The sequence below is a fragment of the Schaalia sp. ZJ405 genome (assembly GCF_011038885.2).
Lineage (GTDB): Bacteria > Actinomycetota > Actinomycetes > Actinomycetales > Actinomycetaceae > Pauljensenia.
On record NZ_CP064952.1, the window covers coordinates 2,124,624 to 2,182,294 of the forward strand.

Annotated in this window: 35 protein-coding genes, 1 tRNA gene and 1 pseudogene (1 of these 37 only partly in view); 26 read left to right on the forward strand and 11 right to left on the reverse strand. The window is 56.7% G+C overall.

The window, feature by feature from the left end:
* Nucleotides 1-175 precede the first annotated feature (175 nt).
* The 11 genes from G7Y41_RS09165 to G7Y41_RS09215 all read left to right on the forward strand — a co-directional run bounded on the left by G7Y41_RS09165 (nt 176) and on the right by G7Y41_RS09215 (nt 21,814).
* A complete protein-coding gene (locus G7Y41_RS09165; protein ID WP_231367283.1) occupies nt 176-745 on the forward strand; it encodes a GNAT family N-acetyltransferase in 570 nt (189 codons plus the stop codon).
* Between the two features lie 155 nt (nt 746-900).
* Nucleotides 901-1,872 carry a diaminopimelate dehydrogenase gene (locus G7Y41_RS09170; protein WP_165316358.1) on the forward strand — a complete coding sequence of 324 codons (972 nt, stop codon included), beginning with the start codon at nt 901-903 and terminating at the stop codon, nt 1,870-1,872.
* 215 nt (nt 1,873-2,087) lie between these two features.
* Nucleotides 2,088-3,029, forward strand: coding sequence for a hypothetical protein (locus G7Y41_RS09175; protein ID WP_165316359.1), 942 nt, complete (start codon nt 2,088-2,090; stop codon nt 3,027-3,029).
* Entirely contained in the window at nt 3,007-4,194 is a 1,188-nt protein-coding gene (locus G7Y41_RS09180) for a glycosyltransferase (RefSeq protein WP_165316360.1), read from the forward strand. Before G7Y41_RS09175 ends, G7Y41_RS09180 begins: the two co-directional genes overlap by 23 nt.
* 15 nt (nt 4,195-4,209) lie before the next feature.
* Nucleotides 4,210-5,103, forward strand: a complete 894-nt coding sequence (locus tag G7Y41_RS09185; protein WP_165316361.1) for an alpha/beta fold hydrolase — start codon at nt 4,210-4,212, stop codon at nt 5,101-5,103.
* Nucleotides 5,104-5,157: 54 nt separating this feature from the next.
* Nucleotides 5,158-7,188 (forward strand): acyltransferase family protein, encoded by a 2,031-nt coding sequence (locus G7Y41_RS09190; RefSeq protein ID WP_165316362.1) that lies wholly within the window; start codon nt 5,158-5,160, stop codon nt 7,186-7,188.
* Nucleotides 7,189-7,359: 171 nt separating this feature from the next.
* Nucleotides 7,360-8,205 (forward strand): YwiC-like family protein, encoded by an 846-nt coding sequence (locus G7Y41_RS09195; RefSeq protein ID WP_165316363.1) that lies wholly within the window; start codon nt 7,360-7,362, stop codon nt 8,203-8,205.
* A 277-nt stretch (nt 8,206-8,482) separates the two neighbouring features.
* Nucleotides 8,483-15,871 carry a Cna B-type domain-containing protein gene (locus G7Y41_RS09200; RefSeq protein WP_196819505.1) on the forward strand — a complete coding sequence of 2,463 codons (7,389 nt, stop codon included), beginning with the start codon at nt 8,483-8,485 and terminating at the stop codon, nt 15,869-15,871.
* Nucleotides 15,872-16,144: 273 nt separating this feature from the next.
* Nucleotides 16,145-17,917 carry a hypothetical protein gene (locus G7Y41_RS09205; protein ID WP_165316368.1) on the forward strand — a complete coding sequence of 591 codons (1,773 nt, stop codon included), beginning with the start codon at nt 16,145-16,147 and terminating at the stop codon, nt 17,915-17,917.
* A gap of 295 nt (nt 17,918-18,212) precedes the next feature.
* The gene (locus tag G7Y41_RS09210; protein WP_196819506.1) at nt 18,213-19,676 is read left to right on the forward strand and encodes a peptidase U32 family protein; all 1,464 of its coding nucleotides are present in this window, start codon (nt 18,213-18,215) and stop codon (nt 19,674-19,676) included.
* Nucleotides 19,677-19,957: 281 nt separating this feature from the next.
* Nucleotides 19,958-21,814 carry an MFS transporter gene (locus G7Y41_RS09215; protein WP_165316394.1) on the forward strand — a complete coding sequence of 619 codons (1,857 nt, stop codon included), beginning with the start codon at nt 19,958-19,960 and terminating at the stop codon, nt 21,812-21,814.
* A 139-nt stretch (nt 21,815-21,953) separates the two neighbouring features.
* Here the strand turns inward: G7Y41_RS09215 and G7Y41_RS09220 are convergent, their stop codons facing one another.
* Nucleotides 21,954-23,366, reverse strand: coding sequence for a sodium:proton antiporter (locus G7Y41_RS09220; protein WP_165316393.1), 1,413 nt, complete (start codon nt 23,364-23,366; stop codon nt 21,954-21,956).
* 528 nt (nt 23,367-23,894) lie between these two features.
* Between G7Y41_RS09220 and G7Y41_RS09225 the strand changes: the two genes are divergently transcribed.
* Nucleotides 23,895-24,905: an ATP-binding protein gene (locus tag G7Y41_RS09225; RefSeq protein WP_165216709.1), complete on the forward strand. Its 1,011-nt coding sequence runs from the start codon at nt 23,895-23,897 to the stop codon at nt 24,903-24,905.
* Nucleotides 24,906-25,207: 302 nt separating this feature from the next.
* Here G7Y41_RS09225 and G7Y41_RS09230 read toward each other — a convergent pair whose 3' ends face one another.
* The 5 genes from G7Y41_RS09230 to G7Y41_RS09250 all read right to left on the reverse strand — a co-directional run bounded on the left by G7Y41_RS09230 (nt 25,208) and on the right by G7Y41_RS09250 (nt 31,556).
* Nucleotides 25,208-25,978, reverse strand: coding sequence for an iron ABC transporter ATP-binding protein (locus G7Y41_RS09230; protein WP_165316392.1), 771 nt, complete (start codon nt 25,976-25,978; stop codon nt 25,208-25,210).
* Nucleotides 25,975-27,084, reverse strand: a complete 1,110-nt coding sequence (locus G7Y41_RS09235; protein WP_165316391.1) for an iron chelate uptake ABC transporter family permease subunit — start codon at nt 27,082-27,084, stop codon at nt 25,975-25,977. Before G7Y41_RS09235 ends, G7Y41_RS09230 begins: the two co-directional genes overlap by 4 nt.
* On the reverse strand, nt 27,084-28,292 hold the full coding sequence (locus G7Y41_RS09240; protein ID WP_231367284.1) for an ABC transporter permease: 1,209 nt from the start codon (nt 28,290-28,292) through the stop codon (nt 27,084-27,086). The genes G7Y41_RS09235 and G7Y41_RS09240 overlap by 1 nt, the downstream gene beginning before the upstream one ends.
* Nucleotides 28,279-29,310, reverse strand: coding sequence for a siderophore ABC transporter substrate-binding protein (locus G7Y41_RS09245; protein WP_165216716.1), 1,032 nt, complete (start codon nt 29,308-29,310; stop codon nt 28,279-28,281). Before G7Y41_RS09245 ends, G7Y41_RS09240 begins: the two co-directional genes overlap by 14 nt.
* Nucleotides 29,311-29,483: 173 nt before the next feature.
* Nucleotides 29,484-31,556, reverse strand: a complete 2,073-nt coding sequence (locus G7Y41_RS09250; protein WP_231367285.1) for a BCCT family transporter — start codon at nt 31,554-31,556, stop codon at nt 29,484-29,486.
* 279 nt (nt 31,557-31,835) lie between these two features.
* Here G7Y41_RS09250 and add point away from each other — a divergent pair, with 279 nt between their 5' ends.
* The 7 genes and pseudogenes from add to G7Y41_RS09285 all read left to right on the forward strand — a co-directional run.
* Nucleotides 31,836-32,846, forward strand: a complete 1,011-nt coding sequence (gene add, locus G7Y41_RS09255) for an adenosine deaminase (protein WP_165216720.1) — start codon at nt 31,836-31,838, stop codon at nt 32,844-32,846.
* Between the two features lie 108 nt (nt 32,847-32,954).
* Nucleotides 32,955-33,692, forward strand: coding sequence for a YaaA family protein (locus G7Y41_RS09260; RefSeq protein ID WP_165316390.1), 738 nt, complete (start codon nt 32,955-32,957; stop codon nt 33,690-33,692).
* A 198-nt stretch (nt 33,693-33,890) separates the two neighbouring features.
* A complete protein-coding gene (locus tag G7Y41_RS09265) occupies nt 33,891-38,201 on the forward strand; it encodes a TIGR03773 family transporter-associated surface protein (RefSeq protein WP_165316389.1) in 4,311 nt (1,436 codons plus the stop codon).
* On the forward strand, nt 38,198-39,892 hold the full coding sequence (locus tag G7Y41_RS09270) for an anchored repeat ABC transporter, substrate-binding protein (protein WP_165316388.1): 1,695 nt from the start codon (nt 38,198-38,200) through the stop codon (nt 39,890-39,892). Before G7Y41_RS09265 ends, G7Y41_RS09270 begins: the two co-directional genes overlap by 4 nt.
* Before the next feature lie 2 nt (nt 39,893-39,894).
* Entirely contained in the window at nt 39,895-40,908 is a 1,014-nt protein-coding gene (locus G7Y41_RS09275; protein ID WP_165316387.1) for a choice-of-anchor M domain-containing protein, read from the forward strand.
* A gap of 227 nt (nt 40,909-41,135) precedes the next feature.
* Nucleotides 41,136-41,873, forward strand: a complete 738-nt coding sequence (locus G7Y41_RS09280; RefSeq protein WP_442984271.1) for an anchored repeat-type ABC transporter ATP-binding subunit — start codon at nt 41,136-41,138, stop codon at nt 41,871-41,873.
* Nucleotides 41,873-42,724, forward strand: a pseudogene (locus tag G7Y41_RS09285) (anchored repeat-type ABC transporter permease subunit); the annotation flags it as partial. The gene G7Y41_RS09280 and the pseudogene G7Y41_RS09285, both read left to right, overlap by 1 nt.
* Nucleotides 42,725-43,191: 467 nt before the next feature.
* Here G7Y41_RS09285 and G7Y41_RS09290 read toward each other — a convergent pair.
* Complete coding sequence (locus G7Y41_RS09290; RefSeq protein ID WP_165316385.1) at nt 43,192-44,136, reverse strand: hypothetical protein; 945 nt, start codon at nt 44,134-44,136, stop codon at nt 43,192-43,194.
* Nucleotides 44,137-45,329: 1,193 nt separating this feature from the next.
* Here G7Y41_RS09290 and G7Y41_RS10175 point away from each other — a divergent pair.
* The 3 genes from G7Y41_RS10175 to G7Y41_RS09300 all read left to right on the forward strand — a co-directional run bounded on the left by G7Y41_RS10175 (nt 45,330) and on the right by G7Y41_RS09300 (nt 50,126).
* Nucleotides 45,330-45,458: a hypothetical protein gene (locus G7Y41_RS10175; RefSeq protein ID WP_269207955.1), complete on the forward strand. Its 129-nt coding sequence runs from the start codon at nt 45,330-45,332 to the stop codon at nt 45,456-45,458.
* A 289-nt stretch (nt 45,459-45,747) separates the two neighbouring features.
* A complete protein-coding gene (locus G7Y41_RS09295; RefSeq protein ID WP_165316384.1) occupies nt 45,748-48,009 on the forward strand; it encodes a SpaA isopeptide-forming pilin-related protein in 2,262 nt (753 codons plus the stop codon).
* Nucleotides 48,010-48,878: 869 nt separating this feature from the next.
* Nucleotides 48,879-50,126 carry an ISL3 family transposase gene (locus tag G7Y41_RS09300; RefSeq protein WP_165316383.1) on the forward strand — a complete coding sequence of 416 codons (1,248 nt, stop codon included), beginning with the start codon at nt 48,879-48,881 and terminating at the stop codon, nt 50,124-50,126.
* Nucleotides 50,127-50,217: 91 nt separating this feature from the next.
* Here the strand turns inward: G7Y41_RS09300 and G7Y41_RS09305 are convergent.
* Nucleotides 50,218-50,291 (reverse strand) — tRNA-Gly (locus G7Y41_RS09305).
* A gap of 482 nt (nt 50,292-50,773) precedes the next feature.
* Entirely contained in the window at nt 50,774-51,070 is a 297-nt protein-coding gene (locus G7Y41_RS09310) for a hypothetical protein (RefSeq protein WP_165316382.1), read from the reverse strand.
* A 257-nt stretch (nt 51,071-51,327) separates the two neighbouring features.
* Here G7Y41_RS09310 and G7Y41_RS10185 point away from each other — a divergent pair, with 257 nt between their 5' ends.
* From G7Y41_RS10185 to trxA, 3 genes are all read left to right on the forward strand, one after another.
* Nucleotides 51,328-51,903 (forward strand): NUDIX domain-containing protein, encoded by a 576-nt coding sequence (locus G7Y41_RS10185; protein WP_165316381.1) that lies wholly within the window; start codon nt 51,328-51,330, stop codon nt 51,901-51,903.
* A gap of 113 nt (nt 51,904-52,016) precedes the next feature.
* Entirely contained in the window at nt 52,017-52,709 is a 693-nt protein-coding gene (locus G7Y41_RS09320; protein ID WP_165316380.1) for a TetR/AcrR family transcriptional regulator, read from the forward strand.
* 383 nt (nt 52,710-53,092) lie between these two features.
* The gene (trxA, locus tag G7Y41_RS09325) at nt 53,093-53,464 is read left to right on the forward strand and encodes a thioredoxin (RefSeq protein WP_165216743.1); all 372 of its coding nucleotides are present in this window, start codon (nt 53,093-53,095) and stop codon (nt 53,462-53,464) included.
* 361 nt (nt 53,465-53,825) lie between these two features.
* Here the strand turns inward: trxA and G7Y41_RS09330 are convergent, their stop codons facing one another.
* Together G7Y41_RS09330 and G7Y41_RS09335 are read right to left on the reverse strand one after the other, a co-directional pair.
* Nucleotides 53,826-54,878, reverse strand: a complete 1,053-nt coding sequence (locus G7Y41_RS09330; RefSeq protein ID WP_165316379.1) for an aspartate-semialdehyde dehydrogenase — start codon at nt 54,876-54,878, stop codon at nt 53,826-53,828.
* A 93-nt stretch (nt 54,879-54,971) separates the two neighbouring features.
* Nucleotides 54,972-56,288: an aspartate kinase gene (locus tag G7Y41_RS09335; RefSeq protein ID WP_165216747.1), complete on the reverse strand. Its 1,317-nt coding sequence runs from the start codon at nt 56,286-56,288 to the stop codon at nt 54,972-54,974.
* 345 nt (nt 56,289-56,633) lie between these two features.
* Here G7Y41_RS09335 and ptsP point away from each other — a divergent pair, with 345 nt between their 5' ends.
* On the forward strand, nt 56,634-57,671 hold the 5' portion of the coding sequence (gene ptsP, locus G7Y41_RS09340; protein WP_165316378.1) for a phosphoenolpyruvate--protein phosphotransferase. The gene runs 648 nt beyond the window's last position; the window shows 1,038 of its 1,686 coding nt (coding positions 1-1,038); the start codon lies at nt 56,634-56,636; its stop codon lies beyond the right edge, outside the window.

Here is a 57,671-nt window from a genome sequence, read left to right on the forward strand (position 1 = left end):
CGGCTCATTCGATGTGGAAACCCCGGCAACAGGCCTGCAACTGCCGTCATCGCTTGATTCAGGATACGAAATATCACATGCATTTCAGCGAAATGACGCGAGAAACCAGGGTATGTCTCAGGGATAATTCAGGGCAGAGTCCGTCAATCATCGGGAATACTTTCGGGAGGTCCTCGTGTTCATTCGCCGCGCAACCAGTGCAGATATTCCCGCTTTATCCCTGCTATCGCGTCAAACCTTCACGGAAACCTTCGGTGACATGTACCCTCCCGAGGATCTGCGCTTCTTCCTTGATTCCACGTATTCCCCTTCCGAGCTCTCGCGTCTTTTCGCAGACGAGAGGTACGCAACGTGGCTGCTCGTGGATGAGATTCCAGGGAACGAGGACGACGCCACTGATCGAGGCGTTGATGGTGGCCGCGCTGTGGGATACGTCTTGGCTGGACCGGCGGGTCTGCCTCATCGCGACATTGCTCCAGGTGACGGCGAAGTCAAACGTCTGTATATCCTTGCCGATCACCAGGGTGGAGGCTGGGGGCGCGCACTGTTCGAGACGGCCCTTGAGTGGCTGGATTCTGTGGGACCGCGGACGCTGTGGTTGGGTGTCTGGTCAGAGAATTTTCGAGCTCAACGCCTCTACGCTCGCTACGGATTCGAGCGGGCCGGCGAGTATGAGTTTCCCGTGGGGCTCACGCGCGACCACGAGTTCATTTTCCGACGTCCCGCACCGCGCCTCGGCGCGTGATTCGACGCAGAAAATCGTGGGCCACGTAGGCATTCTGCGGAGTGTGTGACGCTTAACAGTGCACATTGTGAACAACTCTGAGGCACAGGGTAAAAGCCAACTAATGTAACGGTCAAAGCACAGATATTTTCTCAAGAAGTTCGGGAGGGTGCACGATGATTCGAGTAGGAATTAACGGCTACGGAAACCTGGGACGCGGTGTCGAGCAGGCGCTGTCATTGGCCCCCGACATGGAACTCGTTGCCGTGTTCACGCGCCGAGATCCGTCGACTGTCACAACGAAGGGAGCCCATGTCTTCCCCTACGATTCCCTTGCTGACCACGCTGACTCCCTCGACGTCCTCATCAACTGCGGCGGCTCCGCCTCCGACCTCGAGGTTCAGGGTCCTCAGACGGCGCGTCTGGTGAACACTGTCGATTCATTCGATACTCACGCCCGCATTCCCGAGCATTTCGCCGCCCTCGATTCCACCGCCCGTGAAGCGGGCACCGTTGCGGTGATTTCTTCCGGTTGGGATCCGGGGCTCTTCTCGCTGCTTCGTGGACTGGGCGAGGCCGTTCTTCCCAAGGGAGAGACAACGACGTTCTGGGGTCCGGGAATTTCGCAGGGTCATTCCGATGCCATCCGCCGAATCGACGGTGTTGTCGATGCCCGTCAATACACGATTCCCGTCGAGGCAACCGTCGCCGCGGTGAAGGATGGTTCCGCCGGGGAACTCACGCCGCGCACCATGCATACCCGCGTCTGCTACGTCGTTGCCGAGGACGGCGCGGACCGCGAGCGCATCGAACGTGAGATCGCGCAGATGCCGAACTACTTCGCCGACTACAACACAACGGTGGCCTTTATTTCCGCCGATGAGTTGGCACGAGATCACGCGGGAATGCCCCACGGTGGCGAAGTGATTCGCCGCGGACATACCTCTGAGGGGATTTCTCAGATGGTGGAGTTCGGCCTGAATCTCGATTCCAACCCGGAATTCACGGGGTCAGTTCTTGTTGCGACCGCTCGCGCGTGTGTCCGCAAGGCGCGCGCTGGCCTGACGGGCGCGTTCACGATCTTCGATCTCACAGTCTCCGAGCTCTCCTCCAGTTCTCCTGAGGACTTGCGTTCGCATCTACTGTGAGCACCACGCCGCTGGCGCGTGTTGCACACGAGGGTCACGGGGACCACGGCAGTTCCATGCACATCAGTGCAGATGGGGGCGCTTTCACCCTCAGGGTTCCCCTGACTCTTCCCTGATCGCGGCCCGGAGATGTCGTTACGCCAAGAAGGGGCTCTAAAATAGCCAGTTGTAACAGCCCATCACATCACCGAGTTGACGACAGGAGCCTGCGTGGGATGACCAATTTCCTTCTTGGCCTTGCCGTCGCCTTGTTGGGAGCCGTCCTTTTGGCAAGCGGTTCGGAAATGCAGTCGCGCGCCGTCTACGTCGCGCGCGGAAGATGGACGGTGTTTCTGCGCAACCCACGGTGGATTCTCGGCATGCTCCTCCTGGGCACGGCGATCTGCACGAACTTCATTGCTCTGGCTTTGGCTCCGATCAGCGCAATCCAATCCATGAGCATCGTTGCGCTGGCAGCCTCAGCCGTCTTCGGAGCAGCGGTCGGGCGTATCCGACTGACCCGAGCAATCATCGCAGCCGTCATCGCCTCCATGATCGGGATCCTCGGTTTCATCTCCGTTATCGCCACTCACCAGGGTGCTCAGGGGCATGCGAACTACGACGGCCAACTCCCAAGGGCCCTGGCGATTCAAGCGGGAATCGCTGCGATTGGCGCTGTCGTCACCCTCGTGGGAAGGACACGCACGGATCGCCCCTCCAGGCTTTTCGGCCTCATTGTTGGCGCAGCAGAGTTCGGGTCAATCACCGCGGTCTTCAAGGTCCTTGTCCGGCTCGTTGTTCGCGATGGTTTTTCCGATGTCTTCACCCGAACGCTCGCTCTTTTGGCCATCGGTTCAATTGCCATTGGCGGCGTCATCGCCATCGCGCAATTGCAGCTGGCACACAAGGCACTTCCGGCTCCAACAGTGGTCGCGGGCTTAACGATTACCGACACAATCACTGCCGCAATCATCGGCACGCTCGTCCTCAAAGAGAGCGCACTGACCACCGGTTCGGCCACAGTCCTCATTATTTGCGGCACCATCGCTATCGGCGGTGTCATCGGCATGCGAAATCTCAAGAGGACCAGCGACCTCGGAGAAACTCTCAACCCCGAGCCGCCGCATCTTCCCGCAGTGAAGGAGGCCTCTGACGATGCACATCGCATTCTTCAGTGATCAGCATCCCGCAACGCTCGGCGGGCTTCAAGTCTCCCTGGGACTTCAGCGTCACTACCTTGAGCAACTCGGACACACCGTCACCGTGTGTTCACCGGATTCCAAGTGCAAGCCGTCACCGCAGTATTCACGTCCCGAGGACATTACTGTGCGGTCCTTTCAATTCGGTGACCACGCATTCCATCTCGCGGGAGGAATGTGGGATCGCGAAATTGACGCCAAGTTCGAGCCGCTTCCCCCGGTTGATCTTGTCCACATTCAGGCGGATGTGTGGGGCGCGTGGAACGGATACGCCTTCGCGCAACGCCACAACATCCCTCTTGTCCACACGATGCACACGAACATCGAGGTTGGACTTCCCGCTGTGGTTCCCTGTGCTCGCCTCGTATTCCCGCTGCTTTTCGCTGCTCAGCGCCACTACATGCAGGCGGATGTTGACGACATGTCGTCCTACGTCCGCGCGTTCGCCGCAGTTGCTGACCGCGTGATCGTTCCAACTGAGCATTTCGCCAAGCGCCTGCGTTCCTACGGCGTGACACGCGAACTCACGGTGATTCCGACCGGCGTTGATGACCGACAGATTGACAGCGCCGCCGCTCTTCCTCGATCCCCTCATTCACGCCCGATTTTCGTCTGGCCTGGCCGGGTCAGTGAGGAGAAACGTCTGGTTGACACGATCCGCGCATTCGCGGCTTCCCGCGTCGACGCTGAGCTGCATGTTTACGGTTCCGGTCCCGAAGAACGCGCCTGCGTGAACCTTGTCGCAGCTCTGGGAATCTCTCATCGCGTGGCCTTCCACGGGAGCGTGTCCCACGATGATGTCATGAAGGCAATGGCCCTGGCGGATGCCGTTCTTCAGAGTTCCATCGGATATGAGACTCAGGGGCTCACGGTGTACGAAGCGATCAGTGTGGGCACGCCCGTCATTGTCCGCGACCCCGAGATTGCTGAGGATCTGCCGGAAGCCTGGTGCCATCGGGTTGCCGACGAGTCCATTCAGGCGTTCGCCGACACTTTCAGATACGTCACCGCCCTGTGGTATGCCGGAACGTTGACTGACGGGGCCTTAGCCCCCACTCAGTTCCGTCAAAGCCACCTAACGGGCCGAATTGTTGACGTCTATACAGCGGCGTTGCAGACCCACGAACACCAGTTGACACGGTGAGGGACGAGGACGAGCATGCATCCAATCGAGGATTTCATCACCGCAGGCGGTTCACGGACCGCCATTTACTCCTACGGAACTCCGGGGAATCCGCAGATTATCGCGGTTCATGGTTTTCGCGGAACACATTCGGGTCTTGAGAAACTTGCGGCCCGCCTGGGTCGTCTGGGATTTCATGTCCTGGTCCCTGATCTTCCTGGCTGCGGGGCATCGAGCGAACTGCCGGTTGCGCACACGATCGACGCTTTTGCCGATTGGCTCGTATCGGTGACAAAGACACTCCGTCCCACAGGTGCACCTCCGATTCTTCTGGGACATTCATTGGGGTCAGTGATCGTCACGGCCGCGATTTCTCGCGGACTTGCGTGCTCGGGAGCCGTCCTCGTCAATCCGATTGTCACGTCAATGAGGCAAGGGCCAAACGCCCTCGGTGTCAAGTTCCTGAGTGTTTACTACGGCGCTGCCCGCGTCCTTCCCGCGTCCTTGTCCGATGTTCTGCTGGCTTCGCGGATATACGCCCGCATCAGCGGCCACATCATGGCTCAGAGTGACGAACCGGGGATGCATCGAGCCGTCGTTGATGAGCATGTGCGCTGCGCCGACTCATTCAATTCGCCGCGCGCGGCGATCGAGTCTTTTGACACCTCAGCCGATGCTCACATTCTGCAGTTTGTTGATGGTCTGAGCCTGCCCGTCCTCGTCCTTGGGGGTGACCGTGATGATCTCAACCCCGTGGAGGATCAGCAGCTGCTGGTCAATGATCTTCCAGATGCGTCCTATCGCCTCGTGCGGGGTATCGGTCATCTGATTCCTTTTGAGGCAGCTGACGTGGCTGCCGAGGCCGTCCACCGCTGGTTTCTCACGACGCAACCCATCGCAGTTCTTTCTCCGCGTGTCCTCGCCCGATGAGCGCAGTCAGTCACACACTCTGTTGATCACCCCGGCTACAACTTACACTCCCACATGATGTCTCAGAACCTCTCACCATCGACGCCTTCATCTGCTTCCCGTCCTCGCAACCGTGCGATTGACGGGGTCAAAGCGTTGGCAATCATCGCCGTGGTCCTCTATCACACCAGGCCGCCGATGCTTGAGGGTGGTTTCCTCGGGGTCACGGTTTTCCTCGTTGTCGCGGGCTTCTTCACAACGCGTTCAATTCTTCGTGCCCAAGCGACCGGTCAATGGTCGTATCCGCGTTTCATCTGGGCGAGAATCCGACGTGTTTTCCCCGCGACGGTGGTGACAATTGCGATCACAGCGGTCCTGACCTACACCTTCTCCCCCAGTCTTTTCCCCAAGGTTCAACGAGACGCGCTGGCGTCCGTGCTTTTTTCAACGAACTGGTCCTACATCTTCCGCAACGTCTCCTACTTCGACAACGCGGGACTTCCCTCCCCCCTCACACACCTGTGGTATCTCGCGATACTCATGCAGTTCTACGTCCTTTTACCGCTGGTGTTGATGGCAATCACGCGTCTGACAGACCGCAAGCAGCGCCTCCCCATCCTCGGGGCTATGGCCATCGTTTCGACGTTGACAATGGCTCTGTTGTTCCAACCGATGTCGGATGTTTCACGGATCTACTACGGAACAGACACGCGCGCCGCCGAGTTCCTCATCGGTGTTATCGCCGGCATCGCCGCCAACGATATTCGCCCAGCTTTCGTGTCTCCTCGAACGAAACGCGCAACTCTTTTTGCCCGAGTTGTTGCACTAGCGTCCTTGGCGGTCCTCATTTTTGGCTTCGTGTCGGCGCGTGGCGATCAACCGGTGCTCTTCCGTTCGGGTTTCGCCTGCGTCGCAATTGCCACGGCTTTCCTTCTCCTGTCTCTTCGCTCACCCAATTTCATCCTTGGCCGTCTCCTCTCCTCACGACCGTTAGCTGCCGTGGGGCGTCGATCCCTGTCGATCTATTTGCTCCACTATCCGCTGCTGACATTGATGAATCCGGCGACGCGCACAACGGATGTGACCTGGTGGCAATGGATCCTCCAGTTCCTCGTCATCGCCTGTGTTTCCGAGGGTTTCTACCGTCTCATCGAAAACCCTCGCCCAACTTCCAAAGTGCCGGCCTCCGCCAAGGCGTCTGCCACCTCGTCCTCGTCCCCCGGAATAATGAACGAGGACGAGTCGCGCTTTTCCGCTCCCACTCACCTCGGCCCTTGGCGGACTCTACAGTCGTTGCGTTCGCGCATCAGGCAGTGGAATCTTCCCCGATGGGCCCCTCCTCTGCGCTGGCTGACGGTGACGCTATCGGTGATGGGGACGCTGGCGTTAATTGTCGCGCCGGTGAACTGGCAGGGAATTGCGCAGACGAGGGCCGAGACTCTGCGTCCTGAGCTCACTCAATCGGCGCAGTCGGCTCGTGGTCATGCCGTGCAGTCGGGTCGTCCTACTCCGCCTGTTGAGGTGGCTCAGTCCGACACGGTTGCTCCCGAGGAACCGAAGGTCACACCTATCGCAGAGAAGGTCCCAACGAATCTTCCAACGCAGGACTGGACCTATGATTCAACGACCGGTGTCAGCGATGCGAATCCGTTGATCATTGGCGATTCCGTGACCCTGGGCGCGCAGCCGACGATCAATGCGTATCTGCCCAATGCCTACGTCGACGGCAAGGTATCACGTCAGTTCTGGGACGGGGCGCAGGTTTTTGCCGAGGACGTGGCCCAGGGACATGCCGGCAAGGTCACGATCATTGCCTTGGGGGCGAACGGGCAGATTCCCGATGAGTCGTACATCCAGACGTATATTGATCAAGCGGCGGGACAGCCGATCTATTTCATCACCACACGCACCCCGCTGTCTTTCCAGGATCTGAACAATGCGTTGTTACGTCAGACAGCAGCTCGTTTCAGTAACGTGGGAATTATTGACTGGCACGGCGCTAGCGAGGGGCATCCGGAGTACATCGTTGACGATGGGACACACCTGACTGCGCAGGGGATGGATGTGTTCGCTCGTCTGATTCGCCAGGCATTGGTCGGTGAGTGATTCTCTTAGCCTTTCGTGACGCGCGTGCGACGACGTGCCCGTTGGTCAACGGTCTTCGCACACGGCGCGTGAATTGCGACCGCTCCTGAATGGGGAGATGCATTCAACCAGTGGGACCCGGGGACAATCGACCATTCCACGATGACACATCCGATGGGTAGAGTGTTTTCTATGGCGCACTCACGCGGGAAGCGGCGACTTCGGACGCTGGTACGAAACGGATGGATCTCGGACCAGCACGGCGCATGGCCAATGGTCATCCTCCCCGCGTTTGTAGGCGCCCAGCTGGCCCACAGGGGAAGCATCGCAGCGACCGCAGACACCTTAGCGGTCATCGACCCCGTCCTCGCCACTTCTTTACCCATCACGTGGCTGACCGGATTCCTCTGCTTCACAGCGATCGAACGATGGGCCCTCACTCCGAAAAAACGGCGCCCCTCCTGTCTGCCCGCAATCATCACGTGGGGGACAATCGCGACGACGACGGGGCTCATCACCGTCATCCGCTCCCCCATGCTCCTGCTGTGGACACCCGTCTTTCTTCCACTTTTTGTCGCGGCTCTCTGGGAAGTTCTCCACCGCCGTCCGCGATCCCCTCTGGCCAGACTGACAACAGTGACCGCCGCTAGCCTCATGCTCCCCGTTTTCGCTTTGGGCGTGGTCGGAGCGCCCTCGCCTCTGAGGACCACACCCGAGCTGTGGCGGGCAACTGCGATTCTTGGTTCCTATTTCGTTGGAACAGTTCCATTCGTTCGCTCAATGATTCGTGCGCGCAGCGATCACCGCTGGGAACACGCATCCGTGCTCTGGCACCTCACAAGCGCTGTTCTCATCCTCTTAGCGACAATTTGGGGTGCTGTGTCCTGGCCCATCGGCGTGCTCTGGGTCATCATCGCGTGTCGGGCATGGGCATTCCCTCGGTGGCAGCGCGCTCACGGACCAGTCAAACCGATCATCATTGGGATGCTCGAGATCGTCCTGAGCATTGTCCTCTCAGCGTTGATCATCCTGGCATAAGCCGGTCTGCTCCCCCGCGCGATAGTCGCCGATCGGTGAGAATTCCGTGGTTTTTTGCCCTCACTGTGGCATCCACACTCATGTAGCTTCGTGATCTGTAGCAAGCTCACGCCTTTACGGCGTCTCGCGATCACGGTCTCACGTACACTCTCAGTGAGATGACGCTAGCGTGGTAGTTGATTTTTCATGAGAAAAGACAACAAACTGTGCAGCCACGCCGTGAGCGTCGTTAACGGAACCCAAGCTGCGAACACACAGCGAGAGAACGGACAAAAGATTGAGTATTAAACAAAGGCTCTTGCCCGGCCTAGTTGCCATAACAATCGCCCTCGCGGGGCTGCCAGCAGTGGCTGTTGCAACAGACTCTGATGCAACTTCTTCTACTCCCCCTTCAGCTACGGCGGAATCTTCTGCGTCGTTAGAGACATCCGAGCCAGCGACCGATGATTCGACAGGTGATGACTCTCGCAGTGGCGAAACTCCTGATCCGTCCTCGTCCCCTGACACATCGACAGCGCCCACGCCCACACCTGCCCCGGCTCTGCGTTCCCGGACTGACGGCACTCCTCGAGCTGCGGCCGATGACACGTCACGCGTCACAGTCACCATTGGCACCCTCACTGCCACCGGGATTGAAAAGGGCAAAACCGAGTACCAGATGAATGAGACTGTCGCAGATGTCGTCAACATGAACATCTCAGGCAAGGACTATTCACTGAAGAACCCCTACCTTCGGATTCGTATCCCAAAGACGAATAAGCTCGCCGATGTCAAAGTTGTTGATTCCCAGGCCGGAACGACCGAACGAAGCAGTGATGAGCAGTATGAATACGTGACATACCGCTTCACATCGTTATCGGGAGGAGTGGATTCCACCTACCCCTATAGTTTTATGATCGACGGTCGTTACGCCAAGCCGGGCGAGACCTTCACCGTGGATGCCACTCTTTACTCAGCTGACGGCACGGAAATTGCCAGTGATTCCAAGACCTATACTCCTCAAGCCGTCGGATACACCGCATATTCACAGGCGGACACCTCGTTTCGGACCACAGACCGCGAGAAGGGGCATGTGAATACCCGCGCCGTCACGGTGACCGATCCAACTGCCACAGTGATACCCGAGGGAAGACCAGAGCAGGCAGCTCTTTTTCTATCGATTTCTCCAGATAATGGAAACAAGACGAACGAAGGACTTGTTGTTCCTGAGAACGTCAAGATGGTGGTCACTCTTCCCGCAACCGCACGAATCCAGTTCCCCGCCCCGAGTGTCACCGTCAAAGATCTGCCCGATGGACGCCAAGAACTCACCTTTATAGAATCTCGTCCAAAGTTCTTCAAGGGCTCTTATGCACAAAATAAGTACGCCGCATTCGGGAAGTTCTCACGAGTTTCCGAGACGTCGACGAGCCTCCGAGATAATCTTGGGATTCTGTTCTCCGGGTCTCCTCTTGATACAGACCTTCCGGTGACCATTGACTACTACGTCAATGCCGAGAGCGACGGCACGGGTGGCACCAAAGTTGACTCCCGCACGGAGTATTTTCATTTCCCACGTTCACTCTTCAAGCAGACAGGCAACGCATCCATCTACAAAACCGGAACCATCTATTATGCGCATGATGTTTCCAATAGTTCGGCTTATTTTACAACGGAATACGCTTGGCATAATGAGCATATTTACGCCGGTACCAAAGATCTCACCGATCCAGGTCTTGGATACCATGCTTATTTTGGAAACCGAAACAATGGGTCCGGACCTACCGGAGAAGATCGATACCGGGGCGGGATAACCACTTCAGTCACTGAAGTTATTACTGAGAAAACTCACCCTCAAGCCCATTTTTCTTCCTTCCGTTTATCATCAACAGTCGATAGCGAATTGCGAACAAATAGCGACACCCTCGACATCATCAATGCGAATAAGAAGATCGTTGAAGAGGGAGTCAATAAAGGTAACACGAAGCTCTATGGCGTTCGTGCGGATGGGACTCGCCAGCTGATTAAGGAACATGTGCAGCTCGGTGACAATATCGCGATTACCGAGCAAACAGAAGGTGAGTTCACCCAGCTTGTTCTTGCCTTTGAGAAACCCGTCCTCTTCGACAACACTCGCCTGTCAGTGAGAACACTCTCCAAGTTGACGACGGCAGAGCAGGAACGTCTCAAAGCGTCGCCAACTTTTGATACATTCACGCTACGGGAGAACATCGCCGCCGCAATCGGAAACGGGGACTTCGCTCGGACTTACGGAACTGTCAGAATCGCCTCTCTTCGGCCAACCGTTGACCATCGCCAGCCTCGAGATGTCGCGGTAACCTATCAAACGGGCGGGAATCCCTTCACGTTGCAGGTGGGTCCCACATTGCCAAACAGCGGCAACACATCAGCGACGACGGCGTATGGTCCTCTCACGGAAATTCAGAATATGAAGACCGTGACTTTGCTTCCCGATGGGGTTGAATACGAGGGCTTTACACTATACTCGCGAAGTAAGGGGACACCTACTCCAACTGTCAAGACGGTTGCGAACTATCACGGTACCGGTAAGACAGCGGTGATCGTTGACTACGGAACTCTGCCGGTCGCCACCTATTCCCTCGTGACCCTCAAGCTCCGAGCGACAGCAACAACTACACGCGGCCCAAATGAGATTCCGACCTACATGGTGTGGGATGGTAATGATGTCACTTCGCCAGCAACGCTCCCTTACACGGATGCGCTTGATCTGGACGAGGACGGCGACACAACCGAAACCTTCCAGGTGAAGACTTCGACACTGACATTCACTCCTCCATTCGAGCTCGTCCTGACGAAGAAAGCCACGGCTAATGGCGTCACCTCGAGCAAAGTGACCGGTGATCTTGGGTCCGATCTGTCGTATCAACTGCTGGTGTATAACGGGGCCCTGACGTCGGTGAAGACTCTCACCATTGTTGATGTCTTGCCCTACGTAGGCGATCACGTGATTGCTGCCAGCGCTGCGGGAACCTATCCCGAGCGTGGGTCGACTTTCGCTACCGGTTTAACTGGCAGTTTAGAGGATGCGAATACGCCGGAGGTGAATGCGAAGTTTGCGTTCTCCTACCAGCTGACCCCACAGGGCGCTGATCTTGAATCCGTACGCGACGGCGCATGGGTAAGCGCAGAGCACGTCACCGACTTCTCTCACGTGAAATCCGTGCGTGCCATCCTCAAAGATGGTCAAGAAATCCCATCGAAAACGGACATCACCCTCGTCATTCCTTCACGTATGCCCACAGACACATCCTTGAAGGACATTTCCGTCACTGGCGCCGATAAAGCCGTGAACACCACCGCATACTCCACTGATACCAAGACTTTTACCGAGGCGAACAGCGCAACGGTACAGATTCAGAAGTACCACATTAAAGGCAGGTATTTCGTTGACATTAATGGGGATTCGTCCTACACGGCAGGCACAGACAAGCCGCTTGCCGGACGCGAACTCCACATCGTTAACGACGACGGCACTCCGGCGAAGGATCCCAGCGGCAAGATTCTCCCAGCTGTCGTCACCAGTGCTGACGGCACCTATGACGCCACCATCTACGCCACAGGAACCTACCGCCTCAAAGCCTTGAAAGCCCAGACAGAGGACTTCGTCACCACCCCAGGTACCGGCGTTAACGGTAATAACATTGACGCAGCCACCATTTCTGAGAACACTGCGAAGACAACTGCTGCGACAGTCAACTCGTCCTCACCAACCCAGGTGCGCAATGTTGCTATCAGGTTGATTCCTGGCACGGTCACCATCACGAAAACCTCCAAAGCTGAAGACGGGGCTGCGGCTTCTCCTTTGGCCGGCGCGGTATTCCGTCTCACAGATACGGCAGACAAGCGGGTCACGGGAACCAACGGTGAAGTGATCCAAGACGTCACCACGAACACCCAAGGAAAAGCAATATTCACCAATGTTCCCCTGGGAGCCTACAAGGTCGTTGAAATCACCGCCCCCACAGGCTACGCCCGGTCCACAACCAAGCACGATGTCACGCTGACCCGCGACATGGTTAACGCCACTCTTGCGGTGGAAAACGCTCTGGACCGCACCTCAGTACAGGTCACGAAAGTATGGAACGACGCCAACAACCAAGACGGCATCCGCCCAAGCGAAGTGACAATCACTCTCAAAGCTGATGGCACATCGGCTGGTAAGTCGGTCAAGCTCAATGCTGGCAACCGATGGACAGCCACATTCGAGGGCTTGCGTGCCTACACCCCCCAAGGCACACAGATTGCCTACACAGTTGAAGAAACCACAGTACCCGATGGGTACACCTCACAAGTCAGCGGAACAGCCGCTAACGGATACACCGTGACCAACACACACCAGGTAGCTCAGCGCGACATTAAGGTCACCAAGGTGTGGGATGACGCGGACAACCAGGACGCTGTTCGTCCAACCTCGGTCACTGTCAAGCTGCTCGCGAACGGTGAGAACACAGACAAGACCGCAACCCTGACCGCTGATGGTAAGTGGACAACAACCTTCACCGGCCTCGACACCAACAAGGCGGGTAAGGAAATCCAGTACACGGTCACCGAGGATCAGGTCGAGGGGTACACGCCGTCCTATTCGGGGTCGATGAAAGATGGTTTGACCGTCACCAACACCCACAAGGTGTTCACACGCAACATTGCGGTGACCAAGGTGTGGGAGGATGCAGGTGATCAGGATGGTGTGCGCCCAGACTCGGTCACAGTGAAATTGCGCGCTGATGGTAAAGACACTGACAAGACCCTGACTCTGACCGCTGACGGCAAGTGGACTGGGACCTTCACCGGCCTCGACACCAACAAGGCCGGCAAGGAAATCCAGTACACGGTCACCGAGGATCAGGTCGACGGATACACCACAGCAATCACTGGGACAGCTGCTGATGGATACACCGTGACCAACACCCACAAGGTTGCTCAGCGCGACATTAAGGTCACCAAGGTGTGGGATGACGCGGACAACCAGGATGGTATTCGCCCAGGCTCGGTCACCGTTAAGCTCCTTGCTAACAAAGAGGAGACGGGCAAGACCCTCACCCTGACCGCTGATGACAAGTGGACTGGAACCTTCACCGATCTTGACACCAACAAGGCCGGCAAAGAAATCCAGTACACCGTGGCTGAGGATGCGGTCGATGGGTACACGCCGTCCTATTCCGGATCGATGAAAGACGGCCTGACGCTGCGTAATACGCATGTTCCTGCGGTTGTTGATGTGCCGGTGTCGAAGGTGTGGGTTGATAATGGTAATGCGAAGAACCTGCGTCCAGCATCGGTGACGGTCAGCCTTAAAGCTGATGGTGTTGCGGTGGCTGGCAAGTCGGTGAAGTTGAATGCTGGGAACCAGTGGACAGCTTCGTTTACGGGACTGGCGAAGTTTAAGGCTGCTGGTCAACTCATTAACTACACGGTGGGTGAAGACGCGGTTGATCATTATGAGTCAGTAACCTCAGGCACAGCAGCCACTGGGTTCACCGTGACCAACACGATCACCGGTCAGGTGTCGGTGTCGGCAACAAAAGCATGGTCTGGGATTCTCCCCGATCATGCTCCCCAGGTGCGTCTTGCACTACTGGCCGACGGTCAGGTTACCCAACAGCAGGATGTCAATGCTGGGAATAACTGGCAGCACACCTTTACGGGTCTACCCCAATACGATGGTGGTCGTGAGATCGTCTATACGGTCGGTGAGGTCACCGACAATGGGCTGGTCACCACGACGGGGACGTTAACTGCTGGGGGTCATGACTACACTGTCGCGGTGACTAGTCAAGGTCACGCGTTTACCGTGACAAACACGCTGGTGAACCCCACGATCACGGTCAGTGGCACCGTCGTGTGGGTGGACAATAACAACCAAGATGGTGTGCGCCCCGCAACAGCGACGGTGCGTCTGATCAGTAACGGCACCCCCACCGGTGCCATGATTCCAGTAGATGCCAACGGGGATGGAACATTCTCCTTCACCAACCTGCCCACCTACGACAATCACGGCAACCCCATCACCTACACCGTAAGCGAAGACTCGATCCCGGAGTATGGAACCGAAATCACCGGTAACGCTACGGATGGGTTCGTCATCACCAACACTCACGAGGTCGCCAAGCGTGACATTGCGGTGACCAAGGTGTGGGATGACACGGGTAACCAGGATGCTATTCGCCCCACCGAGGTGACTATCAAGCTGGTTGCTGATGGTGTGGACACGGACAAGACCCTCACCCTGGATGCTGAGGGCACGTGGTCTGGAACCTTCACTGGTCTTGACACCAACAAGGCCGGTAAGGAAATCCACTACACGATTGCTGAGGATGCGGTTGAGGGGTACACCCCGTCCTATTCGGGTTCGATGAAAGATGGTCTGACTGTCACCAACACCCACAAGGTGTTCACACGCGACATTAAGGTCAGCAAGGTGTGGGAGGATGCGGACGACCAGGATGGTGTGCGCCCCACCGAGGTGACTGTCAAGCTGGTTGCTGATGGTGTGGAGACGGGCAAGACCCTCACCCTGGATGCTAAGGGCAAGTGGGCTGGGACCTTCACCGGTCTTGACACCAACACCGCGGGTAAGGAAATCCACTACACGGTTGTTGAGGACCCGGTCAAGGGATACGACACGGCGATCACTGGGAGTGCTGGTGATGGATACACCGTGACCAACACCCACAAGGCCGCCACACGCGACATTAAGGTCACCAAGGTGTGGGATGATGCGGATAACCAAGACGCTATTCGCCCAGACTCAGTGACCATCAAGCTACTCGCAAACGGTGTGGACACGGGCAAGACCCTCACCCTGGATGCTGAGGGCACGTGGTCTGGGACTTTCACTGGTCTTGACACCAACAAGGCCGGTAAAGAAATCCAATACACCGTGACTGAAGAGGCGGTCGAGGGATACACAGCTGAGTACACCGGTTCAATGAAGGCGGGTCTGACCGTCACCAACACCCACAAGGCCGCCAAGCGTGACATTGTGGTGTCGAAGGTGTGGGAGGATGCGGACAACAAGGATGGTGTGCGTCCTGAAACTGTGACGATGCGCTTGTACGCCAACAACAAGCCAACCACCACCAGCATCACCTTGACCAAGGACACCAACTGGAAGGGCACGTTCACGAATGTGGACGTCAACACCGCCGGTAAAGAAATCCACTACACGGTTGTTGAAGACCCAGTCAAGGGATACGACACGGCTGTTACTGGGAGTGCTGGTGATGGATACACCGTGACCAACACCCTCATCCACGGCAACATCACCCTCACCAAGGTCAGTGACACCGGCACACCCCTAGCAGGTGCTGTGTTTGAGTTACGTCGCAACGACGGACACGTCGCAGACACCCAAACCACCAGTAAAGATGGCACGCTTGTGTTCACCAGGGTCGCCTACGGCAAATACACGGTTGTGGAAACACACGCCCCCAAGGGATACCGCAACACCACCCACAGGTTGTCCGCGCAGATCACCACACACGGTGAAACAGTGGACCTGGGCACAGTGGTCAACAAGAAAATCCCCACCCTGGCACACACCGGCACCAACACCCTAATCACAGGAACACTCGGAGCAAGCCTCCTCACCCTCGGAACACTCCTCACCCAACGACACCGACGCCGCCGACGCTTGGAGGACTAACACACCACACACAGCGTGAAGGAATCACCAGCACACCAACCCCCCTCACGCTAGGCAGTGACACAACGGGGGTGGCCCCGGCAGGAACAACACCTGCCGGAGCCACCCCACACCCCCACCAAAACCCCAACTACCAGCAAAAACCCTCCCGCTCAGTCTGTGAATTTTTTAGAACTGTCCTAGACTGGTAATTAGTGCCCGGGTGAGAATTGTGGTGTCGTACCTTCGGCGCTACTGCTGTCATCAGTGATCAGTACAGAAAGAAAGAGTCACATGAATCTGTCTCGACATCTCATGAGAGCAACGGGGGTATCAGCGGCAGCTGTCCTTCTTTCCGCTGTCCTCGTCTCCTTCCCCGCTCACGCAACGAATCCTGGAACTGTCAGTGGAGTTCAGTCTGAGGGGTGCATTGTCAGTTGGAAGGCTGACGCCGTCCTCGACCGGAATCTGACGAATGAGGACGCGGAATACCCGAACCTCATGAAGAAACTCAACGGAGAAAACACCGACTATTCCAATGGCGGGTACATCAGCGAGGTAACACCTGCTCTCGGCGGCCCCGGTATTTTCGAGGTAAACCATTTCTTTATTCCCGGTGCCCCTGCTAATCAACGACAGGTGTGGCGCTATCCACTCGCCACCGATCACACACTCAAAGCCGGGACGACGATCACTATTGATTTGCCCGATGACATGGGGCAGACCCAGTTCAATCGTCGGAGTTACGAAAAGCCAAATCAGACGATTGATCAGTCATTGAAAGGGTGGGGCGAACCCTACTCGAACTACAACTGGGAGTGGCTGTCGGAACAGCACATGAGCGCCCAGCAGACCGATGCTCAGCGCAATATCTGGACCCTCACGCTCAAGAAAGATCTCGCAAAGGGCACTGCAACGATTTTTCAGTTCGAAGGCACCGGGGACCTTAACGGCAGGTACGTGGCAACCGCACATCTCCAAGGTGCCTACGCCGAAGGTGAAGGAACCTGCACCTTTGATCCTGAGAAACTTCCTCCGCTGCCCGAACCACCAGCACTAGGCACATGCCAGGCTGCCCTTGTCGGCCGCACCGTGTGGAGCCCCTACGGCAACGACATCACCCTGCGCCAGAAATTCGGTAAGGACTGGAATTCTTCCGCTGAGGGATGGGGTGAAGTAAATGCTGACGGATGGGGCCTGGGAGCCGATGGATGGAAGGTCGATGGAAAGACCGCAACGATGCGCTTCTACGGAGCGGTTGACAAGGACTTCCAAGGCGGAACCTACACGGCAACCATTCACCAGAATGCCACATTCGTCCAAGACTCGATCAATGATGTGAAAACACCGGGCGCAGGACAGCTCCAAGGAAATGGCTACACAAACGCCGTCACTGACATGGCTACTCCGAAAATTTCAGAAGACGGTAAATCCCTGACATTCACGATTGGAGCTCTTCCTGCAAAGTCATCGTTCTCCTTCAACGTCTCGGTTCGACTCGACCGAGAAAAGTACGATCCGCAGAACTCCAAGCAGCTGTTGCCAATGGTTTTCACCGAGCAGATGGTGATGTCAAACACCACGTGTGATGCCGTCACAACAACCACTGAGTGGTCCGATGAACAGCCAAGCTGTGAGTCCCCTTCCGTTTCGCAGAGTCGGACCATGACAACCACAGCTTTCACGTGGAGCACAGAGTCCCTCAAGTGGATGGCTGAGGAACCAGAAGTGACCACCGAAACACGCGAGGTTCTTTTGCCCGAGGGCACCGACTGCTCGACACCGGAGGATCCGGATCCAACGCCGGGCACCCCGGATCCAACGCCGGGCACCCCGGATCCAACGCCGGGCACCCCGGATCCAACACCGGGCACCCCGGATCCAACACCCGGAACTCCAGACCCGACACCGAGCACCCCGGATCAGTCTCAGACTCCGTCCAAGAAGACACACTCCGGTAAGCGCCCCTTAGCGCGCACAGGTGTTTCTCTGGAAGGAAGCGTCCTGGCTGCATCTCTCCTTGCCGGTGCGGGCGGCCTTGTGCTCCTGCGTCGTCGCAAGCACTGATCCGCACTCACGCATCACTATCATGATCACCACGTGAGTGGATGACACTCACAGATCATGCAACCGGTGGGGTGAAACTCTCAATGGGTTTCACCCCACCGGTGTTTTTCACCAGGTAGGGGGGGCTAGTGCCCACGTCGTGAGGTCAGCGGATACGCGTCAACAGCCTTGAATCATCGCTCAGCTACGGACACAACATCCCCCGCATAGGCCCCGTAAAATAGCGGCATGAACAGCGTCTCTTCGAGCTTGTCAGCCTCTGAGACTCAGTACTCAACTCAAGGAACAGTGCCCCGTGACCAGTGACTACCCGCAGATTCGACGTCGCAGACCCGAGGTCCTCGCTCCGGCGGGCACCCTCGACACCCTCAAAGTTGCGGTCGATTTCGGGGCGGACGCCGTTTACGCGGGTGGCAAACAGTTCGGGATGCGCACTGCACCGAAGAACCTCACCCTTGAGGACTTCGCCGAGGGCCTCGACTATGCGCACGCGCGCGGGGCCAAGCTCTTCGTCACCTGTAACATTCTCCCCTCAGCTCACGAGGTGGACGAGATGAACCGCTATATGGCGCAGCTCGGAGAAATCGGTGTCGATGCGCTCATCGTCTCCGACATTGGCGTTCTCATGGCTGCCCGCCAGTACGCTCCCAACTGCGAAGTCCACATTTCCACCCAAGCGGGAGTGACGAATCATCAGGCGGCTCAGGCACTCGCTCAGCTCGGCGCATCACGGATCGTTCTCGCGCGCGAACTCGATCTGGAATCCATCCGTCTGATCCGAGAGAATGTCCCAAGCGACATCGATATCGAATGCTTCGTCCACGGCTCGATGTGTATGGCTTTTTCCGGGCGTTGCCTGATTTCCCAGCACACGACCGGAAGAGACGCCAACCACGGGGACTGTGCGCAGTCGTGCCGTTGGAAGTACCACGTCGTCGAAGAGAAACGACCGGGACAGTTCTTCCCCGTCGAAGTCACCGGCGATGGGACGTTCCTTTTCAATTCCGAGGACATGAACCTTATTGAACACGTTGACGAAATCCTCGACGCGGGTGTCACCAGCTTGAAGATCGAGGGCCGGGCAAAAAGCGCCTACTACGTGGCCTCGATGACGAATGCGTATAAATGCGCGGTGACGGAATATATGCGTCAGCGCGGGTACGAGGACGAGGACGGACTCCCCCTCCGCCCGTTGAGTCAGCCTCACCGGGGGTCCTCGTTGTTCACTCCCGAGGCAGCGGCCCTGACCGCAGCAACGCCTCTGGGAGCATCTTCGTCCTCGTCCCCCGGAGCTTACGACGAGGACACGCAGGCGAACGGAGATGTCGTTGACGATGCGAGGGGCGAGGGTCTTCGACGGGTAAGCCTGCCGCAGTGGCTGCGCGATGAACCGATGAAGGTCACGCACCGCGAATACTCCACCGGGTTCTACTTTCCCGATGCTCCCGCGAGCGAGGCAATCGAACGCGGTGGCTATATCAATGAGTGGCGATGGCTGGGAACTGTTACCGGCTACGACGACGTTCACGCACGGGTTGAGTTCCTGGCGAAGAATAAGATCACCCCGGGAATGACTATTGAGTTTCTTGCGCCTTTTTGTGCGCCGACGACGCTCGTTGTCCCAGGTGATGGGCTTGTTGACGCCGATGGATGTCCAGTTGCGGAGATCAATAATCCGGCGCGCCGCTACGGTATTCCCTGCGACATTCGTATTCCCGAGGGAGCGATGATTCGGGCACGGGTCGCACAAAAGCGTTAAGACTGGCAGCTGGCTGTTCCTCAAGACCCCGCGCGCTGGGATATCGGGTCTCAACGGAGTATCGGGATTTCAACGGCGCCCGGTGCCCGCGCCACGGGAGCCGTCGAGAAGCTCACCCGGGTTTCCGATGCGAGCTGCGCCGCTCGTCCTCGTCCCCCAAATCCTTGCCGATCTGCATAGATGTGGCATTGGCCGCGCTAACGCGCGCTGAGAAAACGACGCGGGTAGGGTCAAAAGCACCTGGTGATGCGAACATAGTGCACGACTGAAGAAAGAAGAACATGAAGCAACGGGCAGGCGAAGAAACCCGAGATATCAGTCCCACCATCACAGCCCAGCAGAAACGCGAAGAGTCGACACGACACCGCGATGCTGCTCAGGCTCGCAAGGCCGAACGCAAAGCAGAGAAGCGGCGGCTCATGATGCTTCGCCGCCGGCGGCGTCTGCGCGTGGATGATGTCACCGTCGTCGAGGAATCCGCTCTGAAGAAAGCCCTGGCGGGCTCCGTTGTTGGCAACCTCATGGAATGGTATGACGTCGGTGTTTACGGCTACCTCGCCGTCATCATTGGCCAGCAGTTCCTTCCCGATGCCGACGGACACATTCAGAATATGTTCTCCCTCGGTGTCTTCGCCGTGACATTTATTGCTCGCCCGTTGGGCGGCGTGATCCTTGGGCAGCTGGGGGATCGGTTGGGACGCAAGGAAGTCCTCGCATACACCCTCATGCTCATGGCGATCGCGACGTTCCTCATCGGTATTCTCCCGACCTACGCCGCAATCGGTGTTGCCGCGCCGATTCTCCTCATTGCTCTGAAACTCATCCAGGGTTTCTCAACGGGTGGCGAATACGCGGGCGCAACAACCTTCATCACCGAATATGCGCCCGATAAGAAACGCGGCTTCTACGCGGCTCTCCTGGACTGGGGATCGTACATGGGTTTCGCCGCCGGCGCGGCCCTGGTATCGGTGCTCCAGCTGACCGTCACCGAAGAGTTCATGAACTCGTGGGGGTGGCGAATCCCCTTTATGATCGCGCTGCCTTTGGGTGCCATTGCCCTGTTCTTCCGAACAAAAATTGAGGATACTCCCGCTTTCCAGGAATCTCAGGACATCGTTGATGAATCGGGGAACCAGAAGAAAGCTCCCGCAGTTCGCGAGATCGAAGACGCAATTGTTGCAACCGACGAAGGACCCAGCGGCGTTCTCGCTCTGCTGCGGAACTACTGGCGCGAACTGCTCACCGCGTTCTTCCTCGTTGCCGCGGCCAACACAGTGGGGTACGCACTGACGTCGTACATGCCGACGTACCTGTCGACAACGCTCCACTACGACCCGATTCACGGCAATCTCTTGACCCTGCCAATTCTCGTGTTAGTGGCGTTTGCGATTCCGCTGTGTGGGTGGATTTCGGACCATACTTCACGGCGCGCTGTGCTGGTAACTGCGGCGTTTTCTGCCGTCATCCTGGCTGTTCCCGCATTCATGTTCATGGCTCACGGGGCGATATGGTCAACGCTTCTTGGTCTGTTCCTCCTGGCTGTTCCAGTGGCGATGTACATGGGGAATCTCGCGGCAACGCTGCCCGCCCAGTTCCCCACTGCGTCGCGTTACGGCTGCATGGGGATCGCCTACAACGCTGCCGTTGCGATTTTCGGTGGTACGGCGGGCCTGATCATGGAGGCGCTGGTGACGTTCACCGGCAACGACCTCGCCCCCGCTTTCTGGGTGATTGCTACCTCGCTCATCGGGTTTGTCGCCACGTTCTTCTTGCGTGAGTCGGCGCGCCAGCCTCTACCGGGGTCGATGCCGTCGGTGGCCAGCGTCGAAGAGGCCGTTGAGCTTGTAGAAACCCAGGAGGAGAACCCCGAGCTTGATGTCGAGGAACTCTTCGCAGAGGTCCCGGTCCGTTTGTTGGACCAGCAGCCAAGTGTCGAGGAAGCGAAAGTTGAACTCGCCGTCGCCATCGAAGCTGAGGATGAGGCCCGAGCGGATTTGCGCAGGGCTCAGGCGATGACGCAGGCAGCGTGGGCAGCTGTTGAAGAAGCCCGCCTCGCTGCTGAAGTTGAAGATTCAGAATCTGGGGACGAGGACGAGGCCGCGCCCTCTCCCGAAACGGAAGCTACGCCCGAGGTTTAGTCTTTTTGGGGTTTCCCCTCTGAGAGCCTGGGGACGTGTCCACTTGTCCGAGGAGTAGAGCCAATCAGAAGGTTCCCCTCTGAAAGTCTAGGGACGTGTTCATTCCCGAGGGCGCTAGTAGATGCGCCCCCGGGTGTGATCACGCGTCTGAACTGGAGACCTTTTCCCGACGCTGAGACCGGACAATCAGCACCGCAGAGCGTGCAAGAAGAGCAACGACAATGACGCCGCCAAGGATCTTCGCCCACAGTTGATCCGCGATGAAGAGGCATACCATCGCGGCGAGGACCGGAACCAGGTATCTGAACGACTGGACGATGTAACCGCCGAAAGTCGGCATAGTCACGCCGCGGGATTCTGCAACCGACTTGACCATAAAGTTCGGTCCATTACCGATGTATGTGATTGCGCCACAGAACACCGCACCCAATGAAATGGACACCAGGAAGGCCTCGGCCACTCCGGCAACCGTAGCGACACCTTCGGGGGTGATCTGACTGGCCATCTCAAAGAAGGTGACATACGTTGGGGCATTATCGAGCACCGAGGAGAGGCCGCCCGTGAAGAGGAAGAAGGTGACTTTACCCAGCGGCAGCTTACCCGCAACCTCGTCAAGGAAGTGGAGCGCGGGAATCATCGTGAAGAAAATTCCGATGAACAGTGCCGCAACCTCGGCGATTGGACCCCACTCGAACTGGTTGTCCTTGAATCGGACCTCTCGGTTTCCGAAGAAATACGAGCACGCCGCGGCAGCGATCATGATGATTTCTCGGGTTGGAATCCAGTCTGTGAGAACCGCGTGCCCTTCCTCAATGGCGTGGACATCAACGGATGGGGCGAAAGCAACGGCCGCGATAATGACGGCGAACCACACGAGGTTCGTCGCGCCACGCAGGCCAAGCGGCTCGATATGCGTCCGGTCTTCCATCACATTGGCAACGGGTTCCTTCGCATGGTAGTGACAATCGACGGCGTAGTAGGAAACCAGAAGCAAGGCGTTAACGAATAGCCATTCGGGGAACAGGTTGAACGTCCAGGTGAACGGCACCCCGCGCAGGAATCCAAGGAACAGCGGCGGGTCACCCAGCGGTGTCAGCAGACCACCGCAGTTTGCGACGATGAAGATGGTGAAAAGCACCGTGTGAACCCGATATTTACGCTCTGAGTTCGTGTTGAGCAGCGGGCGGATGAGGAGCATTGCAGCCCCCGTCGTTCCGACAAAGCTAGCCAGCACTCCACCGATCCCCAGGAAGATCGTGTTGTTGCGTGGTGTTGCCTGAATGTCTCCTTTGAGGAAAATCCCTCCAGACACCACGAAGAGTGCCAGAAGAAGCGCGATGAACTGACCGTATTCAACAGCCGCCGCAAACACCGGCTCCCATCCCAAAGCGATCCACATCCAGATTGCTACAGGGATCCCGAGAATCAGGGCAACGCTGAGCTGGCTCGATGTTTTTTCCCACCAGTGCGTCGTCGCAGGAATCAACGGGAAAACAGCGATAGATGCAAGCATCGCAGCGAAGGGCAGAACAGACCACCACTCAAGGTGCACAATGCCTCCTTGGATTTTTCAATGATGAATTATTTCGCTCCGGAGGTTAGTTAACTCCGGAGCGTTGGCTCCGGCAGACCGCACCGAGCATCGGTGCAGAACCGTTGTTCACAGACCTCGAGAGCCCACATTGCCACGCAGGATTCAAGCGAACAATCTTCCTCAAGGCTACCAAAAAGGCGAATCCACCAACCGTGTCTGTCCGAATTCGTGACCTGATCTGTCACAGGTGGATACACCCTGTTGAGGCTGTCAAACACACCGAGGAGCCAACTGACAGTTCAGGCGTCCTCCTGCGCGTCCTACTCTTACATCTACTCTTAAATTTCTTGAGAGTAAACGTTAGAGTAGCCTCCCCGCCCCGCGAGCATCGACTCCCTCGAGCATCGAGTTTTCTGCACAATGACAACGATTTCCCCACTCTCAACACCGAGGAAAACGAGGCCGAAAAACTACTCTAAAGATGTTAGAGTAGATTCATGAGGCCCTCTGATATCGAGCAGGCGATCACATCTATCGACACCGACGATGTCGCAATTTAGCTATCACCAGCGCCAGGAGCTCGAATATGACCGTGGCCCTCAGCCTTTCGACGGCATGGCCTGCCGCGCTACATTGGCGGATCTCTCACCTGAAGCAACGTCGAATTATCAGCACATACTCGGGTCTCGCTCTCCAGAACTGATGCTGAGAGCCCGATCCCTCCTCACCCCGGATCATGAAGTAACGGTTGCCGCTGAGCTTCTCTTTGGCTCAGCGCCTCAGTTCTACTTTCCCAGCGCCTACATCCGAATCCTTCACTACATCGACAATGATCGAGGTTCCGGAATGGGACAGAACCTCGCTGCTGACGGCGATCTGCGGATTGAAGGGTCATTAGTTCAACAGATTGAAGAAGCGACCCGAGTCCTTGAGAAGATTATTCCCTCACGCCGAGCGTTGAATAGCACTGGGCATTTCGGAACGATCTCGATGATTCCGCGTGACGCATGGCTTGAAGGCCTCGTTAACGCCGTCGTTCATCGCTCCTATTCGATGAGCGGCGATCACATCCGAATCGAAGTTTTCCCTTCACGGGTTGAAATCACCAGTCCCGGGCGCTTCCCAGGCTTGGTTGACCCCCGTAAACCACTCGATATCGCTCGCCACGCACGAAACCCCCGTATCGCACGCGTTTTCGCTGATCTCGGGATCACTCAGGAACTCGGCGAAGGGATTCGGCGAATTTTTGACGAAATGCGCCGACAGGGACTCACGGATCCCATCTACGAACAGACATCTCACTCAGTGCGGCTGACGTTGCGCGCAACTGATTCTCTTCCCGAGGACGTGAAAGAGGATATCGGAGCAACAGGAGAGTCCATTCTCAATGCCCTGCGAAATCATGGCGATGGGCTGTCCACGGGAGAAATCATTGATGTTGTAGGAGTTTCCCGGCCCACCGCGCTGCGATACCTTCATCGCCTCCAGGAGAACCGCCTCATCTCGAGCACAGGGAAGACGCCTCGTGACCCACGGGCGCGCTGGAAGACAAGGTAGCAATCTACTCTTACATCTGCTCTTAAATTTCTTGAGAGTAAACGTTAGAGTAGCCTCCCCGCCCCGCGAGCATCGACTCCCTCGAGCATCGAGTTTTCTGCGTCATAACAACGATTTCCCCACGCACAACACCGAGGAAAACGAGGCCGAAAAACTACTCTAAAGATGTTAGAGCATCGTTAGAGTAGCGTGAGAGTAACCTCTTCTTTCTTTAACCTTCAACCTCTCAAGGGCATCGTGACAGCCAGCAATAGGAGGCACGCCACCCACCGGCTAAGAGACGAACACGAAAGCGCCGCAAGCTACAACCAGCAATAGGATGCAAGCGGGCCATTCGGACTGTCGATCACCGAAATCGGAGTGTCGAAAATGTCCGTGAGAACATCACCGTCCATGATCTGCTGGGGAGTGCCCTGGTACTTCACCGCTCCATCTTTGAGGGCAACGATCCAGTCGGCGTAGCGAGCCGCGAAGTTCACATCGTGGAGAACCACGACGATCGTCCGGCCAAACATCCGCGCGGCAGAATGCACATGTTGCATCATTTCAACGGAACGCGCGATGTCGAGGTTATTGAGCGGCTCATCCAACAGCACGTAGTCGGTTTCCTGGGCAAGAACCATCGCGACGTAGGCTCGCTGACGCTGACCACCTGAAAGCTCATCGAGGAAACGATCCTCGAGATCACCCAATCCGAAGAAGTCGATATATCGGGAGATCGTGTTCTCGTCGTGGACGGTTAGTCGTCCTCGTGAATGAGGGAAACGACCGAAACCCACAAGCTGGCGAACTGTGACGCGGGAAACGAAGTGATTGTCCTGGCGCAGAATGGAGACCACCTTTGCCAGGTCCTTCGATCGCGAAGTGGCCACGTTATAGCCGCCAACGTCAATCGTGCCTTCGTCGATATCGAGAAGGCGTCCCACCATCATCAGCAGAGTGGATTTACCTGCCCCATTGGGGCCGATGAACGCCGTGATCCCACCTGCGGGGATCACTAAGTCAACGGGTCCAATCGTTGTTTTCTGGCGGTTAGACACATAGGTTTTCTGCACCGAGTCCAGGCGAATCACAGGCGCCCCTTTCGTAAGATCACCACGAGGAACGTCACTCCACCAACGAGTTCAATCAGGATTGAGACAACTCCCTGAGCGTCAAAAACGTGGTTCATCACGAAGTACGCGCCCGTGAGCACGCAAACTCCTAACGCAACTGACATGGGGAACAGGTAGCGATGATCGAAGGTGTCGGCGAAGATGTAGGTCATTGTGGCCACGAGGAACCCAAAGAAGGTCATTGGTCCGACCAGGGCCGTGGATGTCGCCATGAGGACGGATACCAGGACAAGTACGCCGATTGAGTAGACCCGGTGGTTGACTCCCAGCGCAGTCGCTGTTTCCCTCCCCAAGGCCAGGACGTTGAGCGTGCGGGCCAGCGCGTACAGTCCCGCAGTGCTAACAAGAACCAGGGGAATCGCGATCGGATAGTACTCGGGGTCGGCGTTATTGACGCTGCCGAAGAGCCGGGCTGTGAGCACATCGAATTCGCTGGGGGTGAGCAGGCGTTGCATGAAACTTGAAAGGGATCCCAGCCCCGTTCCCAGAACAACTCCGATGAGGAGCATCGCATGAACGTTCGCTCGTTTATTCGTCAACAACCACGAGTACAGCAGCAGACAGAGCGCCACCATGAGAATGATCTGACCCACGAAGGTCGTGGTTGTGCGCGCCGCGGTCAGACCTGCCGCGCCGAAGAAGAAGATCGTTGTTGTATGGATTGCACGGTAGAGCGACTCAAACCCCATGATCGAGGGCGTAATAATGCGATTCGCTGTGACCGTTTGGAATGCGATGGTCGCAAAACTTTGACACACGGCAACAACAATGATTGCCAGAAGCGACCATGCACGCCGCTGCGCGATCAGCCAGAACCCCGTTGTCCCAGGTGGCACCGGATTGTTCCACGTGAGTAGCAGCCCGCTGAACACCAGGGCACAGACCGACATAACGATGAAATACCCCCACCAGCGGCGTTGAGCTTCGGCAGTGGGGAACGCGTCGGATCGCGTTCGTCCTCGTCCCCCTGACTCTTCACTCACGGTCCGCTGTTGAGAAGGTCGCGCTGAGGGATCCGCGGCGCCAGCAGTTGTCGCGTGCTTGTCAAGGATTTTCGCTGACATCAGGCCCCCGCTCCCGCTCGGCGGATAATGAGGACGAGGAACACAATCGCACCGATCATGCCGAGGATGACGGCAACGGGGATCTCGAAGGGCGAGATGAGTGTGCGCGCCACGAGGTCGCACGCGGTGACCAGGGCGATGCCGGCCAGGCATACCCAGGGGAGGTTGGTTCGCAGATTGTCTCCCATGATCAGGGATACGAGGTTAGGCACGATCAGTCCGAGGAACGGGAGCGACCCAACGACGACTGTGACGACTCCGGTGGCAACGGCGATGAGAGCCATTGCCGCGAGCATCATCTGCCGGTAGTTCAGTCCAACATTTGTTGCGACATCCTGCCCCAGGCCAACGACGGTCAGATGGTTGGCCAGGAGGAAAACCAGGACAACAACAACGAGGACGAACCACAGCACCTCATACTGTCCCGCGTACACGGATGTGAAGGACCCCTGGAACCAGATACCCAGGCTTTGCAGCGCATTGGTTTTCAGAGCGAAGAATGTTGAGATCGCACTGACGACGGACCCGAGCATAATGCCCATGATCGGCACTATGAGGGAAGAACGCAGGGACACGCGTTGGAGCAGCGCGAAGAAGATCCCCGTCCCCACGAAAGCGAAGATGACGGCGACGCTCATGCGGACGAGGATGCTCGAGTGGGGCCAAAGCACCAGGCAGACGAGTAGTCCAAGCCCCGCCCATTCCGTTGTTCCCGTTGTTGTTGGTTCAACAAATCGGTTGCGGGTGACCATCTGCATCACCAGGCCCGACATTGCCATCGCGGCTCCTGACAGCACGAGCGCGATGGTGCGTGGAATCCTCACGGTCTGGAACATTTTCCAACCGTCCTCCCGGGAGAGGATCGAGTACTCACCTGTTGCCAGGCTCAGCCCGAGCAGCCCGATGACGAGAAGAATCCCCAGGCCAAAGATCATCGGATGCGGGGTTCGTCCTCGTTGATTGCGCCCATCTTTCACGCGCGCCTGCTCCTGATGCTCGTTCACCCTAATGAACGAGGACGAGCGCGCACCGTCTCCCCGACCGCTCACCGGGTGTTCGGCGTGGGTTTGTGAGTCGATCGAGGGCAGGCGGATGCCCCGCCGGGACGGTGTCAGAGTTTCCCGGCGGGACATCGTGGCTTGGAGTTCCTGATTGTCACTGCTCGCAGGAGCGTGTGGGCTCTGCGCGAGTGTTTCAGGAATTCGCACGTGCGAAGGCGTCAGCAATGGAATTGAGGATCTCCGTGTAGGTGATGATCGATTCGTTGGTGTACGTGTCCTTGGGTGCGTAGAGGACATGCTTGTCGGTGATGGCCTTGACGTTGGCCAGGGCAGCGTTCTCGGAGATCACGGACTGTGCCGGGGTGTAGGAGTCCTGCTGAGAAGTGATGGCTGCGTCGCGGTCGAGGACGAAGATCCACTGAGGATTCGCCTCGGCAATAGCCTCAACGGAGACATCGTCACCTGTGTGAGAGTCGGAGGAGCCGGCAACTTCCAGTGCGGGCTTGAGGCCAAGCAAGTCGAAGAGCGGACCGAAGGTCCGTCCCTGATGCGGAGCGACGTAGCCAATTTCTCCGCCGGATACGTTCAGTGCCATCACTGTTGACGTGCCATCGTAGGCTTTCTTCGCGCGGTCGAGCGCCGCAGTGAAATCGTCAACGAGGGATTGCGCTTCTGTTTCTTTTCCGAAGATCTTCCCCAGGGTTGTCACCTGGCGAATGAGTTCCTTGTCGAAGGGTTGGTCATCGCGCGGTTCGAGATCAATCAGGGGCACGCCCTGGGTGAGTGCAGCGATATCTTCGTCATGTTGACTAAACCGCTGGCCCGAAATAATGACATCGGGCTTGGCGGCAACAAGGGCCTCCAAATTGGGTTCGCGGTGCGTGCCGATGTCTGCCACGTCGTCACCGGAGAATGCCGTCACAGTCGAGGGGACGAGGCGTTTGGGCGCGGCAACCAGGGAGATCCCCCATTTTTCGAGGACCTCGAACGTTCGGTTGTCTAGCGCTGCAATGCGTTGAACGGGGCGGTTAACGGTGACCTCTCCACTATTGGTTTCAACAGTGATCGGACCCGACATATCGTGGTTTCCGCCGCTTTGCATCTGTGCGTCACTTTGGGCGTTGGTGGACTGGTCGTCGGCAGAATGAGCGCCTGATCCGCATGCCGTCAGGGCGATGCAGGCCGTGGCTGCAAGGGCTGCGACAGTTGTCATCTTCCTGTTCATGGTCTTCCTTTACGTCATGACACGTTGCACCTAGGTTCGCATATCGTTACTAAGCGAAACCTAAGTAAGGTAAGACTAAGAAATTTTTTCGACCCTCGACAAGACGAGAACGCAAAGAGCGGGGTCCATCACACCCCAGCGTCACCTACTGATGCGCTCCCTCGTCGCCACCCCTACAATGACCCACCTCTTTCGTCTGATTCCGTCTGAGCGCGACCATCTACCTGATCCTCATCCTCGACGTATTCGCCGGCCTCATAGTCATATTCGACAACGTTTCCGTCCTCGTCAGTCCGCGTGTACCACTCGGTGACTTCCTCAGCCGTCGAATCAAAGTCCGCACCCGCTGCGCGATCTGAATCCGGCTCAACCGGGGCCACAGCGATCTCGAAGTTATCTCCGTGTTCCTCGATGCCGTGAACGATCGCGTTGGACACCGCAGCCTTAGCGAAGGAATAGCGAATGACCATCGGATCGGTATGGAGTTCTCGATACAGAGCGATCGCCATGAAAATGATGACGACGCTGAAGGGAAGCGCTGTGATCGTGATGAGGTTCTGGAGGCCCTGCAAGGCATCCTGACCACCCATGAGCAGCATGACAACCGCGATCCCCGCCATTGCGATCGCCCAAAAAGCCGTGATCAGTCGGTTCGGGTTCGGATTACCTTTCTGAGACAGCTGTGAATTGACCAGCGACGCCGAATCTGCGCTGGTGATGAAGAACACCGCAAGCATGACCATGACGACCGGGGCAACGAATTGGTGCCCGGGAAGATAATCGAGGACGAGGAAGAAGACGTCCTGTGCGGGAGGAATCTGAAGCGGGTCATTTCCGGGAATCAACTCACCGTATTCGCGCTGCAACCAGATCGCAGTTCCACCAAGAATCGTGAATGCAAGAATGATGATCGTTGACGGGATCAAGAGCACACCGAAAACGAATTGACGAATGGTTCGCCCCTTGGAAATTTTCGCCACAAACACCCCGACGAAGGGTGCCCAGCTCACCCACCAGGCCCAGTAGAAGATCGTCCACGAACTGAGGAACTCCCGAATTTCAGGCGAGTCCGCAGTTGTTGCCGAAAGCATTCGTGGGAGCTCAGCAAAGTACTCCGTGATGACACCGGGAATGATGTTCGCAAGGAACACCGTGGGCCCAACAAGGAAAATGAAAGCGGCCAGACAGATGGCCAGCGCCATGTTGATATTCGACAGAAGCCGAATTCCTTTGGAAACACCGGAAACCGCAGAAATAATTGTTCCAATAGTCAACACGATGATCGTGATGAGCGCGATTGTGTTGGCCTCGGTGGACCACCCCGTCACCAGTTGAAATCCCCGTCCAATCTGGAGAGCACCAATTCCCAAAGATGCGGCAGTACCGAAGAGGGTGGCAACAATTGCCAGTCCATCAATGATGCGCGCGCCCAACGAATTGGAGTCGCCACCCCATAGCGACGTGAGGATTGAACTCATCAAGGGAACTCGTCCTCGTCGATACGACACGTACGCCACTGCCAAGCCGACGATCGCGTAGATCGCCCATGCGTTAATTCCCCAGTGCAGGGCTGACTGCACCATCGCGCCCTTGACCGCAGCAACACTCGCCGGCTCGTACATCCCCGGAAGCGGTGACACGTAGTGCGTCAGCGGCTCAAGCGGGCCGAAGAAAATGATGCCGATACCGATACCCGCACCGAAAAGCATCGCCGCCCAGGATCCGGTGGAAAACTCAGGGGCATCCCCATCCAAGCCCAGCGGAATTTTCCCGTATTTTGTGAACGCAAGGAACAGCAGGAACAGGACCATTCCGATCGCGACAACGGAGAAAACCCACCCGAGGTTGGTCATCACCCAGTTGAGCGCAGCTGTTGTCACGTCATAGACCTGATGCGGAGCTGCAACGCCCCACACGATGAATCCAACGACAAACACCCCGACAACAGCGATGATTCCCTTGTCTAGCCCGTAGCGGACTTTCTGATCTTCGATCGATACACCGGGAACAAGCGCCGGGTGGATTCCGTGCGGATACTCCGAGATTTCCCGCATGAAAGTCCGGGAATACGCCTGTGATCCACCGCTTGGGGCGCGTCCGCCTTTCTTCGGCTGATAGACGGTTGGTCCGTCACTGGCAGCCACTGTGGAGAGGCTATCTGTCGTCATGCTGGCCTCAGAACCTTTGTCGGTTCGCTCCGGCAGGTCTTTGGACACCGAACTCAGAGAGTTCTTCGGTTGATTCACAGCTTTCCCTTATTGTCGTGTACGAGGGGACTTGCTCACCCTATCGACATCGGGAGCCAATCGCTCGGTTAAGAGCCTCCGAGAAGATACCGAGAATCTATCCTGATCAGCACTTTTTGCCTCGCCTTGATGTGAGCCGAAACGTGGGTGCCACACATTCGGTATTGACGGTGCGGAGTGCAAGAATGGTGCACGTCACTATCCAACCTGGGTCGTGGCACACTCCGTCCGGCTCATGCGAGCCGGACTCGTCCTCGCCAATTCACACTAGGAGCACACGTGACCGTCTCACGCGAATTTGCCTATTCCATCCCCAAAGCGGAACTCCACCTTCACCTCGAGGGAACGCTGGAGCCCGACCTCAAACTTGAGCTGGCACAAAAGAACGGCATCGACATCGGCCAGACCACAGTCGAGGAAGTTCAGGCGTCCTACCAGTTCGATTCGCTGACATCATTCCTGGCTGTCTACTACCCGGCAATGAACGTTCTTCAGGACGAGGACGACTTCTACCGCCTGGGGGCCGCCTACTTTGCCCGCGCGAAAGACAACGGTGTTGTCCGCGCGGAGTGCTTCTTTGACCCGCAAGCCCATACCTCACGAGGCATCGCGATTGAAACGGTGATCCGCGGCTACTACCGCGCTATCGAGGAGGCGCGCGCACAGGGGATCAGCGCCGATCTCATTCTTTGCTTCCTGCGCGACATGTCCGCCCAGTCCGCACTGGAAACCCTCCAAGCGGCATTGCCCTACAAGGACATGTTCGTCGGTGTTGGACTCGATTCCGATGAACGCGATAATCCCCCGCAGAAGTTTGCTGAATGTTTCGCACTGGCCAAGGACAACGGTCTGCGCGTGACCATGCACTGCGACATCGATCAGGTGGGCTCCATTGACAACATTCGCACGGCCCTGACCGAGCTGGGCACAGAGCGCCTCGACCACGGCACAAACATTGTTGAGGATCCGGCGCTCGTTGAATTGGTCCGCGAGCGCGGCATCGGCCTGACGTGCTGCCCCGTGTCGAACTCTTTCGTCACCGACGACATGAAGGGGAAGGAGATTGTCGAGCTGCTGGGCAAGGGCGTCAAGGTGTCGGTGAATTCCGACGATCCGGCGTACTTCGGTGGGTATGTGGCCGATAACCTGTTGGCTCTGGCGGAAAAGGAAGGGCTCAACGAGGCGCAGATCGCGCAGCTGGCACGCAATTCCATTGAGATTTCGTGGGCATCCGATGAGGAGAAGGCGCAGATGCTGGCTTCCCTCGAGGAGTTCGTTGCCTCTCACTGAGGTGTCGGTCATTAACGAGGACGGACGCGGACCTTGCGCGCGTTAAGTGGGGTTCGCGTCCGTCAGTCCGCACGGGCATTTTCGGTTGGCTTTGATGGAGGATCAGGAATGAAGATCATTTTCTCGCCGGCAAAGGACATGAGCCTTGATCATCCACTCAATGAGGAGTGGAGTCTCAGCACCGAAAGTGCCGCCATCGTTGACGCTCTGACGTCTTTATCTGCCTCTGACCTGCAACGCAAACTCAAGCTGAACAACAGACAGCTTGCCCAAGTCGAGGGGTACATCGCCGGTTTTTCAGAGCCGACAACCTACCCTGCTTTGAGCATGTACAACGGCTTGGCCTACCGATGGATGCGCGCACAGCTACCCGACTTCTTAGCGCTTGATGCTGCCGAAGCGTCGTATGCGGCCAAACACCTGCGGATCCTCTCAGCTCTCTACGGTCCCATCTCCCCGTTCACTCCAGTCAAGCCGTATCGCCTGGACTTCACCACGTCTTTGCCCATCAACGGTGTCTCTCTCAAACGCCACTGGACAGCTCACTACCCCGCCGCGTTCGAGAGGGATGAGGTGATTTTCAACGCCGCGAGCGATGAGTTTTCCTCCCTCCTGAACCCGGACCTCTATCGGTGGGTGGACCTGGACTTTTATGAGATTCACGGTGACCGGGCAAAACGCCACTCGACGATTGCGAAGAAAGCGCGCGGCCAATTCGTTGCCTACATGATCACGCATCGAGTGATGCGGGTCGAGGATGCGAGAAACTTCGATACGGACGGCTACCGGCTGGTGGAAGCCGCGTCGTCCTCGTCCCTCTTGACCTTCGCGCGAAAGGCGGAGTAGAGCCTTTCCCCGCGCGCAAGACGAGGCCGCGTATCTGCCGCCCACGGTCGGGGCGTCCGCTAGTGGCGAGGCTGAAGGGTTAAGCTGCTCACCTTTTCCCCTGACCCGCAGGAAAAGGCCGCGGGGCGTTTGACGCGTGACGAATGAAGACATTAATCTAAATGAGAATCGTTATCATTCTCATCTAGAAAGACAGCCATGACCTTACGGATCCTGTCGCGCCCCAGACAACATCTCCTGCGCTCGCTCATGAGCGTATGCGCATTGTCTGCTGTGATCATCGCCTCTCAACCACTGATGGCTTTCGCTGAAGCTCCTGCCGAAAAAGAGACGATCTCCTCAGGAAAAGTGAGTATCTTCGACGTGGCTAGCGGGGTCAACGAAGAGTCAACTCCTTACCTTTCCTTAGGAGTCAGAGCCGCGGGGAAGACGTATGAGCCAGAAAAAGTTGCTCTGAAAATTCCTCAAAGCGCCTACACCACCACGCATCAGGGGGCACCGCAGGGACTGCCTGCCGGGTACGTCACCGCATCGCAGAACACGGACGAGAGCCCCGCTTTCTTCTGGGACACAACTCGCAGCACCTACTACGGCGTCACCCTCGTCAAAGTCTCCTTCACCGGACCCACAGACGGCCGTGTTTTTGCCTATGGACACAATGACAAATCTCAGCCCGTGTCTCTAGCTGAAGATTCAAACGACGGCTACGAAATTGACTCTACAGGAACGTGGCTGGAACAAACAGGCCAGCAGGCCCGTCACACCACGTGGATCTTCACCAAACCGGGCACATACACGCTCAATGTCCAAGCCCTCGGTAAAAAAGACCAGGGAGGGGGCTACTCACGTAAGGTCGGACACACCTACACCGTCGTCGTCGCAGAAGGGGCCTCATCTTTAGAGCAGCCCGCAGCCGAGGCAACTGAAACACCCTCCCCCAGCGGCCAGCCCTCAGACGCAGCGGGCGCGACGGGCGACTCACAGCCAAGCGCACCCGAATCTCGCCCCGATGAAACAGGGACACCCTCGCAGCCCTCAGCTCAAGGAGACGAGGCCGACGCGGATGATTCCGATGAATTCACCGGTGACGTCCCCAGCATTGCAGCACCGAAACCGCATATCAAAGACCCCGTCAGCGGAAAAGAAATGCTGCTGCGCACACACGTTGATGCCGCACACGTGTACTGGGATAAAGAAAACCAGGAACTCGCAGTAGGGGTCATTGACGGAAGCACCTTGCGTCCCCACGACCTTGTTGCTGTGCGTCTGGGACCTGACGCTGACTCACAAACCGGACGCGAAGTATCGCGCATCAAACTCCCGAAATCGAATATCCTCTCCTTCCTCGGAAAACCCGGCGACGTGCTCTGGAATGCACCTGGACAGCACTACCAAGGCTCCCGTCCCGTGTGGGCGGGCGTAGGGTCAGGACGTATGCCCGACTCAGTGAATCCCTACACATTGAAACTCCACCTCAAGTCAGTCAAGGGCCCCGGGTGGATGTCAGTGTGGCGTTACGGCGGAGGAACCTTCGCTCAGGAAGACCTGAACTCTGCGAATCCACAGAAACAGTCGATGCCGCTGGTTGCCGGAGCACACGGACACTACAACTGGACGTTCTCCGCACCCGGGCGCTACACCGCGACATGGTTTGTCACCGCGCAAACAAAGGACGGCGCCTCGCTCACTTCCGATGAATACGCGGTGGAATGGCTCGTGGGAACCGACAGTGACGTGCAACTACCCGAGGGCACAACACCGAGTGACACCATCAAAGTTCCCACCGAAAAATTCACAGAGGACGACAACCTCTTTGAGTCCGACGAAGCAACTGACGAGGTCGACGCGGAAAATGCGAACCTGCCCGCCAAAGGACAGTATGTGTGCGCAGCTCCAGGCCACTACGACCTCGCTGCCTCTACCGCATCAAATGGCCGAGTGACAGCGCAGCTGGTTGATGACTCAGGCCCTCGCAGCGTCGTGCGCGAGAGCAACACCGTGGTGGTACCTGTGCCTGATTCAGCTTCTCACCGCGTCACGGCTGAACGAATGAGCGCGGTGCTCACAGCTCTTGGCCCTAAAGGAACGAAAGTCTGGACGCTGCCGGAAATCCAGAAGAAAGATCTCCCGTGGCTGGGGATGAACACCGAAAAAATGGATTACTCGAAGATCGACACGGTCGGTGTTCTCACGGAGATCGAAGATTACACCGGACCAGGTCGGATGATTCTGTGGCAGTCCAACATTATGGATGGATCGAAGAAGCTCCTCGATTCCCACAATGACCACGCACGCTTGTTCTTTACGGGGCCTGAGCATATGCATATGGCAACCAGCTTTAATGCCCCGGGGATCTATCGGGCCAGCTATTCTTTCCTGGCTCGTTACACCAAAGACAGCGGATGGTTTGCTCAGTCCTACGGCTCACACGCCCTCTACTATGCGGTCGGTGACGAGGCCATCGAGCAAGCCTGCGGGAAAGACTTCCTGCACTCCCCGGAAGAACCTGCTCCTGGCACTGAGAACGGAAACTCTTCGGATAGCGGTTCCTCGAACGGTAACTCCTCGGATGGAAACTCTTCGGATGGCGGATCCTCAGCTGAGGAGCCGGGCCATACCCCGGATGGTTCCTCGGATGGCGATTCCACAAACGGCAACACCCCGGGCAATACCCCGGGTGGCAATACCCCCGATGCCTCCCATCAGGAGAAACCTCGGCCACATGATGATGCCGAGAATCCGAAGGTATCCGGTAGCGACTCACAGTTCGCCGTCACCCTTGACCACGGACACGTTGACATGTTGAACCTCACTGCTGATAGCAGGGGAAACCTCAACCTGATGCTGAAAGAGGATGTCACAGCAGTTGGCACCGTGCGAGAACCAGAAAAAGTTCTCCTGAAGGTCAAAGACAGCGCTCAGAGGACGAAACAGTCTGGTTCATCAGATTGGCCTGAGCCATTGGCAGGAGTAGAGAAAGCGTGGATTTTGCCGCAAACGCAAGATCCGAAGCTGTTGTGGCCGGGATGGAATACGCAGGGAATTAAAGCTGCGGGCTACACGAAGGCGACATTTGACGTGTCCTACAAGGGACCCACGAACGGTCGAATCCTCATGTGGATTCAGGACGCTTTGCGCGGACCGGAGTCACGTTTAGCATCTGGCGGCTACGAAATGAACCCCACAGGGTCACAGATCCTCCAGGACTTCCCTGCGCATACTCACGTGAACTGGGCATTTACCGAGCCAGGACGCTACACACTCACCGTGACAGCTCACGCAACGCGCCCAACGATGGCAAGCGGATTGCGCAGCGCTGGTAATGAAGGAACAGCGACAACAACAACACGCACATACACCATTGATGTCGGTGACGTGAGCGCCCACAACAATGAGAAACCTACGGATACTTCGGTCGACGACATTGTTCCAGCACCTTTGCCGCGCATTGATACGGAAAACACTGGCACAGACAACGCCGGTGCGGACAACGCTGGTACAGAAAGCACTGGCACCGAAAAGACTGGTGCGGAAAACACCGGCACCGAAAACACTGTGCGACCGATGCCTGAGGCGCAGGGAAATGAAAACTCCGAAACACCTGCACCTGACCGGGGCACGGAAGTGTGTCTTCCCACGACAATTACACGCGAAGCGACCGCTGAAGAGGCTGCAACCTTGAGTAAGGCGCCATCGGCTGCCGCTAATACAGCGCGTACCACACTGACGTTCAATGTGGGGCCGGGAGCAAGTGGTAACGCATCTGATGGACACTTTGATCTTGGTCCTGCCATTGAAAACAAGACGGTTCTTGCGCGCGTCAAGGACGACCGTCAGCAGCCTTCACGTTGGCTTGACCCGGCTCAACTGGTCTTCGCTGTGGGCAGCCCCGCGCAGCTGAAAGCACCAGCTGCATTGTCGTTTGTTGCATCCACAAGATCGGATGTGTGGATGATTCCTTCGACGCAGATCCAGGGAGTCCCGTGGCTGGGCCTGAACAGTCAACGTGAAGAAATCGTCAACGGAACCCGAGGCGGTGTCACTTTCACTTTGGAGTCTGTCAACGGCCCTGGAAAATTTGCAGTGTTTAATGCGGGTGCCCTCGGGTCAGGTGTCGGCACACATGTTTTCGACGCCCCCGGATCCATGTACACCTTGCCGGCGAATACTCATGCGCATCAGAACTGGGTTTTCACCCAGCCAGGAACCTACAAGGTCACGCTTTCGATGAAGGTCAAGCCTCGTGGGGAGAAACTTAACGGCAGTGGAAGCGGCAATGGATCAGCTTTGACCGCGACGGGTGAAAAAGGTCCGAATGGTCTGCCGATGGTGAGAGAAACCGTGGGACGTACCCCCAGCGGTGAAGAATGTGCGCTGGCAACAACCGGCGCCGAGGTACGCGACAGCATGATCTGTGCAGGGCTGTTCCTCATCGTCGGCACTGCGGCATTGATGCTTCGTCGTCGCCGGGCTCATTCATCAGCCGCTGGAGTGACTGACACGAAATGAGTTCAGCGCGAATACTCAAGTCAACAGGCATACGGTGTGCGTGGGTGATCAGCACCTGCCTCAGCGTATGCCTGTTGGCTTCGTGTAGTTCACAGATACCGACATCTGCGTCTGCCGGGGAGCGCCCGCTGAAAGTCGTCACGACCACCGGGATACTCGCTGATTTTGCGCGGCATGTCGGCGGCGACCATGTGCAGGTCAGCCAGCTTGTTCCCCAGGGCGCTGACCCCCACAGCTGGGAACCTTCACTGCGTGGTATCCGCGATGTTGCCTACGCTGATATTGCCGTCACGAACTACCTCATGCTGGAGCAACATTCGCTGATTAAAACTTTGGATGCGAATCTGCCTGCTGATGCGCTTTCAGTGTCTTTAGCTGAGGAAGCTGCGAAGCAAGGGGCAACGATTCTTCCTCTCGTGGAAGACCGCGCACTCGACACTGTGTGGCTCGGGATGAGGGTTGCCGGTCAAGGTCGCCAGCACGGTGCCACCCGCGCCTCGGAAATCGACCTGACCGTCACATCCGTTGACGGTCCCGGAGATGCTGCCGGCTACCTGACAACAACTTTTGGTGTCCCTGAAATAGGTTTCGCCTCATCTGACGGATTTGATCAATCAACAGGGTATGCGAAAGACACCACGACGCTCCCGGCAGATGCTCACCAGCATATGAGCTGGGCTTTTACACAGCCCGGCATCTACACCATTCATGTCACGGCAGCGCTGCGCACGGCGCAGGGACAACCACCTATCCACATCGGCACGGCGAAACTTGTGTGCGCTGTCGGAGTGGATGCAGCTCAGGTTGCCCGCACAATGGGACGTCAAGTTCTGACATCAGGACACGCTGACCTCACTGTTGACCTTGATGCGCACACCGTTGACCTGATGGTTGACCGCACAAAGGATGGGGCAAATCCACTCGATGTTCCCGAGGTTCCTCACGCCTCGAAAGTCACCGGGCTGGCTGCTGTGTCCTTAGATGACGTGGTCGTTGACATTCCTACGCGTACGCTGACACAGGTTCCCGGACAGAAGGGTTTCCGGTTCTTGGGTTCACCGGGGCAAGATATTTACCTCCTGCCGCAGGCCGTCCTCGGCAAGCACGTCCACGGGGAAATTGATCCTCATCTGTGGCATGACGTTCATAATGCAGCTGCCTACGTGCGTGTTTTACGTGATCGTTTCATTGAGCGCGATCCTGAACATGCCGATGACTACAGACAGAATGCTGAAGAATACTTGCGTGATCTAGAGGATGTTGACGCATATATGACCTCGATGCTGTCATCCATCCCCCAAGAGCGCCGTCACTTAGTGACAACGCATGATGCTTACGGGTATTTGGCAAATGCCTACGGGATGAACGTGGCGGGTTTCGTTGCGCCCAACCCTGCGGTTGAACCTTCTATTAGTGACCGCAAGAAACTGGTGACCGCAATTAAGAACTTGAAAATTCCGGCAGTTTTCTTGGAACCGCAGCTCGCACGTCGTCCGTCGACTTTACAGACAGTCGCCGCTGAAAACGGTATTGATATCTGCCCCCTCTACGGTGACACCCTTGACGCCGAGGCACCCACATATGTCGACATGATGCGTTTCAATGCTCGCTCACTTGCTCGCTGTTTAGGTGGGCACGAAGCACAGCAGTCAACGCCTCACAGCCCAGAAAAGAGAGAAAACAACGTATGACAATGACACATCCATTCATCCGGCGCATTGCTGTATGCGCGAGCGCATGTGTCCTCGGATGTGCACCGATGCTGGCTGCTCCTGTCGCGTGGGCCGAGGACGACCTCGCTCAACGTGTTGACTCCGCTGAAAGCGTGTCGAGAGACGATACGGTCGTGGAATCAGGGCACGTTGATATCGGACCAAAGATCGTTGATGGTCAGTGGAACATTCTTGCACGCGATGATTCCGGTGCAACACCAGTGTGGCGCGACCTCAATCATTTGGTTATGAAAGTCAATGATCACGGGCTTCTCGATGCACCTACGCAGACTCCCTATGAATTCCTTGGCGGCAAGGAAGGGGAAAAATGGTGGATCATCCCGCAAACTGAAAACCCAGGTGTCGTGTGGCTCGGTTGGAATACGCAGGATCCTCAGGCAACTCAACGCATGAGTCGGGGAGCCACGATGAGCATCGGACACATTGACGGGCCAGGAAAAGCGTGGCTTTTCCTTCAAGATGGAACGTTCGGTGAACCTCGTGTACTGGTTGATGCCACCGTCACTACCCCGCAAGATGTGTGGGTTGACGTGAATACACATGTCCATGCGAATTGGGTGTTCACTCAACCTGGTGTCTATGTTGCTCCGATACGTATCTGCGCTGATATGCAAGATGGCTCCCGAGCGTGTGCACAGTCAGCCTTGCGTTTTGCTGTCGGCGACTCAACACATCCCGAAGATGCCCTGAAGGCACCTATTCCCACGGACTTTACGCAAACAGAGGACAGCTCCTCCACTCAAAGCGGCTCTCCCAGTGCTGACTCACCTGAATCGCCGAGCACAGGAACAGACGCAGACTCCGCTGATTCTCAATCACGCATGTCGACAATCACGTCCGTTGCGATAGCGGTCGCTGTACTCCTCCTCGTCCTTGTGATCGTTGGAATAGTGCTGCGTTCACGCGCCACACGCCGTGACATCCTGCGCGTACAGGAAGAACGTCGTTCACACATACACAACCGTGAGGACTAAGACAGGTGTTTTCGCGAGAAAACACGCATTCTCTTTCCCTGAAAATACACACAGATCAAGGCAAAGGCATGAAATTCGGTCAGATCATGACTGGAGGGACATTACGGTCTCGACGCTCTCAGACGGACGCGGCCCACGGCATCAACACCACCGGCGACGCGATGGATCAGCCGACGTGTCGTGATCCTCAGCCTCGGATCGCTACCCGTCAAGAGGGCGCCAACTGTGTGCCTGTCCTTGATGTTCGCGGTTTGAGTGTGGATTTAGGGGGCCGTCGGATCCTCACCGACGTTGATATGCACATAAATTTCGGTGAATTTGTCGCGCTGATTGGGCCCAATGGTGCCGGGAAAACAACACTCATTCGTTCGATTTTGGGCCTGATTCCGACATGTTGTGGTGACATCACCAGCCAGGGAAAGAAATTACACGCTCGGCGCATTGGGTACGTCCCTCAGCGGCATGAATTTGCGTGGGACTTCCCCTTAACTGTACGCGAGGTCGTTGTCTCAGGTTTAACAGGTGCGTTGGGTTATGGTCGTCGTCCTCGGCGAGAGCACCAATATGCTGTCGAGGAAGCAATGGAACGGGCTGACATTGCCCATCTGAGCCAACGGGTCGTCGGGGAGCTATCCGGGGGGCAGCGGCAACGTGTTCTCGTGGCCCGCGCTCTGGCTTTGCAGCCATCGTTGTTACTCCTTGACGAGCCGTTTACAGGTTTAGATATGCCAACTCAAGAACGTTTAACTGATCTCTTCCGCTCACTCGCACGCGAGGGACACGGCGTCCTGATGAGTACCCATGATCTTGTCGCAGCTTTGGCTGACTGTGATCGTCTCTACATGGTGAATCGTCGTGTTGTCGCCAGTGGACAACGGCAAGACTTGATGGATGCGCAGCTGTGGATCGAGACATTCCGTATCCGTGAAAATAATCCGCTGCTCACAGCTCTGGGGATGATCTGATGCTTTCTTTTGCAGATTTCCTGATGGACCTCATGAATCCAGCTTTGGCATTCTTACCTCGGGCTCTGCTCGTGGCAACAATGAGTGCCATCGTCTGTGCAGTTGTCGGGACTTATGTGGTACTCCGCGGGATGGCATTTATCGGCGACGCCGTAGCACACTCCGTTTTCCCAGGTTTAGCTATTGCCTTCGTCATGTCTGGTTCGCTGGTCTTAGGCGGCTGCATTGCGGGTGTCTGCACAGCGATTCTTGTGGCCCTGCTTTCGCATAATCGACGACTCAAAGAAGACTCGGTGATCGGTGTGCTCTTCGTGGGCGCTTTCGCACTGGGCGTCGTCATTATTTCGTGGGCGCCGGGCTACGCGGGATCCTTGCAAGATTTTCTTTTTGGTTCAATCACCGGTGTCCCCGCCGAAGATATTCCCGTAATCGTTGTGGGGTCGGTTCTCGTCCTCGCACTCGTGGCTTTTCTCCACAAGGAATTCGTCGCAGTGTCGCTCGATCGCGAAACCGCCAGGGCACAGGGTTTACCCGTGCTCTTCCTCGACATTGCTCTGTACATCGCGGTGTCCCTAGCGGTAGTCATGTCGGTTCAGACGATCGGTAACGTTCTGGTCCTCGCTTTACTGGTGACTCCGGCAGCGGTAGCGCGACTACTGGTTGATCGCTTGATCCACATGATGTGGGTGGCCATCGGTGTTGCGGTACTGGGAAGTTTTATTGGCATCTACGTGTCGTGGGCAGCAGACCTACCAACAGGCGCCTCAATTGTCTGCGTATTGACTCTTGCTTTCGTCATCGCATGGTGTGCGGCACCTCGTCACGGATTCATCGTCCGATATCTCCGAAAGAACTCTCAGAATGTCGAGGATCCTCAAACCGATCGTCCCGTGAGCCCTTCGATGGATGAGCGTGCAGAGATCCATAGTGATCGCGATGTTGTGACTGTGGAATCTCATTGGTCACGCATCTCGGCATATACACCTGCTCGAAGCGGGCACATGTGTTCGCGAGCAGGACAAGACGACCACTGGTGATATCTCTGATCAGCATGGAACTCCCCCACGTCTTCCTCCTGCATCGACGCACCTACTCTGAATGGGTGATCTTGTCATGCCTGGAAGAAGGGACCATGCGTGCATTCCAGGCAGCCGCCCCTCGACCCTGTCATTCCGGGCTTATTGGCATCCGCTAGGGGGAGACACAGGATCAGTCCCCGCCCGGAGCCCGGACGGGGACTGATCGGTTACGAACGGCGGGGACTAGGCCCCTGCATATTCGCAAAGTGCAGCGCTACATGCGCACCGCAAGCGACGTGTCAGCCGAGGCGACGACGAAGCACCACGGTGGCGCCACCAGCAGCACCAAGAGCAACGGCACCGGCTGCGATCAACACAGCAGATGAACCAGTCATCGCAAGACCACCCTGAGCCTTGCCAGCCACCTTGCCTGCCTTGGCAGCAGGCTTCTTCTCAGCGGGCTTCTTCTCAGAAGGCATCGGCTTGGCTTCTTCAGCCTTGACCTTGGAGCATTCCTCGCCCGGATCCTCACCGTTGATGATCTTGTTCATGCGATCGAGCTTGCAGTTGTCGAGGAGGTCCTTGTTGATCACCGGATCGTCAGCCTCACCATTAATGATCTTGTTCAAGTGATCAAGCTTGTTCTTGTTGAGCAGGTCCTTGTTGATCACCGGATCGTCAGCCTCACCATTAATGATCTTGTTCAAGTGATCAAGCTTGTTCTTGTTGAGCAGGTCCTTGTTGATCACCGGATCGTCAGCCTCACCATTAATGATCTTGTTCAAGTGATCAAGCTTGTTCTTGTTGAGGAGATCTTTATTAATCACCGAACCTTCTCCGTTCACAACCGCGTTCAGGCGATCAAGCTTGTCTTTGTTGAGCAGATCCCTATTGATCGCCGGATCAGCCTCAGGCTTACTGTTGATGTCCTCGATGGTCGCGGTGAGACGGCTAAGCCTATCCCTGTCAATGAGTGCTGGCTGAGTGGTTGCCGCGCCAGGCTGAGTGGTAGCTGTGCCAGGCTGAGTGGTAGCTGTGCCAGGCTGAGTGGTAGCTGTGCCAGGCTGAGTGGTTGCCGCGTCAGGCTGAGTGGTAGCTGTGCCAGGCTGAGTGGTAGTTGTACCACCCGACGGAATCGTCGGACCCTCTTCAGCAAAGGCAACTGGGACAGCCAGGGCACCTAGAAACATCACGGCTGCGCCCGCTGATGCAATACGCACACGGGCAGACATTATTGCTCTCATTGTTGTCCTCCTAGCAGAATAGGAATTAGTCCAAGGCGGGATACCATGAACTACGCACTGCGTAGCAAAAAAATAGACCCACCCCCCCCCCCGCGCAACCCCTTCATAAATTTCACTCTCAGAAATGCAATCCGCCGACCGTATCACTCAGCTGTCCATGCCGATAACGCTATGCGTCCGAAATTCCATTGGTCACGCATTACGGCCTATTTTCCGGCCAAATCAAGCACATGCGATCACAAGCAGAACAAACAAATCACTGACAGTAACTGCTGATCAGCACTAAATTGCCCATGCCAGATTTCCCCAATAGCAACCCGCTATTTCTTGAATCATAAAATGTTAATTAATCACAGTGTTACAAGGACTCTGCGATACCTCATAGCAGAATTCACACACCGTTCACCTCGTATCCGGCAGATTCATCAGAACACGACGTTTCTCACTATGTGGACGGTCCGCCTCGTTCCATAAGCCGCAGCCATGACGGGTCATCAACCGCTCACATGCCATGCACATTTGGAGCGCTGATGGAACTAACGAACTGCCGCTAGAGGCCTTCACACACACCTTTATCCCGCTATCCCGCGCAGCTAACCTACGCGCACAAGCGATGTACACACCACAGCGATCGCGGTTGGCACCGCATGTCAATCCACTGCGCTCACACGAATGCTCAGGCGGGACATCATCCTTGGGTCGGCATCGTTGATGATCCATTGCGACACGACGTTGACTGAAACGGTCAAGGGACTCAGCACCACAGAGTTAAATATGGCCTCACCGACCATGAGTATCGGTCGGCGAACGTGAACTCACGACACTGCGACAGGCGCACCGGTGGGATAACCAGCGTCCTCACAAGCCTCCAGGTCACCTCATGCCACGGGAGAAAAAGGCAGCTCATCACCAACAACCAAGCATTGATTCTGGACGTGAAGCAAGCAAACAAAACTCAAAACGCTTCAACCTGACATGAGAAACCGTGCCCCTCACCTGTTACCGCCATTTCCTTGTCTGTTGACCTAAGTGGCGAGCCTGGCGCTCCACCCCATTCCCGAATTACCATTTCCTCGCCTGATTTCCTCAGTGCTCTAGTGGCACGGTCGTACTCGGAGAGCATGGCAATGGGGATGACACCAGAAATACACTCCACTGTCCAGGCAATTGTGAATCAGCATCAAGGAGCGAGCATGTCATCTCAGCCGGCTGGCCCTCACCTCAACGACCTAGCCAATGCAGTCGTACGTGGTAACCACCGTAGCGCGGACAACGCAAACGGCACCTGGGCTCCAACAACGCTGCTGTTCAGGCCGTGGTGAATGAACTTCATCCATGTAGTTTGTACCAAACCGTTGTGCAACAAGCTAACTAGGGGTACCGTGTACATAATAGACAGGATGCAATCGTGTCAAGCAGGAAGCGGGTGACGTACGGTGCTTGCTGTAGGTTCTGTAGCTTTGCTACTCGTTCCAGGATATTTTGCCCCGACGCACGTAAAAGCGAGGAACGGGGTTGTGCTCAACCTCTGACCTGAGAAGCTCGCAATGGAAGATATATCGAAAAAGTAAAGGCCTCAAGAAGCACGAATACTAGTCGAGGAAGATTAAGGTGTTTCGTCAACTGATCGATGAAAAAGTATTAGCCTCGGTGATGACCTTCTTTCTCATTGGAACAGGTTTGTTGATGAACCCGATTTCGGTTCATGCAGCGGAAGATCCCGGCCCGGATTATGAATGGGAGGTACAGGAGAACGTAGAAACTGGTCCCGATCTCGTCCGGCAGTTTCGGTTTGAGAAGAAGCTGGACATGACTAATGCCCCCAACAGAACGAGGGTGCCTAAACTCTCCGTTCCCTTTGTTCTCAGTGAGATACCGCAGGGCAAGGAAGAAGAATACGGCATCGGAAAATCTATTGGTGCGGGACAGGGTTATTCTATCCAAAAGGGTGAATTTAATTCAGGAAGCGAAGCGGAGTGGGAAGTCGTCAACTTCAATCCGGATGATGCTTATGATGAGAAGCTGACCGATTTGCTGGATAATGATCCAGATAACGGGGCCGACATATTGGAGCGCGGTATCAAGTATAACTGGGGTGGGCTGAGGTCCAGTGATCATATTCAGACCGCACAGGCAGGCTATAACTTCTACAAACCTGGAGACGAGGCTTATTATACTGATGACGAGCGGAACGGCTGGCCAAAGGACACTATGGCGTGGCGCTGCTTCTATGAAGGTGGAGAAAGAGCAGGGTCTTTCGATGACGGTTGTCAGTCTCTAATAGACTACTCTTTCGATAGTTTCCGCTATGATGAGGCCTATAATTTAAGGGCATATCCACTCACCTATTATGCAAGCTCTGTACAAAGAACTTTGTTCACCCATAAGGATATTAATGCGGACGGAACTATCAATTCAGTATCCAAGTCTTTATGGCGCCCCAAACCCGCCAGGGGAGGAGATTTTGAGAATAATGCAACCGATATGGAAGCGGTAAGGGAGGCTTTCAAGAGAGATTTTCTTCAGGATGACATTCCGACATTTACGGAACTTACCCCTAAATTGAAGGCTAACTATACTGCGCCTGATGGATCTGAAGTCGACTATGGAATTAGGAGATACATCCTCCGAGAAGGGAAGCCTACCGGGGAGGATGCTGACCTCATTGCCTCTAATCACGAGATCAAGATCGTTGATATAGTAGGTTTCAACGATGATTTCATGATCTTTAACTCCGTGGAAGAAGCGGATGCCTACTACGCAAAGATGGGGCCGAAGAATTTTGGCTTATATTCGGTGCCAAGGAGCGCTATCAAACCTGTCACCTTTGTCAACACGTACAAGCCTGAGATTTCTGTCAGCAAGGTAGATGAGAACGGCAATCCTCTTGAAGGAGCGGAATTAGCCATCACTCCTGAGGGCTCTCAAGAGGTAGTTGCAAGCTGGACCAGTGACAAGAAGGTTAAGTCTCTCAGACTTGACGAAGGTGACTACGTTCTTCAAGAGACAAGAGCTCCTGAGAACTATCAGACTCTTGCCGAATTCGGCTTCCACGTAGATAAGGATGGGAAGATTAAAGCGGCAAAGCATGCGAATGTCACTGTGGATGGTTCTCAACTCACAGTAAAGAACGTCCTAGCAGTGGCAGCGCCGCACGATGATCCATCAACCGGCGGGCCAGACAACCCCGAGACTCCATCAACCGGCGGACCAGATAACCCTGATACTCCATCTACCGGTGGGCCAGGCAACCCCGAGACTCCATCAACCGGCGGGCCAGGCAACCCCGAGACTCCATCAACCGGCGGGCCAGATAACCCTGACACACCATCAAGCGGTGATCCGGACAAACCCGACACCCCATCAAACGGTGGACCGGACAAACCCGACACCCCATCAACCGGCGGGCCAGGCAACCCCGAGACTCCATCAACCGGCGGGCCAGATAACCCTGACACACCATCAAGCGGTGATCCGGACAAACCCGACACACCATCAAACGGTGGACCGGACAACCCCGATACTCCATCTACCGGTGGACCAGACAGCCCCAGCACTCCGCCGACCGGTGGACCGGACAAACCTGACACCCCATCAAACGGTGATCCGAATAAACCCAGCACTCCGCCAACCGGCGACCCCAACAAGCCCAACACCCCGCCAACCGGCGACCCCAACAAGCCCAACACCCCGCCAACCGGCGGACCACATAAGCCGAATAGTCCATCAAATAATCGGCCTAACAAGCCGGGCAATCGAACATTACCAGCGACGGGAGCGAACGGAGTTAATCTAGCGCTGTATGCAGGATTGATGACATTAGCAGGTGCATTGTTATTGGGACTCAGAGCATTAAAGGGGCGCAAAGAATAATGCGAGTTCGATCCATCGGGCCACAGCTGTAGGTGCCTCGTCGTGGTCGGTCCACTTTCTCCGGTCATCAAACTCGGGTTTCAGGGTGGACCATGACGATTCAGACGTCGCATTATCGAAGCACCCTCCGGTACGCCCTACTGACTGGGTAGGCGAAGCCTGACAGTCGGTAGTAACCGGTGCGTTCAATGAGGTCCCGGTAATCTGCGGCATCGGTCAGTCCACGCTGGACCAGGATGCTGACCTGTTCGTCCAGGCTTGTCCACGGCTTGACCATCGACACACCCTCAGATACATGACGACCGGCTCTGACCACATCCGAAGATGCGGCGAGCCGGTACTGGTAAATTCAGGCTAGCACGAATGCTTCTTAGGGAGTCAAGAAGAACTCGAACCACCCCCAGTAGGTCCCTGACGCGCTCTGGGGTGTGGGGTCTGTTTGGTTGGGGGATTGCATTCTGGTGGAGAATCTTTTTGTGCATACCGTGAAGTGTCCTCGGAATGGCATCCGAAGGGACACAAACTGTGAGGATACGGTTTACTGCCGCCCCATTGGGGCAGTACCCCGAAAGCATGTCTCCTGCGATCCACGGACCCGATGACACTCACCCTCGGAGAAAACGTGCTCATATCCCTTGACGCGGTTACCGAACATAGGTAGGAGTGAGACTACTCCTCTATAGGAGCACCGGTTTTGTAGTACGAGCATATGCAGTCCACACCTACTGCGTGCTTTTCCGGCTCTTCGGATTTGGGTGGGGTCGAGGGCGTGAAAGGGGGGGGTGAAGGTGATTCATGCTTAGTGTGTGAATAGAAAGCCTGAATCGACCTTCACCGTGGCTGATCCTAGCGTGATTTTGCGTTGTGTGGTGAGTGTGAAAGATGTCCGGGTGCTGGGGTATTTCCGTGATGGCCCGGTCCAGGCCATTGTTATTGAACAATCATTGTCTGGGGTGGTGTGCCCGGCCTGTGGTGGACCAGCCCGGGTCAAAGACCGTCCCCGCGTGATGCTGGTTGATCTGCCGGTCTATGGCAGGCCGATGCGTCTTGTCTGGCGTAAACACCGTTTCACATGCCCGGACTTATCATGTGAACAGATGTCGTGGACAAGCACGGACAGGCGTATTGCTTCTTCTCGTTGCCGGATGACGACTCGGGCTGGGAAATGGGCGACTGAGCAGGTAGGCAAAGGTCGTACTGTCAGCGAGGTCGCACGTGAACTCGGCTGTGATTGGCACACGGTCAATGACACGGTCATGTTCTATGGTTCAGCCCTGTTGGAAGCTGACCGTAAGCGCGTGAACGTCACCGGGGCGGTCGGTCTTGATGAGACGAGTTTCGTGCGGCTGGCCCATCGCCGCACACAGTACGTGACCACGGTCTGTGATGTGGAACATCACCAGATCATTGACATTGTCCCCTCGCGTACCTATGTTGATGTCGCCACATATCTGCACGCCCAACCACAAGCATGGAAAGACCATATCCGTTACGCAACTCTTGATATGAGCCCGACCTATCGGGCCGTCTATACCGTGGTCTTACCCAAAGCAACCCAAATCGCTGACCACTTCCACGTGATCATGCTCGCGAACCGGGCTCTAGACGAGGTACGCCGACGAGTTCAACAAGAAACACTCTCACACCGCGGACGTAAACACGATCCCCTGTACCAAATCCGTAAAACCCTGACTCGAGCGCAAGAAACCCTCAACCAGGACACCAGTGAAAGACTGGCACACCTATTAGCCCTGGGAGACCCGAACGGGGAAGTCGCTATCGCCTACCGGATCAAGGAACAACTACGTGTTTTCTACCGTCTCAACAACAGCGACCAGGCTTACCGCGAACTCGACACACTGATCGACACCTGTCAAGCCAGACCCATGCCACCCGAAATCAAAAGACTTGGACGCACACTCAATCAGTGGAGATCCCAGATCATGGCCTACCACAAAGCACACCTGACAAACTCGATCACCGAGACCATGAACAACCTCATCAAACGCACCAAACGAATCGGCTACGGCTTCACCAACTTCACCAACTACCGCATCCGCGTCCTGCTCTACGCCGGCAAACCCAACTGGAGAATCCTCAACACTATCTACCCCTAAACCCCACCCAAATCCGAAGAGCCACAAAAGATGCAAATGTCTCGCGTCTGTCACACAACAACCCAGACGTGAAGATTGCAAGGGGTATGCCTGGAGCGGGCGACGGGAATCGAACCCGCCTCTGAAGCTTGGGAAGCTTCCATTCTACCGATGAACTACGCCCGCATCGGTCGGAGTGCTCAAGCTTAACAACCCTGAGAGTTGCTCAATGCCTCAGCATCCGAGGACCATCCGATCATAACTGGCCAGCCAGCGATAGTCCAACGGCAGCCCCGACACAAGGACAAACACAAGCACAAATACAGGTGCAAACACGCTCATCCCCGACTTCCGGTTCGGGGGCGTCAAAAGACGACCCCGAACCGGTCCGTCCAAAGCTCACCGTTTGGTAATCAGCCTCGATGAGTCGAGCGATCCAGGATCCGCGCGAGCGAGCGGTTGAGCGAAAGCATGCGCATTCCCCGGGCACCTAGCCCCAGCATTGCGCAGCCGGCGGCTGCGAGCATAACGGCAGTCGATTGAGCACCGGTGGATGCCAGCGGCCGTCGCACGCAAACGATCCGCGTCCCACGCTTGCGCGGGGACAACTAGTGGGTATGAAAACCTCCGATAGCCATTGGCTAACGGGGTTTATGAAACGGGCAAGGTCAAGCGACGCTGGTGGCCTTGCGACGTAGCTTCTTCTGAGCCTTCTCCAAACGTCGGAACTGTGGAGCCCAATACGGATCCTCGGGAATTTCAGCACGCAACCGGTCCATGAGCTCATCAGGCAGAATCACATCACCGTCAATGAGCGGGTAGATCAGACCGACAAAGGCGTCGCCTGGGTCCATGTCATAACCCTGATCACTCATTACCACGTTGTCGTAGGGGTCGGGAACCTGGACAGCGTACACACGCAGATCGTTATAGAGCTTACGATATTCGACCATCTCATCTAGCATGACGTTCACCTCCTACGGTAATCCCGGGTGTACGACTCCGACTTCTCGTGCTCCTGCGTCGTTGTGGCGAATTCGTACAGTCATTGACACACCGTCAATCGTAGCCGGGAAGGAGCCAACGGACTCCCCGTATGGCATTGGTGATGTCACGTTATGTCCACGACTCATGAAATTCGTTTCGTGACCTGGCGTCCGAATCATCCCCGCTCACGCGGGGTCAAGACTCACATCTCCAGCCCACACGTACACTATCGAACGTGACTCCCCGACCCGTCATCGCCGCAGCCATCGTTGACAGCCTCGCCGCACCCACTCATCTTCTGTGTGCCGCCCGCGCATACCCCGAGGAACTCCGCGGAAAATACGAACTACCCGGCGGCAAGATTGAAGACGGCGAAACCCCCGAAAATGCGCTGCGTCGCGAAATCCGCGAAGAACTCTCTATTGACCTCACTCTCGGTGATGAGGTGCTCACCAACAGCGGCGAATGGTGGCCGCTCATGAATGGTCGCCTCATGGGTGTGCGACTTGCCGAGATCGCGTTCACCACATCGGCCCCTCATCCGCATCGCGATTCCGTCATCAAATCCCACGGTCCTCGTACAGCGCACGAGAAAACTCTCCCCACTCACCACGTTCACTCACCCTCTCCATCCGACCCACGATCCCCGTCACACGCCCTCGCCGGACACCAGGTTCCGCGCCTGGGTGACTCACACATTGAACTGCGCTGGGTTCCCCTCGAATCCGCCGATACTCTCAATTGGATCGATGCGGATTTCGATATTATTCGACAGATTCAGGAAATCTGCCGCGCTCGTCCTCGTCAATAAAAAGATCTGTGAAGGCGATTTTTCGGCGGAATCTCAACCCATTGGTAAAAACCCACCCGTTCCTCACGCCCTCTTTTTCACGACATCGGAACCAGATCTGTCACAATGACGCTATGCCGAAAATCATTGGAGATAACCTCGCCGACCATCGACAGATGACGCGCCGACTACTTTTCGATGCGCTGGGTGACTTGCTCGCAACGACGCCGTTCGATGCCATCACCATGTCACAGATCGCGAACCTTGCCGGAGTTGGCCGCACCTCCGTGTATAACCACTTCCCCGACAAAGAAATCCTCCTGCTGGCCTACATGCGCGAAGTCACCGCCGAATTCACCGAGATGCTCACCGAAGCACTCGACAATGAACCCGACGCCCTCGAGCAGATGCGTCTCTACCTTCGTGCCTACCTGGAACTCACCGCGAAATACCACGTGACCTCGGGAATGAATCTCCACCGCGAGATCTCCGCCGAGAATGCCAGTCACCTCGCCGATCACGCATCAATCGTTGGGCGTGTCCTCCTGGACATCCTGACCAAACTCATCGTCAACGGCCTCATTCCCCGGCAAAACCCACACACGCTGGTCACGCTCATTCACTCAACCCTGTCCGGCCAACGCCTCCCCATAGAGCCGCGGGCCCGAGATGAACATATCGCCAACGTCCAGGCGTTCATCCTCCGAGGCATCGGAGTCGCACCCGAACTCGTCACCCCTGCCTCCCCCGGTGACACAGACGAGCCGGTGGCCTCCGATGACACCGGTTCACCTTCGGCGTTCCTGCGCTGCCCAGTACACGCCTGAGCTCGGCCTTTCGCTCTGGTGACACAGACTCGGCGGACAACACCCTGACAGAGAATCTGCGGCGGTAGTGTGCTGTCGACGCCGGACCCGTTTCGATGCGGAAGGGATGTCGACCACAAGCACGCCCACCCATCGCGTGTACCCATCGCGTGTAGCCAGCCACATTTCGGCGAACACGCATCATTGGCGGAATAGACGCTGATCCGGCATCGTTGAGGGGAGTAACACGGCGTCGCTGACCATATGACTCATATGGGAAGCGCGCCCACGGTGGTGACGTCCACACCTCGCGGACATCACCATCACGAGCTGTCACCCTCAACGCGGGTGACGCACCCACACATGTTCACGCTGGAAATCCGGCCAACTGAAAGAGAGACCCCATGTCAACGATCGAGCTGACAAAGGACAATTTCGAAAAGACCGTCGCAGACAACCCGATCGTCCTCGTTGACTTCTGGGCCTCATGGTGCGGTCCATGCCGTCAATTCGGTCCAATTTTTGAGGAATCCTCAAACACTCACGACGACATCGTCTTCGGCAAGATCGACACCGACGCCGAACAGGAACTCGCAATGGCTGCGCAGATCTCATCGATCCCGACTCTCATGGCTTTCCGTGACGGCATCGCTGTGTTCCGCCAGTCCGGAGCACTGCCATCAGCTGCCCTTGAGGATCTCATCGGTCAGATCAAGAACCTCGACATGGATGATGTACGCAAGCAGATCGCCGAGCACGACGCTGCGCAAAGCTGAGTTCTCATACCACTTCGCGGGCCGCTGAGGTGCGATACCTCAGCGGCCCTTTGTCCTCTCTGAGATGTCCCGACATCTCCATAGGGATCTTTACGTCACAGTGAAATCTTTCAGTGTGACGTTTTGGCGCAAAACGACGATATTTCGGCAGATTTTGGTCGTTAACGTCACAGCGAATTCTTTCAGTGTGACGTTTTTGTCCGGGGAGGGGGGCTAGCGGTTCATGCGGGTGCGAGCGCATTCACCCCCGGGGGGCTAGCGATTCATGCGGGTACCAGCACATCAGACACTCGCGAATCCCCGCACGCACTCGCCGGGCAGCGGGTTACCAAATGACCCGAGGTCGCCAAAACCTCACGATCTACGCGCCGAGCAGCTCCTGGGCAACGACCTCGGCAACCTGGATCGCATTCAGAGCCGCACCCTTACGCAGGTTGTCGCCCGACACAACCAAAACGAGGCCACGCTGTCCTTCGACACCCTGATCCTGACGGATGCGGCCCACAAGAACCTCATCGCGACCGGCAGCTTCCAAAGGCGTCGGCACATCAACAACGCGGACGCCCGAAGCAGCGGCAAGCACCTCGCGTGCCTTTTCCGGCGTGATATCACCGGTGAACTCAGCGTGAATGGTCAAGGTGTGCCCGGTAAAAACGGGGACTCGCACGCATGTGCCGGACACGCGAAGGTCGGGGATGTGGAGAATCCGACGCGATTCGTTGCGCAGCTTCTGTTCCTCATCGGTTTCCAACGAACCGTCATCAACGATTGAGCCTGCAAGGGGAACAACGTCAAAAGCAATCGGAGCAACGTAGACCTGCGGCTCAGGAAGGGTGACGGCACGTCCGTCAAGGGCAAGACCCGTAAGTTCCTGAGAAAGACCTGCCTGCGTCTGAGTCACCAGTTCCTGAACGCCCGCGATTCCCGATCCGGAGACCGCCTGGTAAGAGGACACCACAAGTCGCTCAAGCCCACCGGCGACCTCGACAAGCGGCTTCAGCACCGGCATGGCAGCCATCGTCGTGCAATTCGGGTTCGCAATGATGCCTTTGGGGCGGTTCGCGACGTCTTCGGGATTGACCTCGGAGACCACAAGCGGCACGTCCGGATCCTTGCGCCACGCCGATGAATTGTCAACAACAACGGATCCAGCGGCAGCGAACTTCGGCGCATATTCGCGCGAGGCCGTGGCCCCGGCAGAGAACACCGCGATGTCGATTCCGGAGTAGTCGGCGGTAGCAACATCTTCAACAGTGATGTCGCGTCCCTTCCATTCAAGCGTCGTTCCTGCTGACCGTGCCGATGAGAAGAAACGAATGGTCTTCACAGGGAAGTCACGCTGGTCAAGAAGAGTTCGCATGACGCGCCCGACCTGTCCGGTCGCTCCAACAACTGCAACGTTAAGTCCGCTCATAATGGTTTTCCTTGCGTCAGTGGTGAGTGAGAGATCTGATGACACCGTCGGCCAGGGCATCATGTCCAGGGCCGCCGCGTGGTGTCAGGGGCGTTAGCGGCCAGTACCACCGTAAACAACGGCCTCAGATTCCGTGGAATCCAGACCAAAAGCGGTGTGAACGGCCTGAACAGCCCGATCAAGGTCGTCAAGTTTCGTCACAACGGAAATCCTGATTTCCGAGGTCGAAATGAGATCAATGTTGATCCCCGCATCGGACAGAGCCGAGAAGAGCTTCGCCGACACACCGGGGTTCGTGCGCATTCCCGCCCCAACGAGGGAGAGTTTGCCGATGTTCGGGTTATAGCGCAGATCCTGAAAATTCAATTCGTCGCGCGCAGCCTCAAGGGCAGCAAGGGTCTTCTTCGCATCGCCCTCGGGAAGCGTGAAAGTGATATTTGCACGGGTCGGATCGGCGGTCGGGATGTTCTGAACAATCATGTCGATGTTCGCCCCGATCTCAGCGCAGATCGAGAACACGCGCGCAGCTTTACCGGGGGAGTTCGGAATGCCGGTGACCGTGATCTTGTCTTGTGAACGGTCGTGAGCGATACCGGAAATAATCGGTTCTTCCATAGTGTCCTCCTGGTTGTGGGCAAGTGCGGCGCTGGGAACCATTCCCTCAAGCTCCGGATGTGCAGGCGCGTCAGAAATCCATGTTCCATTGTTTTCCGAGAACGATGAACGCACATGCAGAGGAACGCCGTAACGACGAGCGAATTCAACGGCGCGCAAGTGCAGAATTTTTGCTCCATGCGCCGCCATTTCAAGGGTCTCCTCCTGCGTGATCGTCCGCAGCCTATGGGCCTTAGGAACGATCCGCGGATCCGCTGAGAAGAGCCCGTCAACATCCGTGTAGATCTCGCACACATCCGCGTGGAGTGCCGCAGCCAGGGCAACGGCGGTTGTGTCTGATCCTCCACGTCCAAGCGTTGTCACGTCCTCGTCTTTCGAGACCCCCTGAAAGCCCGCAACGATCGCGACTTGACCTCCGCGGATCGACCGCGCAACGCGTTCGGGAACCATGCCAACAATTTGGGCACGCCCGAAGTGTGAATCTGTACGAATACCGGCCTGCGCACCGGTGTACGCCTGAGCGGGAACTCCGAGTTCATTCACAGCCATCGACAGCAGTGCCATCGAGATGCGCTCACCGGCCGACAGGAGAATATCCATTTCACGTTCCGGAGCATTGCTCGTGATTTCAGCGGCTGTGTCCAGCAGGTCATCGGTGGTATCCCCCATCGCGGAAACCACAACAACAACCTGATGTCCCGCGTCGTGGGTTTCGACGACGCGTTGGGCAACTCGCTTCATGGCCGCGGCATCGGCCACGGAGGAGCCACCATACTTCTGAACGATGAGCGCCACTTCGTTCCCTGCCTAACTTCGTTCCCTACTGTGTTCGTACATTCGATGAAGGTTGTACGAAACCGACATCCATCCTAGGTATGCCAGCACGCCGGGTGGAATACGACCGCAATACGGAACACGGCGCGGGAAGGTGCGCACGCTTGTTCGCCCAGCTCATCCGAAGATGGAACGTTCACCACCCCTGTAGCAAAGGTGCGCAAGTATTCATAGAGTGGACGTAACGGAGAACACCCATCAGTGTTCCCCACGACCGGTGGGCCGCGTCAAGCGCCAGCGGTGTCGGACGTGTTGGCGTACGACACCCCATGCGTCAGACCGACAACGTGAGGCAAGGAGTTCACCATGACAACCACGATTTATGGAACACCCGTTGTTCAGGGAGCGGCCTTCGCGCCTGCTCTGTGGGTGCGCCGCCCCGAACTTCCCGCCGAAACCGCACCCGCACTTGCACTGGAAGCCCGCGAACCCGAGGTCTCCCGATTCCTTGAATGTGCAAACACTGTCGCTGACAACCTGCTCAACCGTGCGTCACACACAAACGGCCAAGCCGCCGAAGTCCTGACGATGACCGCATCAATGGCAACGGACCGCGCGTGGACAAAGGACGTCTCCACTCGCATTCGCAAAGGCATTCCCGCCGTTCAGGCCGTCATGGCCGCAACCGCCCGATTCGTTGTCATGTTCGAGACAGCCGGGGGCGTCATGGCCGAACGCACAACCGACCTCAAAGATGTGCGCGACCGCGTCATCGCTCACCTGCAAGGAACTCCCGAACCCGGAATTCCCAACGCCACAGAACCCTTCATCCTGTGTGCCGACGACCTCTCCCCCGCAGATACCGCCGAACTTGATCCCCACCTGTGTCAGGCAATCATCACGCAGCTTGGCGGACCAACATCACACACGTCAATCATTTCGCGTCAGCTGGGGATTCCCTGCATTGTTGCCGTGCGTCGTCTCGGTGAAATTGCCGAAGGCTCCTTCGTCCTCGTCGATGGGAAAGACGGCTCAATCACCGCCGATATCGACCACGACGCCGCCCGAGCTCGAGTAGCCGAAGACCGCGAGCGCGCCGAAAAGGTCGCACGATGGACAGGACCGGCAACAACCTCAGATGGTGTGCGCGTCCAGCTTCTGGCGAACGTCCAGGACGCTCCAACCTCGATCAACGCCGCGCACAGTGGGCTCGCCGAAGGTGTCGGTTTGCTCCGCACCGAACTTGCTTTTCTCAACGCCGCGATTGAGCCGAGCGTCGATGAGCAGACGGTGAGTTACGCCAACGCCATTGAACCGTGGAAAGGCTCCAAGGTTGTCTTCCGCACACTCGACGCAGGATCGGATAAGCCCGTGGCCTACGCGACCTTGCCCGAGGAACCGAAT

Excerpts from the sequence above, each read along its gene's own strand:
- trxA (WP_165216743.1), top strand. The coding sequence starts at position 53,093 with ATGTCAACGATCGAGCTGACAAAGGACAATTTCGAAAAGACCGTCGCA.
- G7Y41_RS09260 (WP_165316390.1), top strand. The coding sequence starts at position 32,955 with ATGAAGATCATTTTCTCGCCGGCAAAGGACATGAGCCTTGATCATCCA.
- G7Y41_RS09215 (WP_165316394.1), top strand. The coding sequence starts at position 19,958 with ATGAAGCAACGGGCAGGCGAAGAAACCCGAGATATCAGTCCCACCATC.
- G7Y41_RS09235 (WP_165316391.1), bottom strand. The coding sequence starts at position 27,084 with ATGTCAGCGAAAATCCTTGACAAGCACGCGACAACTGCTGGCGCCGCG.
- G7Y41_RS09330 (WP_165316379.1), bottom strand. The coding sequence starts at position 54,878 with ATGAGCGGACTTAACGTTGCAGTTGTTGGAGCGACCGGACAGGTCGGG.
- G7Y41_RS09270 (WP_165316388.1), top strand. The coding sequence starts at position 38,198 with ATGAGTTCAGCGCGAATACTCAAGTCAACAGGCATACGGTGTGCGTGG.
- G7Y41_RS09185 (WP_165316361.1), top strand. The coding sequence starts at position 4,210 with ATGCATCCAATCGAGGATTTCATCACCGCAGGCGGTTCACGGACCGCC.
- G7Y41_RS09310 (WP_165316382.1), bottom strand. The coding sequence starts at position 51,070 with ATGCTAGATGAGATGGTCGAATATCGTAAGCTCTATAACGATCTGCGT.
- G7Y41_RS09205 (WP_165316368.1), top strand. The coding sequence starts at position 16,145 with ATGAATCTGTCTCGACATCTCATGAGAGCAACGGGGGTATCAGCGGCA.
- G7Y41_RS09180 (WP_165316360.1), top strand. The coding sequence starts at position 3,007 with ATGCACATCGCATTCTTCAGTGATCAGCATCCCGCAACGCTCGGCGGG.
- G7Y41_RS09175 (WP_165316359.1), top strand. The coding sequence starts at position 2,088 with ATGACCAATTTCCTTCTTGGCCTTGCCGTCGCCTTGTTGGGAGCCGTC.
- G7Y41_RS09170 (WP_165316358.1), top strand. The coding sequence starts at position 901 with ATGATTCGAGTAGGAATTAACGGCTACGGAAACCTGGGACGCGGTGTC.
- G7Y41_RS09275 (WP_165316387.1), top strand. The coding sequence starts at position 39,895 with ATGACACATCCATTCATCCGGCGCATTGCTGTATGCGCGAGCGCATGT.
- G7Y41_RS09195 (WP_165316363.1), top strand. The coding sequence starts at position 7,360 with ATGGCGCACTCACGCGGGAAGCGGCGACTTCGGACGCTGGTACGAAAC.
- G7Y41_RS09320 (WP_165316380.1), top strand. The coding sequence starts at position 52,017 with ATGCCGAAAATCATTGGAGATAACCTCGCCGACCATCGACAGATGACG.
- G7Y41_RS09290 (WP_165316385.1), bottom strand. The coding sequence starts at position 44,136 with ATGAGAGCAATAATGTCTGCCCGTGTGCGTATTGCATCAGCGGGCGCA.
- G7Y41_RS09190 (WP_165316362.1), top strand. The coding sequence starts at position 5,158 with ATGATGTCTCAGAACCTCTCACCATCGACGCCTTCATCTGCTTCCCGT.
- G7Y41_RS09265 (WP_165316389.1), top strand. The coding sequence starts at position 33,891 with ATGACCTTACGGATCCTGTCGCGCCCCAGACAACATCTCCTGCGCTCG.
- G7Y41_RS10175 (WP_269207955.1), top strand. The coding sequence starts at position 45,330 with ATGTCATCTCAGCCGGCTGGCCCTCACCTCAACGACCTAGCCAATGCA.
- G7Y41_RS09245 (WP_165216716.1), bottom strand. The coding sequence starts at position 29,310 with ATGAACAGGAAGATGACAACTGTCGCAGCCCTTGCAGCCACGGCCTGC.
- G7Y41_RS09225 (WP_165216709.1), top strand. The coding sequence starts at position 23,895 with ATGTCGCAATTTAGCTATCACCAGCGCCAGGAGCTCGAATATGACCGT.